Annotated in this window: 42 protein-coding genes (1 of these 42 cut by a window edge); 38 read left to right on the top strand and 4 right to left on the bottom strand. The window is 49.0% G+C overall.

The genetic code is table 11. From position 1 onward, the window contains the following. Nucleotides 1-319: 319 nt before the first annotated feature. Entirely contained in the window at nucleotides 320-679 is a 360-nt protein-coding gene (locus tag AC58UW_RS15405; protein ID WP_497421514.1) for a transposase, read from the bottom strand. Nucleotides 680-1,162: 483 nt separating this feature from the next. Here AC58UW_RS15405 and AC58UW_RS15400 point away from each other — a divergent pair, with 483 nt between their 5' ends. The 8 genes from AC58UW_RS15400 to AC58UW_RS15365 all read left to right on the top strand — a co-directional run bounded on the left by AC58UW_RS15400 (nucleotide 1,163) and on the right by AC58UW_RS15365 (nucleotide 10,123). After that, nucleotides 1,163-1,951, top strand: coding sequence for a response regulator transcription factor (locus AC58UW_RS15400; RefSeq protein WP_497421513.1), 789 nt, complete (start codon nucleotides 1,163-1,165; stop codon nucleotides 1,949-1,951). A 7-nt stretch (nucleotides 1,952-1,958) separates the two neighbouring features. Continuing rightward, nucleotides 1,959-3,752, top strand: coding sequence for a cache domain-containing sensor histidine kinase (locus tag AC58UW_RS15395; RefSeq protein ID WP_497421512.1), 1,794 nt, complete (start codon nucleotides 1,959-1,961; stop codon nucleotides 3,750-3,752). 231 nt (nucleotides 3,753-3,983) lie between these two features. Beyond that, on the top strand, nucleotides 3,984-4,844 hold the full coding sequence (locus tag AC58UW_RS15390) for an ABC transporter permease (protein WP_497421530.1): 861 nt from the start codon (nucleotides 3,984-3,986) through the stop codon (nucleotides 4,842-4,844). Continuing rightward, entirely contained in the window at nucleotides 4,838-5,698 is an 861-nt protein-coding gene (locus AC58UW_RS15385) for a carbohydrate ABC transporter permease (protein WP_497421511.1), read from the top strand. Before AC58UW_RS15390 ends, AC58UW_RS15385 begins: the two co-directional genes overlap by 7 nt. 91 nt (nucleotides 5,699-5,789) lie before the next feature. Beyond that, on the top strand, nucleotides 5,790-7,328 hold the full coding sequence (locus AC58UW_RS15380; protein WP_497421510.1) for an extracellular solute-binding protein: 1,539 nt from the start codon (nucleotides 5,790-5,792) through the stop codon (nucleotides 7,326-7,328). A gap of 167 nt (nucleotides 7,329-7,495) precedes the next feature. Next, the gene (locus AC58UW_RS15375; RefSeq protein WP_497421509.1) at nucleotides 7,496-8,323 is read left to right on the top strand and encodes a phytanoyl-CoA dioxygenase family protein; all 828 of its coding nucleotides are present in this window, start codon (nucleotides 7,496-7,498) and stop codon (nucleotides 8,321-8,323) included. Between the two features lie 24 nt (nucleotides 8,324-8,347). Next, nucleotides 8,348-9,106: an SDR family oxidoreductase gene (locus AC58UW_RS15370; protein ID WP_497421508.1), complete on the top strand. Its 759-nt coding sequence runs from the start codon at nucleotides 8,348-8,350 to the stop codon at nucleotides 9,104-9,106. Between the two features lie 24 nt (nucleotides 9,107-9,130). Further along, entirely contained in the window at nucleotides 9,131-10,123 is a 993-nt protein-coding gene (locus AC58UW_RS15365; RefSeq protein WP_497421507.1) for a LacI family DNA-binding transcriptional regulator, read from the top strand. A 31-nt stretch (nucleotides 10,124-10,154) separates the two neighbouring features. On the opposite strand, the gene AC58UW_RS15360 is transcribed toward AC58UW_RS15365, so the two are convergent. Beyond that, nucleotides 10,155-11,795, bottom strand: a complete 1,641-nt coding sequence (locus AC58UW_RS15360; protein ID WP_497421506.1) for a GMC oxidoreductase — start codon at nucleotides 11,793-11,795, stop codon at nucleotides 10,155-10,157. Nucleotides 11,796-12,620: 825 nt separating this feature from the next. On the opposite strand from AC58UW_RS15360, the gene AC58UW_RS15355 reads away from it, so the two are divergent. The 20 genes from AC58UW_RS15355 (at nucleotide 12,621) to hisD (ending at nucleotide 34,162) form a co-directional block, all read left to right on the top strand. Next, on the top strand, nucleotides 12,621-13,775 hold the full coding sequence (locus AC58UW_RS15355) for an N-acetylglucosamine-6-phosphate deacetylase (protein ID WP_497421505.1): 1,155 nt from the start codon (nucleotides 12,621-12,623) through the stop codon (nucleotides 13,773-13,775). 19 nt (nucleotides 13,776-13,794) lie between these two features. Then, the gene (locus AC58UW_RS15350) at nucleotides 13,795-14,895 is read left to right on the top strand and encodes an alanine racemase (RefSeq protein WP_497421504.1); all 1,101 of its coding nucleotides are present in this window, start codon (nucleotides 13,795-13,797) and stop codon (nucleotides 14,893-14,895) included. A gap of 54 nt (nucleotides 14,896-14,949) precedes the next feature. Then, nucleotides 14,950-15,354, top strand: coding sequence for a RidA family protein (locus AC58UW_RS15345; RefSeq protein ID WP_497421503.1), 405 nt, complete (start codon nucleotides 14,950-14,952; stop codon nucleotides 15,352-15,354). After that, the gene (locus tag AC58UW_RS15340) at nucleotides 15,347-16,870 is read left to right on the top strand and encodes a M81 family metallopeptidase (protein ID WP_497421502.1); all 1,524 of its coding nucleotides are present in this window, start codon (nucleotides 15,347-15,349) and stop codon (nucleotides 16,868-16,870) included. Before AC58UW_RS15345 ends, AC58UW_RS15340 begins: the two co-directional genes overlap by 8 nt. Further along, entirely contained in the window at nucleotides 16,867-18,183 is a 1,317-nt protein-coding gene (locus AC58UW_RS15335; RefSeq protein WP_497421501.1) for an aspartate aminotransferase family protein, read from the top strand. The genes AC58UW_RS15340 and AC58UW_RS15335 overlap by 4 nt, the downstream gene beginning before the upstream one ends. A 13-nt stretch (nucleotides 18,184-18,196) precedes the next feature. After that, nucleotides 18,197-18,955 carry an SDR family NAD(P)-dependent oxidoreductase gene (locus AC58UW_RS15330; RefSeq protein WP_497421500.1) on the top strand — a complete coding sequence of 253 codons (759 nt, stop codon included), beginning with the start codon at nucleotides 18,197-18,199 and terminating at the stop codon, nucleotides 18,953-18,955. Between the two features lie 21 nt (nucleotides 18,956-18,976). Further along, complete coding sequence (locus tag AC58UW_RS15325; protein ID WP_497421499.1) at nucleotides 18,977-19,786, top strand: IclR family transcriptional regulator; 810 nt, start codon at nucleotides 18,977-18,979, stop codon at nucleotides 19,784-19,786. A gap of 14 nt (nucleotides 19,787-19,800) precedes the next feature. Continuing rightward, the gene (locus AC58UW_RS15320; RefSeq protein WP_497421498.1) at nucleotides 19,801-20,742 is read left to right on the top strand and encodes a Gfo/Idh/MocA family oxidoreductase; all 942 of its coding nucleotides are present in this window, start codon (nucleotides 19,801-19,803) and stop codon (nucleotides 20,740-20,742) included. 37 nt (nucleotides 20,743-20,779) lie between these two features. Continuing rightward, complete coding sequence (locus tag AC58UW_RS15315; RefSeq protein ID WP_497421497.1) at nucleotides 20,780-21,610, top strand: HpcH/HpaI aldolase family protein; 831 nt, start codon at nucleotides 20,780-20,782, stop codon at nucleotides 21,608-21,610. 12 nt (nucleotides 21,611-21,622) lie between these two features. Beyond that, entirely contained in the window at nucleotides 21,623-22,414 is a 792-nt protein-coding gene (locus tag AC58UW_RS15310; RefSeq protein WP_497421496.1) for an SDR family oxidoreductase, read from the top strand. Nucleotides 22,415-22,459: 45 nt separating this feature from the next. Continuing rightward, a complete protein-coding gene (locus AC58UW_RS15305; protein WP_497421495.1) occupies nucleotides 22,460-23,248 on the top strand; it encodes an SDR family NAD(P)-dependent oxidoreductase in 789 nt (262 codons plus the stop codon). A gap of 102 nt (nucleotides 23,249-23,350) precedes the next feature. Continuing rightward, a complete protein-coding gene (locus AC58UW_RS15300) occupies nucleotides 23,351-25,594 on the top strand; it encodes a helix-turn-helix domain-containing protein (protein ID WP_497421494.1) in 2,244 nt (747 codons plus the stop codon). A 230-nt stretch (nucleotides 25,595-25,824) separates the two neighbouring features. Further along, on the top strand, nucleotides 25,825-26,667 hold the full coding sequence (locus AC58UW_RS15295) for a PIG-L deacetylase family protein (protein WP_497421493.1): 843 nt from the start codon (nucleotides 25,825-25,827) through the stop codon (nucleotides 26,665-26,667). Nucleotides 26,668-26,724: 57 nt separating this feature from the next. Further along, nucleotides 26,725-28,164, top strand: a complete 1,440-nt coding sequence (locus AC58UW_RS15290) for an extracellular solute-binding protein (protein WP_497421492.1) — start codon at nucleotides 26,725-26,727, stop codon at nucleotides 28,162-28,164. Between the two features lie 75 nt (nucleotides 28,165-28,239). Then, nucleotides 28,240-29,127, top strand: coding sequence for a carbohydrate ABC transporter permease (locus AC58UW_RS15285; RefSeq protein WP_497421491.1), 888 nt, complete (start codon nucleotides 28,240-28,242; stop codon nucleotides 29,125-29,127). A 17-nt stretch (nucleotides 29,128-29,144) separates the two neighbouring features. After that, nucleotides 29,145-29,975: a carbohydrate ABC transporter permease gene (locus AC58UW_RS15280; RefSeq protein WP_497421490.1), complete on the top strand. Its 831-nt coding sequence runs from the start codon at nucleotides 29,145-29,147 to the stop codon at nucleotides 29,973-29,975. Nucleotides 29,976-30,003: 28 nt separating this feature from the next. Further along, nucleotides 30,004-31,023, top strand: coding sequence for a Gfo/Idh/MocA family protein (locus AC58UW_RS15275; protein WP_497421489.1), 1,020 nt, complete (start codon nucleotides 30,004-30,006; stop codon nucleotides 31,021-31,023). After that, on the top strand, nucleotides 31,014-31,856 hold the full coding sequence (locus tag AC58UW_RS15270; protein ID WP_497421488.1) for a phytanoyl-CoA dioxygenase family protein: 843 nt from the start codon (nucleotides 31,014-31,016) through the stop codon (nucleotides 31,854-31,856). The genes AC58UW_RS15275 and AC58UW_RS15270 overlap by 10 nt, the downstream gene beginning before the upstream one ends. Then, entirely contained in the window at nucleotides 31,828-32,844 is a 1,017-nt protein-coding gene (locus AC58UW_RS15265) for an aldo/keto reductase (protein ID WP_497421487.1), read from the top strand. The genes AC58UW_RS15270 and AC58UW_RS15265 overlap by 29 nt, the downstream gene beginning before the upstream one ends. A gap of 43 nt (nucleotides 32,845-32,887) precedes the next feature. After that, on the top strand, nucleotides 32,888-34,162 hold the full coding sequence (gene hisD / locus AC58UW_RS15260; RefSeq protein WP_497421486.1) for a histidinol dehydrogenase: 1,275 nt from the start codon (nucleotides 32,888-32,890) through the stop codon (nucleotides 34,160-34,162). On the opposite strand, the gene AC58UW_RS15255 is transcribed toward hisD, so the two are convergent. Then, nucleotides 34,153-35,019 carry a helix-turn-helix domain-containing protein gene (locus AC58UW_RS15255; protein ID WP_497421485.1) on the bottom strand — a complete coding sequence of 289 codons (867 nt, stop codon included), beginning with the start codon at nucleotides 35,017-35,019 and terminating at the stop codon, nucleotides 34,153-34,155. The genes hisD and AC58UW_RS15255 overlap by 10 nt on opposite strands. Before the next feature lie 173 nt (nucleotides 35,020-35,192). Here AC58UW_RS15255 and AC58UW_RS15250 point away from each other — a divergent pair, with 173 nt between their 5' ends. Beyond that, on the top strand, nucleotides 35,193-36,140 hold the full coding sequence (locus tag AC58UW_RS15250) for an N-acetylneuraminate lyase (RefSeq protein WP_497421484.1): 948 nt from the start codon (nucleotides 35,193-35,195) through the stop codon (nucleotides 36,138-36,140). 649 nt (nucleotides 36,141-36,789) lie between these two features. On the opposite strand, the gene AC58UW_RS15245 is transcribed toward AC58UW_RS15250, so the two are convergent. Beyond that, nucleotides 36,790-37,053 (bottom strand): hypothetical protein, encoded by a 264-nt coding sequence (locus AC58UW_RS15245; protein WP_497421483.1) that lies wholly within the window; start codon nucleotides 37,051-37,053, stop codon nucleotides 36,790-36,792. Nucleotides 37,054-37,195: 142 nt separating this feature from the next. Here AC58UW_RS15245 and AC58UW_RS15240 point away from each other — a divergent pair, with 142 nt between their 5' ends. The 9 genes from AC58UW_RS15240 to AC58UW_RS15200 form a co-directional block, all read left to right on the top strand. Continuing rightward, the gene (locus AC58UW_RS15240) at nucleotides 37,196-38,548 is read left to right on the top strand and encodes an ABC transporter substrate-binding protein (RefSeq protein WP_497421482.1); all 1,353 of its coding nucleotides are present in this window, start codon (nucleotides 37,196-37,198) and stop codon (nucleotides 38,546-38,548) included. 79 nt (nucleotides 38,549-38,627) lie between these two features. Then, nucleotides 38,628-39,491 carry a carbohydrate ABC transporter permease gene (locus AC58UW_RS15235; RefSeq protein WP_497421481.1) on the top strand — a complete coding sequence of 288 codons (864 nt, stop codon included), beginning with the start codon at nucleotides 38,628-38,630 and terminating at the stop codon, nucleotides 39,489-39,491. A gap of 42 nt (nucleotides 39,492-39,533) precedes the next feature. Further along, nucleotides 39,534-40,352: a carbohydrate ABC transporter permease gene (locus tag AC58UW_RS15230; protein ID WP_497421480.1), complete on the top strand. Its 819-nt coding sequence runs from the start codon at nucleotides 39,534-39,536 to the stop codon at nucleotides 40,350-40,352. Nucleotides 40,353-40,444: 92 nt separating this feature from the next. After that, nucleotides 40,445-42,019 carry a response regulator gene (locus AC58UW_RS15225; protein WP_497421479.1) on the top strand — a complete coding sequence of 525 codons (1,575 nt, stop codon included), beginning with the start codon at nucleotides 40,445-40,447 and terminating at the stop codon, nucleotides 42,017-42,019. Then, nucleotides 42,016-43,656, top strand: coding sequence for a sensor histidine kinase (locus AC58UW_RS15220; RefSeq protein ID WP_497421478.1), 1,641 nt, complete (start codon nucleotides 42,016-42,018; stop codon nucleotides 43,654-43,656). The genes AC58UW_RS15225 and AC58UW_RS15220 overlap by 4 nt, the downstream gene beginning before the upstream one ends. 134 nt (nucleotides 43,657-43,790) lie before the next feature. Further along, complete coding sequence (locus tag AC58UW_RS15215) at nucleotides 43,791-46,616, top strand: exo-alpha-sialidase (RefSeq protein WP_497421477.1); 2,826 nt, start codon at nucleotides 43,791-43,793, stop codon at nucleotides 46,614-46,616. A 96-nt stretch (nucleotides 46,617-46,712) separates the two neighbouring features. Further along, on the top strand, nucleotides 46,713-46,874 hold the full coding sequence (locus AC58UW_RS15210; RefSeq protein WP_497421476.1) for a hypothetical protein: 162 nt from the start codon (nucleotides 46,713-46,715) through the stop codon (nucleotides 46,872-46,874). Between the two features lie 243 nt (nucleotides 46,875-47,117). Next, a complete protein-coding gene (locus AC58UW_RS15205) occupies nucleotides 47,118-48,209 on the top strand; it encodes a substrate-binding domain-containing protein (protein ID WP_497421475.1) in 1,092 nt (363 codons plus the stop codon). 139 nt (nucleotides 48,210-48,348) lie between these two features. Then, nucleotides 48,349-49,918: the 5' portion of a helix-turn-helix domain-containing protein gene (locus tag AC58UW_RS15200; RefSeq protein ID WP_497421474.1), read on the top strand. The gene runs 731 nt beyond the window's last position; the window shows 1,570 of its 2,301 coding nt (coding positions 1-1,570); the start codon lies at nucleotides 48,349-48,351; the stop codon falls past the right edge of the window.

The raw sequence follows: 49,918 nt of genomic DNA, 5'->3' as shown, positions 1-49,918 counted from the left end.
CGCCGCTGCGGATGAAGGATGCCAAGCTTCTCGCATAGGCGGTACGTTTTCTTCTTGTTGATGACCAGATTGTGTTGGATGCGCAAGCATTCATTCAGCATCAAGTAGCCATAGCCATGCTCTTCACCGGAAACGAGTTCCATCAGCCATTCTTCGATCTGCTCATCACTGACGGCTTCACCTGAGCGCGTAAAAGAGTGTTTTGTCGCGGGTCTACCACGAAGTAATGCACTTATTTTCTTCGTCGTGGTTCGTTGCGCGGACTTCCTTCTGTCGTAGTACGTCGAAGAAGCGACTCCAGTAAGTTCTAGTATTTTAACTACCGCGTTTCCCTGCCCAATGAACGTTTGTGCAACGTGGAGTCGATCACTGAGGCAGGGCTCGTCTTTTTTACGAGCTCACGCAGAACTTCATTCTCGAGTTCCTTTTCCCCCAATGCCTTTAAAGCTCGATTGTATTTTTCTTCAAGCTCAGCCAGTCGTTTAGAGTCGTTAATGCGTTCGTCGATCGTAGGTATCGCGTCTGCACCAAATTCATCTTGAAACTCTTTTACCCAGTTGCGAATGGTCTTCGGTGAGACATCATACTTCCTTGCTAGAACACCAACTTTAATCCCAGCTAAAGCTTCTTGCGCCACTTTGTTACGAACATCTTTGAATGCGTTGTTTCGTTGTCTCATTCCGTTCAGCCCCCTTTATTTAATAGTACCTTATTTCCCTAGGTACTCTCCAATTCAATTAGGGGGCTAAACAGATATGCCGCCTAAACAGGAACGGACTGACTAACTCTTGAATGAAACGGAACTACAGGGCGTTATTTTGAGAAAATGGGACTATTTTCAATTTAAACGGAACTACAGGGTCTTATTTCCCTGAAAATACCGATTTCCAATCAAAAATGAAAGAATAAGAGACCACAGTTCCCCTCACCTAGCTCAAGCGCCGTTTTATTGGAAAATAGGGGATCATAGTTCCCTCAGCGAGTGGAATGTCCCCTGACTGGAGTTGACAGCCGCCATGTGGCGGCGACACAACGCGCGCCTGAGTTTGGTTTTTCATACATTTTTACATTATTTCTGTATAAACAAAAGCTGATATAATTGATATCATTGTAAGTAAGAGTGATAGCGATTTCAAGGTTGAAAGGAAAGGTGGTGGGCAATGTGTCTGTCGCCCCCGTACGCGTGCTGATCATTGATGATGAATTGCCGTTAAGACAAGAGCTCCGATCCATGCCATGGTCTACCTTTGGTGCTCAACTGGTTGGAGAGGCGGAGAATGGGGAAGAGGCTTTGGAGCTCTGTGTAGCTTTGGTACCCGATCTTGTTATCTCAGATATTACGATGCCCATTATGGATGGATTAGAATTGTTCCGTAACGTCAAAAAAAGATTTCCGCACATCCAATTCGTCCTGTTAACCTGTCATAGCGATTTTCATTATGCCCAAGAAGCGCTGAAGCTAGGAGCCTTGGATTATTTCACGAAGTTGTCTTTTGATGAAGAGGACATGAAGATAGCGATTGAAAAAGCGAGAGCAGCGATCAGACGCGAAGTCGATCTCAAGCAATATGAACAAGAACGGATGCGCCGAGAGTTGGCTAACCCGCCAAAGTCAGGGACGAGCGACGAGAGGAAGATTCGAAAAGAAGTTCAGCTTGCCCAGAGAATCATCGAGATCAAGCTCGGTGAGCCGATTACGCTGACTTCGGTTTCGGAAGAAGTTGGGCTGAGCTCGTACTATTTTAGTCGGCTGTTTCGGGAAGAAACCGGGGAATCCTTCAACGATTATGTGACCCGGCTGCGCATGGAGAAGGCCGTGAGCCTCCTTCAGAATACTCATCTTAAAGTGTATGAGGTCGCCGAACAGGTAGGCATACCTAGCTACCGTTATTTCTCGCAGCTTTTCCGAAATTGGACCGGCGTAGCACCTACAGATTATAAAAAGGGATGATACCAAAATGAAAGCGCTTATCTCATGGTTTGGCAGCTGGAGCATGTTGGCCAAGCATTTTTTATTTTTGTCCCTGGGAACACTTGTGCTGTTAGGGGGGCTCGGCTACATCAACTTGCGCGAAGCGGAGGGATTGTTTCGCAGGCAGGTCGTGTCGGATGCCCAAATTATTATTGACCGAACCAATCTCTATATGAATGCCTATTTGGACAATGTGCAAAATATCCTGTTGCTTATTTCAACCCGTGAGGATTTGTTAAATGTGGGCATGGAAAAGGAAGCCTCGGATGTTCTGCGCTCGTATGCGAATATGAACAGGACGCTGTATAAGTCGCTCTATTTGGTTGGTGTAGACGGCCATGTCATTTCCGACTCGCAAACCACTTTTGATATTATTGGGAATCCGCAAATCCCTAAGCTGCTTGAGAAAGCCAAGCAAACCTACGGCATATTTATCACGGAGCCCTATCAATCCCCCATGTCGGGTAAAACAGTCGCCTTCGTACTGCCCATACAATCATCTTCGACGAAGTCATTAATGGGGATTGCTGTCGTGGAAATCGATCTCGTTCAATTAACGAATATGATCGCGCAGTTCATGAATACGAAGAATCAAACCTTTGCCATCATCACGAACAAAAAGAATGTTGTCCACTCGTTTGATGTTGGGCTCCCGCTTAGCTCCTACCGGCTGCTTCCCTATCATACGTCTGTGTATCCGCCGGAGCTGGATGAAGGGTTTGTCGATCAGGTGTCGGATCTTCCTCTCGGAGCATCGGAGATTGAAGGCCCGGAGGGCGATTTGGTTGCGGTCAAGTCCGGCATGAATAATCTTGGCTGGTATTTTATCGCCTTTTATGAGAATAGCTTCTTCTATCAAAATATTGCCAGCCTATACCGAAATTTCAGCACAGCAGGCGTTTTCTGGATATTCCTTGTTTTGGCAAGCACCTACATGATAAGCCGATATATTACGCTGCCCGTACGTACATTGGTTGCGAAGATGGATCGGGTTCGAGATATGGACGTGCTTCACACCATACACGCAACCGGAAATGATGAAATCGGCCGATTGGCGCGAAGCTATAATGCTATGATGGAGCGGATTCATCATCTGCTGCAGGAAACCAAGGAAGCGGAACGCCGCAAGAAGCATTTTGAGTTGAAAATGCTGCAGAGTCAAATTGCCCCGCACTTTCTGTATAACACCCTTGCTTGTATAAGCTCTTTGGCCAAACAGCACAAAATCTACGAGGTTCGGGAAACGATCAAGACCCTTGTAGGTCTGTTGTCATTCAGCTTTGATAAAAGCACGGAATTCGTTACTTTAGCGGACGAACTGGAAGGGCTGCGCATGTATGCGTACATCCAGAAGGTGCGCTACGGCGATAAGTTCACGATGGAGATTGACGCAACACCTGCTACACTATCCAAAACAATTTTAAAGCTGACCTTGCAGCCACTTGTGGAGAATGCCATTTTCCATGGGATTGTTCCGCTCAAACGTGAGGGAATGATTCGTATACGGGCCAAGTGTGTGAAGGATAAATTGATGATTACGATTAGGGACAATGGTCTCGGGATGAACTCGGAGGTCCTGAACAGTCTGTTCGAAGAGCGGCACAAAGCACCGAGCAAGCATAGATTCACAGGCATCGGGATTATGAATGTCCACGAGCGAATTGGGCTCCATTTTGGAACAGCTTATGGTTTGTCCATTTTCTCCTTGCCCGAAATCGGAACGTTGATCCGAATCGAGCTTCCGGCAATGGAACATGAATATACAGAAAAAAACAAATAAAGCGTTTGCAAGAATTCGAACATTTTCGCAGGATCACTGTATATTTTCCAAAGAAAGCGCTTGCTATACTTAACTCAACCCGTTAGGAAGCGAGTGATCAGATGGAAAAGAGGTGGCCTCATGGAACAGCAAGTCGTAGTAGGGCAGGATGTAAAGGCGGGTAGAAAAACAAAAGAAGCGAGGCTTAAATTATCTGCGAAGCAGATTTGGGCCTTTCGGGCTTTTTATCTCATGCTATTGCCTGGCGTTATTTATTTCGTCATTTTCCGCTATATTCCCATGTATGGAGTGATTATTGCTTTTAAGGATTTTCAAATATTGGACGGCATTCTCGGCAGCGGTTGGGCTGATCCCTGGTACAAGCATTTTCAGACGTTTTTTAATTCTCCGTACTTCGGGCAGCTGATGGTCAACACGTTCGTCATTAGCATCTACAAGCTGCTGTTTGGGATGGCACCGCCGATTATCATGGCTTTGCTGCTCAATGAGTGCAGGCTGCGATGGTTCAAAACGGTTGTGCAAACGCTAACATATATGCCGCATTTCTTATCTTGGGTCATTATTTACGGTATCCTCATCGCGCTGCTCTCCCAGAATTCCGGGATCGTCAACCGCTTTATCGAAGATGCGGGCGGCCAGTCGATTGGCTTCATGACCTCGATTGATTACTTCCGGACTATTCTGGTAAGCTCGGAAGTTTGGAAGGATCTCGGCTGGGGCGCAATCATCTACTTGGCTGCGATGACAGCGATTGATCCGACCTTATACGAAGCAGCACGCGTGGACGGCGCAAGCCGCCTGCGGATGATTTGGCACATTACGCTGCCAGGTATTCGAAATGTCATTGTGCTTCTGCTCATCTTAAAGCTGGGACATATTATGGATGCCGGATTCGATCAAATTTATATTCTGTATAACATTCAAGTGTATCAAGTTGCGGATATCTTGGATACTTGGGTATTCCGGACTGGGCTGCAGCAGCTCAACTTCTCACTGGGGGCCGCCGTAGGATTATTCAAATCCGTCATTGGGCTTGTCCTGGTACTAGGCTCCAATCATTTATCCAAGAAATGGGGTGATGGCATATGGTAAGAGGCTGGGAAGACCGGATCATCAATACGATCGTCGTCATCATCCTCGGGCTTGCTGCGTTGGCGGCGGTCGTACCGCTGATGTATGTGGTAGCCGTGTCCATCACACCTTTCTCCGAGGTGCTGAAGAATGGAGGTTTCATCCTCATTCCTAAGTCCATCACATTCAGCGCTTATCACAAGCTTTTCACCGAGACGAATATTCCAAGAGCTTTCTGGGTGACGATCTTCATCACTGTTGTAGGTACGATTGTGAACCTGATATTGACATCGCTGATGGCTTATCCGCTTAGCCGTCGCAATCTCCCAGGCAGAAGCTTCTTCCTTCTCATGGTTGTGTTTACGATGCTGTTCAGCGGAGGACTCATTCCGACTTATTTAGTTGTAAAATCCTTAGGGCTGTTGGATTCCGTCTGGTCGATGATTCTGCCGAATGCGATTTGGGCTTTTAATATTTTGATTATGAAAAGCTTTTTTGAAAGCCTTCCTGAAGAGCTGTTTGAATCGGCTCGGATGGATGGGGCGAAGGAATTCCGGATTCTCTGGCAAATCGTATTGCCGCTCTCTATACCGTCTATGCTCACAATTGGGTTGTTCTACATGGTTGGTCATTGGAATGAATTTTTCCAAGCGATTATGTATGTGACGGATCGAAATTTGTTCCCCTTGCAGGTCGTTATTCGCGAAATTCTCATGCTGACCCAGCAGCCGCTTGAAAATGCCGAAAATATGCTTCCTACCGAAACGATGCAAATGGCGTCTGTTGTTGCTGCAAGCTTACCGATCATTATCGTGTATCCGTTCATTCAAAAGCATTTCACCAAAGGAATGTTGATGGGCTCCGTCAAAGGTTGACCCCGTTGAATGCATCAGGACTGCAGCCTGATTCGTTCTGTAACGGCGACAATAGAAGTAACTTTTATTTTAAAAGAAAGAAGGGGTATCTATGAAAAAGAAATTGCTTGTACCAATTCTTCTCGCCATGACTTTCGCCGGTGGAACGCTGATTGCCGGTTGCGGTGCGGCACCTGCTGCGAATAAGCCTGCTGACAAAGCTGCGGAAAGCGGCAAACCGGCTGCTAGCGCAAAGCCCGTCAAGCTTGACATTATCGAAATAGGCAGCGGCCTTCCTTCTCCTGATCAGGACATTATTAAACAGGAGCTGGATAAAGCGCTGGGCACGGATCTCAATCTGACCGTGTATGCATCCGGCGATGATTACAAAAATCAGTTAAACGTACGTATGTCTTCGGCGAACTTTCCAGATCTATTCGCTGTAGACCGTCAGCAATTAAAGCAATTTACTGATCAGGGTCTTCTGCTCGATCTCACGCCTTATTTGGATAAACTTAAGCCGGTACAAGATTTTATTGGGGCTGACAGTTTGAAAAAAGGGATGCTGAACGGCAAAACGTATGCCATCGCGAAGTCACCGCAAGTTCCTTACAACACGTACTGGATTCGCCAGGATTGGCTCGACAAGCTGAGTCTGAAAGTGCCAACTACGCCGGAGGAAATGCTCGAAGTTGCTAAAGCGTTTACAGAGAAAGACCCGGATGGTAATGGAAAAAAAGATACGTATGGCCTTACCGGCGGCAAGCTTGGAGCTTTTGATACCATTTTTGGAGCCTATGGCGTAGGTATGGATGGCGGCCTACCTACAGTCTACGTGAAAGATAATAAAGTGGTGAACTCGCTGTATGATCCTGGGATGAAGGATGCTCTTGCTTTTATCCAGAAAATGATTGCATCTGGTTCCGTAGATCCCGAGCTTTTGGCTAACTCAGGTCTTCAGCATCAACAGAAAGCGATTAAAGGGCAAGCGGGAATCGTCTATCTGGATTGGCCGAATGTGACGAAGGACCAATTTGTTGAGCAAATTAAGGCTGTGAATCCGAATGCCAAATGGGTGCAAGTTGATGCTTTAAAAGGACCTGGCGGCAAATTTGCAAGTGCCTATGACATTGGTAAGGCAGCAGCGTTGTACGCCGTACCGAAGTCCCTTGAGAAAAATCCGGAGAAACTGCAGAAGGTCATCGACTTGCTGAATTATGTTTCTTCGAAGGATGGTTCTTTGTTAGTGCAATACGGGGTGAAAGGCAAACACTTCAACCTCGATGGCAGTAAAGTTGTCCCGACAGACCTGATGGGCAAAGAGGGCGGTTATTTCTGGCTGTACCAATTCGCAGGGCGCCCGGAAATGGAATATTTGACGGTGAAATTCGGTCCGCAGGCGAAGTTTATGGAATATGCGAGCAAACAGCCGCACATTGATGGTTTGGCAGGATTCGTGGATATGCCAAATGGTTATAACGCTGCAGATGCGAGTCGCTATATTGAAGAAGAGTTCTCTAAATTCTTGTACGGCAAGCGTCCGCTCAGTGAGTATGACAGCTTCCTTAAGACTTTGGAAAGCTCCATGAATTATAAAGCTTTCTTAGATGCTTCTGATAAAAGGATTAAAGAGCTTGGCTACGTGAAGTAGAAGTTGAGAGAACAGTAAAAGAAACAGTAAAAGAAACAGTTGAGAGATCAGTGTGCGGAAAAGGAAGGAGAAATGGGCTTCCTTTTCCTTTAAAATCATTATTTACACGTGTAAATTTATTGGTTATAATTGCCATAAATAAATTTAAAAACGAGGAGTGTATTCACATGACACAAACAAAATTAGATATTCCTGCACTTATTCAGCAGTTTAACGAGAACGGTTATTTGATACTGCCGGGCGTTTTGTCAGAAGAAAAGGTTAACCGTTTAAACGCTGCCATTGACCGTATTGTCGCAGAGGAACCGGAATCATTAGCTTATAACATTTATAACAGCATTGAGAGGGACGATGAAATAGCTTCGCTGATCGATGAACCGACGCTGCTTCCTCTCATGGTTAATCTGCTTGGCTATAACATTCAGCTGCACATTTCACACTTAACTGTACGTAAACCGAATCCCAATGATGTGAAAACCGAGTCGCACAGCTTCATTAACTGGCATCAAGATGGTCCGCATCCACAGTTTCCGAAGCAAGATGGCATCACCTCTGCCTATTACATCAAAACATGCTATATCTTAAGCGATATGTCCCAGCCGGACCGTGGTAATACCAAAATCATCCCTGGCTCGCATAATAAGCCGTTTCATCCAGAGAGTCAGGACGTGGATGGTCAAGTGGCAGGGGAAATGCAAGTATGCGGCAAGCCGGGCGATGTGTTCATATTCCCGCAAAACCTCTGGCACGCCGGTGCGCCTAATCGCTCGGAATTTACACGCCGGCAATTGTTTCTAGGTTACAGCCCGATCTGGATGAGACCCATTGACTACCGCACGGCATCCGATCGATTGCTGGAAAACGCCTCTCCTTACCGGAAGCAGCTTCTAGGTGTCATTGATGAGAATCCGTTTAAATATTATGTTCCATCTGAATCTATGGTACCATTAAAGGAGCTGTACAATCAGGATGCTGGCAAAAGCGTCTACAAATAAACTCACTTGGAAGAGGTGGATATCTTGGGTTCATCAACAAGGTTAGAGGGCAAGGTCGCGCTTGTTACAGGAGCGTCACGCGGACTGGGGCGTCATATCGCAGCTGCGCTTGCGGCAGCCGGAGCGAATGTTGCTGTTAACTATGCATATAGCGTGCAGGATGCAGAGGAAACGGTTCGGCTGATTACTACCGCAGGAGGCAGCGCTACATCTTTTCGCGCTGACATCACAAGCGAGGGAGAAGTTAGCGAGCTCATCGAGCGAGTGGAGCAGCATTTTGGCAGGAGCATTGATATTCTGGTCAACAATGCGACAGGCCCTCAGCCGATGCTATCGATTGAAGAGAGTACATGGCAGACCTACTTGGATCAACTGGATTTCTTTGTGAAAGCGCCTTTACTGCTTGCGCAAGCAGTGCTCCCGGGAATGAAGTTGAAGAGAGAGGGAAGTATTATTCATATCGGCAGTGAAGTCGTGCAAATCGGGAATGCCAACTTCTCCAGCTATGTCACGGCTAAGTCATCCATGGTAGGCATGACGCGATCTTGGGCAAGCGAGCTGGGACCTCACGGTATCCGGGTCAACTTGGTGGCACCAGGTTGGATACCTGTGGAGCGGCATGAGGGAGTCAGCACGGAAGGATACCGAACCGGCGTGCCGCTTGGGCGAGTCGGGGAGCCGGCAGATATTGCGAATGCCGTCGTGTTCTTAGCATCGTCGGAGTCAGGTTTTGTTACTGGGCAATGTCTCTCGGTTAACGGGGGCAATACGTTTGGGATTTGATCACATTTGTTAGGGTGAAAGCGAATGGTAACTAGAAAGGATGTAGCCGACCGCGCAGGAGTTTCCTCTGCGGTCGTTTCCTATGTTTTGAATAATCGGGAGATTGTGAAGGAAGAGACAAGGCAGAAAGTGCTGGAAGCCATTCGCGAGCTTGGCTATCAACCGAATTTATTAGCGCAAAGTTTGAAAACGAAGAAGTCGCGACAGATCGCCGTGCTGATCAACTATCTCGGGAACCCTTTTGAGGCCGGTCTATTGATAAATATCGAGCAGCATGCGAAAGACAGAGGGTACTTTGTGTTTTTCCAAACCTACAAGCAAGAGGAAGAAGATCAGCTCAAGAGCTTGTTCATGGGCAGAGTGGATGGTATTCTACTGCTTGGACAATCGCTGAAGCAGCAGGTGGTGGAGCATTTTCTGGCGCTTGATATGCCGATTGTGTCTGCTTTGAAGCCAGCGGGTTCAGATTCGGGCGCTTCAGTACCCTATATGGATTTGGATTGGGAAGCCGAGATGAGTAAGTTGGTCCGTCATTTGCAGCAGCAAGGCCATACTCGGATTGGCTTTATGGGCAGTGGTGATGGTGCGCAGCATTATGAAATCAGGTTGCAGGCATTCATTCATGCCTTGGGACAAGCAGGCTCCACATGGCGTTCTGAGGATTTATTGAATGGTGGAGGCAGGTTTGAGTCGGCTGAACGGGTGTTGCATGCTGAATTGATTCGTCAGTCCGCGCTCTTCACTGCACTGGTTTGCGCCAATGATCTGATGGCTGCAGGCTGCCTCGCCGCTTGCCGCAAGGCTGGTGTCGGGGTGCCGAGTCAGCTGGCTGTTGCTGGTTGCGAGGATATTCTGATGTCCTCGCAGACGGACCCTCCGCTGACGGCGATCCATTATCCTCGTCCGCAAATAGGCGAAGCAGCTATGAGATTGCTGCTGGATACGATAGAAGGAAACGTAGCTGAAACGCCTCTTTTTTCAGGGGAGCTGGTTGTTCGGCGATCTACGGAGGTTTGATGATGGGCCTTGCCGGTTATGCCGGCAGGGCTTATTTTGCTAATTGATGGATAATATGATCAGCCGTCCGAATGGCTAAGGCAATTGTTGTCAATGTAGGATTGGCGGCACCGCTGTACGGTATAACGCTATTGTCAGCCACATAGAGGTTCGACATTCCGTGTATACGGCCATATGGATTCGTTGCAGAAGTAGAAGGATCATTCCCCATGCGGCAGCTCCCCATTTCGTGGAAATCTTCTCCCGGTACGTAAAAAGCTAATTCGGGCTGGTGATTCTTGGCACCAATGGATCCTTGAAGACTGGAGATCATATGGTTTGTGGCATGCAGCATTTTGCCAATAATGATCTTATCCTTCTCGCTGTAGGAGAAATGAACTTGTATTTCTGGAACCCCATACACGTCCAATCTAGAGCGGTTAAGAGAGATATAATTTTCAAACTGCGGCTCTACAACACCCAAAGTTTCGATTCCGATATCAAATTCCTTTAGGACTTCTTTATTTTCAAAAACCGGATACCATAAATATCTTTCTAGATCCGGTCCATATAGGATCATTTGATAGGGCTCAACAGCTGTTCGAGGCTTCCAAATAAAAAGCGTTCCCAACACGTCTGGGAAATAGCTGCGGTCAATCTTAACGGTCGCCACGATTTTGGAGTGGTTCATTAAATAATGACCGATCGCTTTTCCTGGAATGCCGGAATTCAAGAGTAGGCGGGGGGTTTCCCAGGTACTCGCGGACACGACAATTGTTTTTGCTTTGATAAAATAAGATGTCATATCGGGAGACATGACTCGCAAACCTGTTGCGCTTCCATTTTCGGACAAGATTTGAACAGCGCGTGCATTAACGGCCAAATCAAACGGTCGTTGATTTAAGGCTGAACCCAGAAAGGCGATGGAACTGAATAAAGCGTTAGAATGGACCTGACCGAACTTCGTTGCCGAAAGATCAATGGCCGTCGGGAGCTCTGTGATCTCTGGAAAACCGCATCCTCTAAGTATTTCGAGCATCGTCTTTGTAATCGTAGAATCTTGCGTATATCCTTTCGAAATATTCATTATCCGTTCAGCAATGTTATAGTAGGGGGTCAATTCTTCGTAAGAGATCGGCCATTCTTTCATGTCGACGGGATGCATACGAGGCGAGGCTGTCGACCAGAACAAGGTTTTGCCGCCGAGCGCGAAAACTTGAGATGCTCCCGGGTATTCGGGTTGGGACTTGCCTAGCGGATACGAGATATTTTTGTATAAGTCACGTTTGCGCGATGCATTCAATGTAGGAATATTCATGCTGTGCGTGGGAATCAGGAGATCTCCTCTCTCGACGATACCAATCCTTTTGCCGTCTAATCCCCATTGCTGGCATAATCTCCATAGCACGGCAGGACCTCCCGCACCGGCACCTACAATAAGCACGTCGTATTCGGTTTCTGACATTTTTTCTAATGAAGTCAAAGGAATCCACTGTTTAAGATCGGTTTCAGGAGGCTGAGGCGTAGCGATGGGAATATGGATCATTCTTTTTAAATTCACCGTTTGCCCAGCTATGTAAGTATCGGGATTTTGAATATGGGGATTGAGAGATAGTAGTTTATGTATATCTAGACGCATACGATAGGCGACACTTCTTAAAGTATCGCCAGTTTGTGCCGTATAGGAATCCATAACAGGTCACATCCATTCTGCAATTATGTATATAGCTTATGAGTAGGAGTTCTATTTATGAGGATGGATTTCGCATTTGTTGAAGGGGGGTGATAGGGAACAGGAAGTAGGTATGATTGGCATGGAGGGGTGATCTTACTTGGGATTTAGCAGGAATAGATGGAAAATCCACCGTTAATCTGTGCTGTTGAGTCTGTCAGGAGTCGAATAGCGGGAGAAGTTCCAGCTAAATCGTCGGCAGCTGGGCGAAACTCCCTGCTTACGTAAAGATTAGCGGGAGAAAATCCAGTTAGTTGGACAAAAGTGGGAGAATCGCGGGGAATAGATGGAGAAATCGGCGTTATTTGCAAAAGTAGATCATCTACTCAACTTGGCGCAGCTCCACACAGATGATGAGTAAGTTGCTTCGGAGGAAATAGATGGAAAATCTACCATTAATCTGCGCTGTTGAGTGACTGGGAGTAGAATAGCGGGAGAAGTTCCAGCTAAATCGTCGGCAGCTGGGCGAAACTCCCTGGATACGTGAAGATTAGCGGGAGAAAATCCAGTTAGTTGGCCAAAAGTGGAGGATCCGCGGGAAATAGATGGAGAAATCGGCGTTATTTGCAAAGTAATCCATCTACTCAACTACTCAGAAAAGGTTAAATTCCTTGGATCATAGTAGAATTTTATTGGTTTTGTTCTATTTGTATGCGCTTTCCTACGGGCTATGGTCACTTTTCTTAGGTAGGTTCAATCTGAGTTTTTTTATCTTTTAGGCCCGTTTACTAGTTGTTATACTCATCAGTGAAACTGTGGTTTCAATTTAAGATGAGGGGTGGCTAGATGTCGGCAAAAGGCAGTATTGTGATTCAAAACGGCACGGTTGTGACGGCAGACAGGTTGATCCCGAACGGACTCGTTCACATCGAGAACGGGTGGATCGTCGGTGTAGGAGAAGCGGGCAGCGTGGAAGTGCCGACGGGGAGTGAGGTGCTGGATGCGGGAGGCGCCTATATCGCTCCAGGCTTTGTCGATATTCATTGCCATGGCGGAGGCGGGGTATGGTCGTGGGAACAGCCTTATGCATTTGCGCTTACGCACCTGAAGCATGGGACGACAGCGATTCTTCCTACGTTTACATACAACGAGAGTCGGGAACAAGTTCGGGATGGACTTGGAACCATTCTGTCAACGATGGAGTCGAGTAAGCCATTTGTGGAAGCAATCGTAGGTATTCATATGGAAGGTCCGTATATTAATAAAAAATACGGGGCCATCACATCCCCGATCCGTCCGGTTGATCCACAGGAATATGGTGACATATTGAGGGAGGCCGGTAATCGGATCAAGGTTTGGACGATGGCTCCAGAGCTCGATGGTCAGGATGGTTTTGTAAATGAAGCTGCCAAATACAATATTTCTTTGTCCGTCGGTCATTCCGAGGCGACTGCGGAGCAAATCTTCCGCTTTGTCCCTCAAGGTCTGAGAATCGGTTGTCACTGTACAAATGCTTCTGGCGTAACACCCTCCCCATCCCGCTATGGGGGAACGCGTGAAGTTGGTGTCGATGAGGCCGTTCTTGTTCATGACGATATTTATGCCGAAGTGATCCCTGATAGCGAAGGCATTCATGTCCGTCCTTTGATGCTGAAGCTGATTCATAAAACAAAAGGGACGGATCGTGTCATCATTATTACGGATGCGATGCCGGATGCCGGCGTTGATAAAGGAGACACCTCCGACGTGAATTGGAACCATCTTGGCCACTTGGCAGGAAGCCGACTGACGATGGACAAAGCCGTGCGCAATATGATGGTTCATGCGGGCGTCGGAATTGTGGATGCTTTCCGAATGGCTTCCCTCAACCCGGCAAAGGTCATTCACATGGAGGATCAAATGGGGAGTATTGCACAAGGCAAGCGGGCGAATCTTCTTCTTATAGATGAGGAGATCCGTATTCAACAGGTTATTTTACACGGCCAAATCGTAAATCTCTAGGAAGAAAGGCGGTGTAGGGATGCAATTCGAGGAGAACTTGGATACGCCGGCAATTGTGATAGATCTGGATCGGCTGGATGCCAATCTTAAACGTACGGCTACCTTAGCGTTGAGCGCAGCCGTACGTTTAAGACCCCATACAAAGACGCATAAGAGCATTTGGATCGCGCAGGAGCAGCTGCGGCACGGGGCCTCCGGCATAACCGTAGCAAAGTTAGGCGAAGCCGAGGTTATGGCGAATGGAGGCATAGACGATATCTTGATCGCCTATCCGATTGTAGGCCGCATTAAGCTTGAGCGACTCGGGCGATTGCTGCAGCAAATCAAGGTGTCTGTCAGTGTAGACAGCTATGAGGTGGCCAAAGGGCTGTCGGAGCTTGGTGAACATCTGAAGCTGCGAGTTCCGCTCTATCTGGATGTCAACAGCGGCTTGAACCGCTGTGGGAAAGAGCCCGGGGAAGAGACGGCCGAGCTAGCGCTAGAAATAGCGAAGCTGCCAGGCATCCGGTTAGCCGCCTTGATGACGCATGCGGGCCAAGCGTACGGCAAGAGTCGTGCCGACGATTGTCTGGAGGTCGCCTTGGCCGAGGCGGAAGCGCTGCTGGAATCGCAGCGCGAACTGAGGAGACTCGGCGTCGATGTGCCGGACATTAGCGTCGGTTCAACGCCGACGTCGAAGTTCATTGGCGAGCTCGCCGGAAGCGGGGTCACCGAGATCCGTCCGGGCGCGTACGTGTTCGGAGACGGCTCCCAGCTGTACACAGGGCTGATCGGCGAAGAGGAATGCGCAATGCGCATTTATGCGACTGTCGTCAGCACGCCGAGGTCGGGCACTGTGATCATCGATGCTGGGTCAAAGACACTGTCGAGTGACAGCAGCGCTCATCGCAAAGGCTTTGGGCTGATCACGGAATTCCCTGATATCCTCGTGGAGAGGCTCAGCGAGGAGCATGGTATTTTATCCGTTCCAGATGGTGTTCAATTGAAAATTGGCGACGTGGTAGCCATTATTCCGAATCATTGCTGCGCTGTTACCAATTTGCATAATCAGTTGCTGGGCGTACGGAATGGTCAGCTAGAGCGAATCATCACCGTAGATGCAAGAGGCAAAGTGAAGTAGCATGAACGAACATGAACGAACATGGAGATATCCATATAAAGGAGAATGATACGTATGTCACAGCATATTCATACGAGCCTTGCGCCTGAATTCCCGCTTCCTTTTTCCCAGGCGCTCCGAGCCGGTGATTTTGTCTATGTCTCAGGCCAAGTCGGCGTGGATCCCGCTACCCGTGAGGTCGTTGGCGAAACGATTGAGGAACAAACCGTCCAATGCTTGCGCAATATTGAGACCATTCTAGAGGCGGCTGGACTTTCGCTCGATCATATTGTGAAAATCAATGCCTTCCTTTCCAGACAGGAGGATTTCCCGGGCTATAACAAGGCGTATGAAAACGTCATGAAGAAGCCTTTTCCTGCCAGAACCTCGATTGGATGCTCCATCGGCAGCTATTTAGTAGAGATTGACGCCATTGCTTACGCCGCTTCCCGCCGCGGAGAAAGCCGTGAAGATGAGTAACCGTCAGCTTCGGATTGCTGTAGCTGGTATTTTGCACGAAACGAATACGTTCGCGCCGGGCGTAACGGATCTGCCCCATTTTTGCGATCAGTGGACAGTTGGATTCAAAGCATTTACCGCACGGTACGCGGAAACAAGAACCTCCATGGGCGGGGTGATCGCAGCGGCAGCGAGCCATGGCATCGACTTGATACCAGGCTTGTACGCAGCGGCGACGCCAAGCGGAATGGTGGAGGCGGCTGCAGGAGACGCTCTGATCGACGAACTTGTGGGCAGTATCGACAGTGAGGCGGCAGGACTGATCTTAATCATGCACGGCGCCATGGTATCCGAGCCGTACCCTGATTATGAAGGCGAATGTCTCAAGCGTCTTCGCGCTAGACTGGGGCCTGAGTTTCCGATCGCCATGACACTTGATCTGCATGGCAATATCAGTCAGGACATGGTACGGCATGCGGATCTGATCGTCGGGTATGATACCTACCCCCATGTGGATATGTACGAACGGGCTGTCGAGGCCTTTGATTTGCTAATCCGTAAAATCCGAGGGGACATTCGTCCGGTACGGGCGTTAGCGCACACGGGGATGCTGGTTGTACCGCAAGGTATGCTGACCGATAAGGGCAGCATGAAGCAGCTAATGGAGCTTGCGTTCAGCATGGAGCGCATCCCTGGCGTCCTGAACGTGACGGTGGCGGGAGGCTTCCCATACAGCGATGTGCCGGATGCAGGCATGTCGATCGTTGTGACCACGGACGGTGATCCGGACTTGGCCAATCGCTGTGCGGCGGAACTTGCGCAGATAGCTATCGACCACAAGGCGTCGTTTAATGTGTCCTATCTGACACCGCGCGAAGCAGTAGCCGAAGCTCTCGCCCAGCCGGAAGGTCCCGTCATTATCGCGGAAGGCTCCGATAATGTCGGAGGAGGGGCTCCGGCTGACGCGACTCATGTCTTAGCGGAGCTGATAGCTTCGCCGCAAAAAGCGTTGATCGTGATCCGCGACCAGGAAGCGGTGGAAGCTGCTAGGCACGCCGGCATCGGAGGCGAATTCGAAGGCTGGGTCGGCGGTAAAAGCGATGAGCTGCACGGCAAACCGGTCAAGGTTAAGGGCAAAGTCCGGCTGCTGTTCGACGGGCATTATCGGCATGTTGGGCCTTATATGACCGGGCAGCAAGCGGAGATGGGCTTAACAGCCGTCGTTGAATGCGGACAGTTGACGCTGATTTTGACGGAAAAACGGGTGGCCCCGTGGGACGTTGGTCATGTGCGCTCGGTCGGGCTATGGCCGGCTGATTATCACATCATCGTGGCCAAATCGGCGCTCGCTTGGCAGACGGCTTTCGGATCGTTCGCCAAGCATGTGATTAACGTGGATTCACCGGGGTGCTGCAACGCGAATCTGGCGCATTTTGACTATCATCATGTCCTGCGCCCTGTTTATCCTTTAGATGAGACGCCAGTGCCGAGATTCGGAATGTACGATGAAGCAACGAATAGGGAGGATTCACGATGATGCAAACCCAGAATTCGAGGCAGAAATATACGGAATCACAAGCTTTTTTGGCTGGCGGGGTGGCAAGTTCCTTAAGAAGCGCGATGAAACCTACACCTTTATTCGCCGCTGGAGGATCAGGTCCGATCATCCGAGATGTGGACGGCAACGAATTTATTGATTACTTGCTCGGCTATGGACCCTTGATTCTAGGCCATGCGCATGAAGCCACCGCCTCGCGTGTCTATGAAGCCATGCAGCGCGGGATTACCTTCGGACTTCAGCATCAGGGAGAGATCGCGTTAGCTCGTCGATTGACAGAGATTTTACCCTGTGCGGACAAGGTAGCATTAAGCGGATCGGGCACAGAAGCGGTCATGCTGGCGCTCCGATTAGCTAGGGCGCACACCGGCAAGCGAAAAGTCGTCCGCTTCCACGGCCATTATCACGGGTGGTCGGATACCATTTTCACCTCGTTTCCAAGCTCGGATATGCGTAAGTCCAGCACGCAAGTCGGCGCTGTAGAAGACAAACCAGTTGTCCCAGGCACAGGTGGGCAGAGCGATTTGGCGCTTGAGGAAATTCTTCTGCTGCCATGGAATGATACTGCTGCGCTGGAAGCGGCGCTCCGTGAGCATAAGGATGACATTGCGGCTGTCATTTCCGAGCCCGTGATGTGCAATTCGGGCTGCGTATTGCCGAAGCCGGGCTATCTGGAGTGTATGCAGGAGCTGACGAAAGAGCTGGGCATTGTCATGATTTTGGATGAGGTGATTACCGGTTTCCGGCTCGGCCTTGGCGGCGCGCACGGGAGGTTCGGGCTGAAGCCAGATTTGGTTACGATCGGCAAAGCTTTGGGCGGAGGGATCGCGATCAGTGCTGTGGCCGGCAGGCAGGAAATCATGGTACTCATTGAGAACGGCACGGTCAGCCATCTCGGTACGCTTAACGGGAATGGTGTTGCGACGGCCGCCGCTTTGGCGACCATTGCAGAACTGTCGCAGGAGGAGGGTGCGGTTTTTGCGCAGATGGAAACAAACGCAAGCAAGCTGGTCGAAGGGATTCGCAGCTTGCTCGTGAAACATGGGATTCCTGGCCTCATCAACCATATAGGGCCTGTCTTCCATATGATGTTTACGCATGAGCCGAAAGTAGACGATTTCGCTTCTTTTATGAAGCGGGATGCGGCTAAGTACACCGAGTTTTCAGGTAACATGCTGGAGGAGGGTGTGCTGGTTCGATCCAACGGACTGTGGTACATTTCCGCCGCACATGGCCAGCGGGAAATTGAAGAGACGTTAGCGGCTGTTGATCGGGCGCTGGCTCGCTTATAAGGGGGAAAACCGGATGAGAATGACAGATAAGATCGCGCTTATCACCGGCGGCTCAACCGGCATAGGGAAGGCGACGGCTGTCCGCTTTGCCGCAGAAGGAGCCAAGGTGGCTATCACCGGGAGGGAGAAGGCCGCGCTTCAAGCAGCCGCCGAGGAAATTATTGAACAAGGCGGGCAGGTCATTTGGATAGATGGCGATGTGCAGTTCAAAGCGGATGTTGACCGGATGGTAGATACGGTGCTAAGTCATTGGGGCACGATTGACGTATTGGTCAACAATGCGGGGATTTGCAGCCCGGCCTCTTTCCTAGAGATCGAGGAAGCGGAGTGGGACCGGCATATGGCCATTAACTTGAAAGGAACGTTTCTCGCGGGGCAAGCCGTTGCGAAGGTGCTCGTCAAGCAGGCCAAAGGCGGCTCGATTATTAATATGTCCAGCGTGAACGGCCTTGCAGCAGAGAAGGATCAAGCGCACTATAATGCAACCAAAGGCGGCATCAACTTGCTCACCATGTCCATGGCCATTGAGCTTGCGCCGCTTGGCATTCGCGTCAACGCGCTGTGTCCGGGCTTTATCGAGACACGGCTAACGAAGCCGCTGATCGATAATCCGGCCGCTTTTGGGCCGTATCTGCAAACGATTCCGATGGGACGCGCCGGAGTGCCGGAGGAGATTGCCGACGCTGCGCTTTTTATGGCGACGAACGATTCGCGTTATATGACGGGCCATTGCCTCGTGGTGGATGGCGGGCAGCTCATTAAGCTATCTTAACGAAGGAGAGCAAACTTACCTATGAGCATGGATGTAAGTCAGAAACAGGAACGCTACACTATCCAAACGATTGACAAAGCGTTGGATTTGCTGGAGCTGCTGGCTGAACATGGTTCCCTGAATTTGCTGGAGCTGACGGATCTGCTCGATCAACCCAAATCATCGACCTATCGAATCATCTTGACGTTGGAACAACGGGCGTTCATCAGTAGAAGTGACGACAACGGCAAGTATTGTCTCGGCTACAAGCAATTAATGCTGACGCGAGGGTTGTTGGAACGCAACACACTTAGAGCCTCTGCGATGCAAGAAATGAAAAAGCTCTCAGAGCGCTTTGGAGACACTATCAATTTAGGTGTTCTAGTGGACGGCGAGGTGCTATATGTGGACATTATTGAGAGTACACAACCGCTCCGCATGACAGATACTGTAGGCTCCAAATCTCCTTTTCATGCTACAGCGATGGGAAAAGCCATGACCGCTTACTTGCCGGAAGATAAAGTTAGGGAGCTAATTACACGTCATGGACTGCCGGCAATGACCAAACATACCCTTATTTCACCTGAATCCATATTTGCTGAATTAAATCAGGTTAGGCAGCAAGGATTTTCGATGGATGATCAAGAAATTGTAGAGGGTGCGCGTTGTTTGGCGGCTCCAATCTTTAATATGTACGGGACCATCGAGGGTGCGGTTAGCCTATCAGGGGCCATGCACCGATTTGCGCCAGACGTTTTGCCCGAAATGGCAGAAAGCATTAAGGCGGCAGCTCATCAGATCTCCCGAAAGCTGGGTTACCCCTATACACCAACCGCTATGGACGATAAATGAGAGGAGAGCACTTCATGCAACCCTTGCGCATTGCGGTTCTCGGGATGGTGGAGGGGAACGGCCACCCTTACTCCTGGAGTGCCATGTTCAACAACTATAATAAGTTAACGATGGCAGAGTGCCCCTATCCGGCTATTCCAGCCTATCTTGCAAAAGAACCAAATGAAAACCTGCAAATTCCAGGCGCTTCTGTGACGCACATCTGGACAGATGATCCCAAGGACGCGGAACACGTGGCGAAAGCGGCTCTCATTCCTCATATCGTGAGCTGGCCAGAGGATGTGATCGGGCATGTGGATGCTGTTATGATCACGACGGATAAAGGTCATGAGCACGTGGAACGCTGCCGGCCGTTCGTCGAAGCAGGAATTCCTATTTTTGTTGATAAACCGTTGGTTGATAATGAGCCTGATCTTAGGCAATTCCAGCGATGGGTACGGGATGGCGCCCGAATCATGTCCTCCAGCTGCATGCGCTATTGCAAAGAATTCATGCCTTATCGCACTTCAATTCATTCTCTAGGAGAACTTCGTTATACAAGCATCACGACTTGCAAAAGCTGGGAGCGCTACGGCATCCACGCTTTGGAGTCCATTTACCCCATTCTAGGCCCCGGTTTTCTTTCTGCACAAAACGTTGGAACCAAGGAACGAAATATCGTGTTATTTAAGCATCGCACACATGGTGATGTTGCTGTAATTGCGATTGAAGATCTATATGGTTCGCATGGCCTCTTGCAGCTGTGCGGCACGAGTGCGAGCGCTACTGTCAGTTCCCAAGATACGTTTTATTCCTTCAAAACTCAGCTTGAAGCTTTCATCGATTACTTGCATACAGGAGAGCGTCCTTTTCCGTTCAGTGAAACGGAAGAATTAATGCGTATGGTCATTGCCGGCATTCGTAGCCGGGAAGAAGGGGGAAGAATTGTCCCTCTGGAAGAAATCGCTGCGGATTAAATCCGTTTTTCGCATACACATGAAGGAGGAGCAAAGGATGACAACACAATTTCATATGCGTCCGAGTCGAGTTTTACGCAAGCTAAGATCTGGGGAAACGGCAATCGCACTGAAGTTAAATCTCGCTGACCCGCGAATTACGGAAATGGCTGCCAGGATTTCTGGCGTGGACTGCCTCTGGACGGACATGGAGCATGTCCCCAATGATTGGGCTGTGATCGAGCGGCAAATATGGGCTGCGAAAGCTTATGATGTGGATGTCCTTGTGCGCGTGGCGAGGGGCAGCTATAGCGATCTGATTCGCCCGCTGGAGATGGATGCAGCGGGGATCATGATTCCTCACGTGATGAGTCTGGCGGATGCCAAACAAATTATCCATCATACGAAGTTTCACCCCATCGGCCGTCGCCCGCTCGATGGCGGGAATGCCGATGGCGCTTTCTGCAATTTGGAGCTGGGCGAATACATCTCACAGGCGAATGAGCAGCGTTTCAATGTGCTGCAGATTGAAGATCCGGAGCCGCTCTCTGAGCTCGAGGAGATGATTGCACTGCCTGGCCTGGACATGATCTTCTTCGGTCCCGGGGATTTCAGCCAAGGCATAGGCGCACCTGGCAAGTGGGACCACCCACTGCTGTTAGAAACACGCCAGTTGGTCGCGCGTCTTGCTCAGAAGCACGGCAAATTCGCAGGAACGGTAGGCAGTCCGAGCAACCTGTCGGAGCTGACGGCAATGGGCTACCAATTTGTCAGCGTGGGAGCTGATGTCGTTGGATTTGGCCAGTATTTAAGCGGGATTGCCTCTAGTATCAACCGCGCCTCTGGAACCGGCACGGATTCTGTGTACGGCTCGACGAAGAGCAGTTAAGGAGGCAGGGATATGTATACGGAGCTGTTCTCTTTACAGCAAAAAAGTGTCGTGATTACGGGAGGGTCAGGTTATCTCGGTTCGGCGCTCACGGAAGCGCTGCTAGCCTTTGGCGCCGATGTCACGGTGGCGGATCTGACCTTCCGTTCCAATAAAACGCTGGAAACCGCCATTCAGGAAGGTCGTCTGCGCAACATAATCTGTGATGTCTCTGATACGGCTTCGATCCAGCATATGCTGCAAGTGCACTTCGCAGCCAGTGGGCGGCTGAACGTATTGGTCAACTGTGCTACCTATGGGGCAGGTTATGGCAAAGGAGCAGAGCTGGAATTCATGACAGATGAAGTTTGGCACAAAGGCGTAGACGGGACAGCAGGAACAACGTTCCGCTGTATCCGGGAAGCCATTCCATTCTTAAGAGAAAGCGGCGGAGGCTCCATCATCAATTTTGCCTCGATGTACGGTGTCGTTTCACCCGATCCTTCCATATATGGCGATAGCGGTGCGAACAACCCGCCGAATTATGGCACAGGAAAAGCCGGCGTCGTCCAACTAACCCGCTACTGCGCCGCTCATTTGGCGAAATACGGGATACGCTGCAACAGCGTATCTCCGGGACCTTTTCCGAACACCATCATTGGCCAGAATGAGGCATTTATTGAGCAGTTGCAGTCCAAAACGATGCTTGGCCGTGTAGGGAAGCCTGAAGAAATGACAGGTGCTGTCATTATGCTAGCCTCAGATGCCTCCAGTTATATGACCGGATCGAACCTGATGGTAGACGGCGGATGGACGGCTTGGTAACGATAGAAAAAGCGGTGCTTCTACAAGGGACAGGAGGAATTCGATTTGAATTCGCATGTGATGCAAAGTTTCTCGCTAGCCGGCAAGACGGTATTACTGACAGGAGGCGCTGGGCTCTACGGCACGCAGATTGCGACCGCTTGCGCGCAGGCCGGAGGCAGCGTGTATGTAACGTCTCGGGATGAATCGCGTCTTGAAGCGATTGAGGAAAAGTTCAGGCAAGAGGGCTACACGGTGCATGCCATCCAATTCGATCAAGAGAATCTGTCCTCGATTGCTGCGATCCGTGATAAGCTGGAAGAGCGAGAAGGAAAGTGCGATGTCCTCATCAATAATGCGGTTGCCCGCACGATGTCGCACTATAATGATTCACTTGAAAGCTTCGCGCGCAGCATGGCGGTTAATGCGACAGGGTTGTTCGAAATCACGCGCGTAATCGGAGATTGGATGGCCGAGAAGGGATCGGGTTCGATCATTAACATCGGTTCGATTCAAGGCATGGTTGGACCTGATCCTACGCTTTATGAGGGGCTGCCGCTAAACGGATTGGTCCCGGACTATTTCTTCCACAAAGGCGGCATGGTCAACTTCACCCGATTCATCGCCAGTTATTATGGCGCGCGTCAAGTCAGGTGCAACTGCATCTCGCCGGGAGGCTTCCAGACGGAGAAAAATCTCCCTGAATTTGTTCATCGCTATAACGACAGGACCATGTTAGGTCGCATGGCGAAGTCGGATGACATCTGGGGGCCAATCGTGTTCCTAGCCTCCGACGCTTCCCAATATGTAACTGGCACGAACCTTCCGGTAGACGGAGGTTACACAGCGAAGTAAACACCCATACACAAACGGCATCGACGTATGGTGCCGTTTTCGCGTACCCGCGGTTATGTCAATTTTGGCCTAGAAAAATAGATATTATGGGGGGTGAAGGTTATGAGAAGCTCTATGAATGGGTTCCGGGTTTTTCACGATCTAAAATTGGTAAAAAAGCTGTGGTTATCGTTCTCTCTGGTTACGCTTATTGCGCTCATAATCTTTGCGGTACTTTCTTCAACGTATATCAAACGATTTATGACGGACCGGGAAGGCAATGCCATGCTGCAGAAAATAGAGTATTTCACCGGCAGCATGGATAGTTACATTCAAAGTATTGAAAAATCCTCACAGCTCCTCGTCTACAATGAAAATATTCAAGACCCCTTAAGCGCCAATGCGGCGAATTTGAACGGCATGAATCGGATACAAGCTTACAATTACATCTATGATCAATTAAGGCAGTTATCTGCCAGGTTTTATGGTATTGAAGCCATTTATTTGGTGGATAAATACCAGAACGTTTACGACAGCGGTGTCGGGATGAATTTCACGCCCAGTTATTTGGTCAGCGATGAGTTCGTAAAGCAAGGCTGGTATGACAAAATGGCCAACAATAACAGCAGCAATTCGTTATGGTCGTTCATCAAATGGCGTGACAAGCAGACATCCATTGTCATGTTCAAGACCATTTACGATAAAAATAATCTGCAAATCCTCGGGTATCTCATCGTTTCCATTTCTCCAACGATCCTTAACAATTATTTGGCCTCATCTAATCTCGACGAAGGTACGAATAGTATCGTCGATTCTAATGGTTTTATTTTTTCCGCCGGCAGCGGAGCAGAGAATCCCCACATTGATATTGCTCGAATGACGGGTACGAAAGGGCATTATACCGAAGAACGTGACAACTATGTTGTCGCTTATTCGAAGCACCTTTTGACGAATTGGACGTTTGTTCACACAATCCCAGAGAGCTTGCTGCTTAAAGATTTGAAACGAATAAACAATTTATGGATCGCTTTTCTAGGGCTGTCCCTTGCTCTTATGGTGATTGTTTCGGTCTTCATCTCTAGGACGATTTCTATGCCGATGCGCAAAATGATTCGCATGCTCCGGCATGTCGAGCAGGGCAATTTGAATTTGAAATTCCAACCTTTATATAAAGATGAGCTTGGCGACCTTGGCCGTGCATTTAATCATATGATTGATAAAGTTCGAGAAGGCGAGCCGCTCATGCGGGAGAAGCTGGTCCGCTCTCTTATAGAAGGGAGCATGACGGAGTCAGAAGCACAGATGTTCGAGGAGCGGCTTGGTTTCCGCCTCAGCAGCACTTCGTTTCGAGTTGTACTTTTGCATGTGCATGGCGGTAATGAGAAAGAGATACTGGATCGGGCGGAATCGATCATCCATGAATTTGAAAATTGGCATGAGATGATAAGTATTTATTTATCGAGCGAACAGTACTGCTTAATTTTTAACGGCACCAATGAAGAAGTATTTAATAAAATCAATGTGTTGATCGCCGTGTTGAAAGAAAGGCTTGGCCTTCACATGTATGCGTTCGTAGGCAACCAATATGAGCATGTTAACTTGATCAAAATCTCGTTCGAGGAAGCCAAGACATTGCTGAATTATCTCGTCGGCGAACGAATGGATGAACAGACCAATGTCTTCTTCGTCGGAGATTCCTGGAAGCTGCAGTACCCTGAAGCATACGAAAACAAGCTTCTGTATTACATGGAGCAGCGCGATATCGACAACTGTGCAGCAGTGATGGAAGAGCTGATCGTCTATGCCAGAGCCAGCCATCTCGTGCCGCACGTACTGTATGCGTTAATGGCTTCGCTCTACAATCACTTGTATAAACTGCTAATTAAGTCCGGCCAATCAGCGGTCCTGAGCAAAAGTTGGTTCGGCGATGTACAGGAAAAGCTATTGTCACAGCCGCTGGAGAAGAACGGAAGACAGTTCATCGCGCTTGTCAGACAACACTTAAGTCCGAGTGTGCAAGAAGAAAAGAAACCTAGCAGAAGTATTCTCAAATCGTTGCAAATCATTAACGAGCAATACAGCGATGTTGGACTGGGCATTGATTCGGTCGTCGAGCAGGTCGGCCTAAACGCCAACTATTTCAGCCAATTATTCAAAAAAGAAGTCGGTGTCGGCTTTACGGACTACGTTGGGCAAGTGCGAATGGAACACGCCAAACGGCTATTGGAAGAACCCGCCAACAAAATCAAGGATATCGCCCTGCAGGTCGGATTTATGAATCCGCACTATTTCAGTATTTGGTTCAAGGACAATACCGGGCTGTCGCCTTCACAGTATCGTAAGCAGCTGTTAGGGCAAATTGGATGACCAAATAGATGACCATACAACTTTGTTATTTTAAGAAACAGGTCGAATTCCTTATATTCTCTTGTGGGACTAACGAAATCTAAGGTTTTCTAATGAATTTCACCTACGCAATGTTAGGGAGCCTATGCTACCTTGTTGGTAGATCACACTATTGATGTTGACAGCGCTGTGCAGATGGATTCGCAGAGGAGTCAACAGGTTCAACAATCTGATCATACAAGGAGGGCTCTATGAAAGTGATGACGATTTATGCGCACCCCGCCGATACGATCACGAATTGCGGAGGTACGCTGGCGCTTCACGCGAAGCGCGGAGATGAAGTTGTTGCTCTGATTTTGACACATGGAGGACGGCTGCATCCTAACAAATACGCCGAGGAATGGCGAAAAGACAATCCCGACGAGAGCCTTCTTCATGCGGGATTGGAAGAAATTGCGCTGAATAAGAGGCGGGAATTAGAGCGTGCCGCTCAAACGATCGGAATATCCAAGCTCATTTTACTTGATTATGATGACAATTATTCGACTGTTAATGAAGAGATCGTGAACCGAATCGCGGAAGAGGTGTCCAAGGAAAGGCCAGATATCGTGATTTGTGACTTTCCGATGAATACAGCCTTCCATAATCCGCATACGATCGCGACACAGATGGCGTTTGCCGGCCTAAGCAAGGTTTCGCTCTTCTTGAAAAACCTGGACGGTCAGGAGGACTATCAAGTGAAACAAATCTTCTTAACTTCGCTGCCGGTTAGTCCGATCGATGGTCTTAGCTTGTACGGGATGCGCAATGACGTGTTTATTGATATCAGCTCCGTTGTAGGCGAGAAGATCAAAGCGATGGATGAATTCAAAAGCCAAGGTTACAGCGGCTTATTCGCTCGCAAGCTGCTCGAATCCTACAACGGTGAATACGGCCGGGCGGCCGGCGTTAATTTCGCAGAAGGCTTTTACCGTGTCTATAACGAAACGCATTCGCATTTGCCCTTGACGGAAGCTGCACAAAGAAGTGATTTGTTAATGAGACATCTTTCTTATTCGACCATGAGTATTCGTGAGATGTTTCCCCTTACATGACTTCGTTTTCCACGTATAAATCCAATTCGCTTTACATAGGAAAAGGGGGCTGACGGAATGATCCGTAAAATGAAAAGTTATTCATTTAAATCATGGTTTGTAGCAGCAGGTGTATCGCTTCTCATGGCGACAACCGTAGGGTGCAGTACCGATGAGGGTTCTAGCAAACCGTCTCCGACAACAGCGCCCGCAGGCAGCGCGAGTCCGGCAGCTGCAGCTTCGCAAGCCCCGAAGGAAGATCCGAAGATTGAACTGACGGTCTGGGCCGCCCCGAATGGTACATACAAGCCGGGGCAAAAGGCCGGCGACTGGTTCAAAGAGGATTTGCTCCCTGAGTGGAACAAAATTCATCCGAACGTTAAGGTAAACATCGAGCTTATCCCTTTCGACGGCATTAATGAGAAGGTCACGACAGCGATTGCCTCCAAGTCGGCACCTAACGTCTTTCTGGATTATCCGGGACGTACTTTGGCGTATGGACAGATGGGCGCGCTGGCTTCCCTGGAGAATATTATTCCAGCAGAAGATCTGGCTCAAGTGAAGAAGAGTGCGGATATGATGAAAATGGTTTCGGTAGGCGGCAACGTTGTGACGATGCCCTACTACTCGACGCAGCTCGGATTGATTCTTGATAAATCCTTGTGGAAAGAGGCCGGAGCTGAAAATCTGCTTCCGCAAGATGAGTACAGGACGTGGACGCCGGATCAATTCAAAGCGGCATTGAAAGCAGTGGCGAACAAAGAGAAGGGCGTATACGGACTGACGCTGTTCGCTCTGAACGAACAAGGCGATCAGATTTATAACAACATCATCTCCGGTTACGGGGCCAAATTGTTTAATGCGGATTACACGAAATATACGGCTGGGGAAAGCCCGGAAACGGAAAAAGCACTAACTTTCTTCAAATCGCTGGTCGATGAAGGTCTTGTCACGCCGCATCCTGAAACGTTGACTTCTACGAACGCACTAGACTATTGGAAGCAGCGGAAGAACGGAATGGTCGTTGCCTCGGCTGCCCACTCCGATATCATTAAGAACGGCTTGAAAGACGGAAGCGTCAGCGGACCGCATGAATACATGTACGTCAATTTCCCTTCGACAACACCAGGGCAAGCAGCGTTAAAGTCTGAAGTCGGTTTCGGAGTCGTATTCAAAAATGCGGATGCCGTCAAAGAAGAATGGGCGAAGAAATTCCTTTATTGGACGATGAAAGACAATACGATTTTCCAAACGGCTATGAAGTCCTTCAACCCGCTTGGCAAAGCGCCTGCTTGGACCGAAAGCGATCCTGAGCTTCAGTTCCTTGCTAAGTTGGCGACGAAAACGAAGGAATGGCCGGTGATTGATCCAGGCTGGGGAATCAAAGGTTATCCGGAGATGAGAGCCGCGATGTTCCCTGAAATCCAAAAGCTGTTTATCGGCATGTCAACGCCTAAGCAAACCATTGATACTATCTCCAAGAAGTTTAACGACACCATTGCCAAATACAATAAGTAAACGATGCGGCAGGTTGGCTGTTGTCACCTGCCGTCATTGCCTTATCCTCTCAGCGGTAGAAGGAAGGAGCAGCCAATGAAACAGCGTACATTCAGCAGCATCCGTTTGCGCAGAGAAATCAGCGGTTGGCTATTCGTCCTGCCCATGTTGTTGTTTTTTCTGCTGTTTGTTGTTTATCCCATTCTCAAAGCCATCAAAAGCAGCTTCTATGGCTTTGACTATACCAAGTACTACTGGACGGGGCTTGATAATTACCGCACTATTTTCACGGATCCTCTCTTCTGGAAGTCGATTCGCAATACGCTGGAATTTGTCCTGTATCTGGTTCCATCGATTACCGTAATTGCCCTAATGATAGCGGTTACACTATATGTCTATCCGAAAAAAATGCAATCGTTTTTCAAGGCTGCCTTCTATATTCCGGGCGTAACCTCGATTGTTTCCCTGACATTAGTGTGGCAGTACATCTATAATGGACAATTTGGCCTTGGTAATTACATCATGGGCCTCGTCGGTCTACAGTCAGTCAATTGGCTGGGAGTCCATTCTGCGACGCTGGCGTTATCTTTAATTGTGCTTACGATCTCTGTGGGTTCAGCGGTTGTTGTATTCTCTGCTGCGCTTGGCGGAATTCCCAAGGATTATTATGAATCTGCTGCACTGGATGGTGCTAAGCCGGGGAGGATGTTCCTCCAGATCACACTTCCAATGCTAAAGCCGACCTTGCTATATGTCGTGGTAACGGGAACGATCGGTGCTTTCCAAGTATTTGCGATTATTTTGATCATGACAGGCGGAGGACCGGCTTATCGGACAACGACGATTATGATGCTGATTTATCAGCAGGCGTTCGTAAACATGAACTTCGGTATTGCGAATGCGATGGGGATCGTCCTGTGCGTTCTTATCAGCTTGATTGCCTTTGTGCAGTTCAAATTTCTTAAATCGGATATTGAATACTAAGGGAGGGGGAGACGAAGATGCCGAATAAAAAATCACCGCTATGGGGAGGCCATATTTTCCTCTGGGTACTCACTTTGTTCTTCCTCTGGCCCTTTTATTGGATGGTCAGCGGCTCCTTCAAGAATTTGAAGGTCGCCTTGCAGATCCCGCCAGAATGGATACCAGCTCATCCTACTTTTCAAAATTATGCGGCGTTATTCAAGAACAGTCCGGTATTCACCTGGTTCTATAACAGCATGTTCATCTCGCTAATCGCCACTTTGCTTGTTATTGCGGTTAGCTCTTTGTCAGCCTTTGCCTTAGCCAAAATTCCATTCAGCGGCTCCAAGTGGCTGTTCACCGTGATGATCGCTGCCATGACGATTCCGCATACGGTGTTATTTATCCCCCTATTTCAGCTGCTGAATGATTTGAGCCTCATTAATACAAGATGGGGAGTCTTGCTGCCAGTCGTTGGCTGGCCGTACGGCGTGTTCTTGTTGAAGCAGTTCATGGCTTCGCTGCCAACGGAATTGACTGAAGCAGCGAAAATCGACGGTTCTGGCGAATGGCAGACGTTCTGGCATATCATCCTGCCGCTTGCCAAGCCTGGGATTGGCGTGCTCGCCATCTTTACATTCGTGAACACGTGGAATGATTATGTGTGGCAAGTTATCGTGCTGAACGGGGAGAAAATGTTTACCTTGCCGGTAGGCATTAAGGTTGCCCAGAAAATATCGGAGCTCGAGACGAATTATGGCATTGCGATGGCTGGGGCGATGTTCGCTACGCTTCCCGTGCTGATCATATTTCTCTATTTCCAGAAGTACTTTACGGAAGGTATTACTTTAGGCGCTTTAAAGGGTTGATGGTTGGATGAGAGAGAGGGGATTCCCGATGTTTCAGGCAGCAGTGATCGGACTTGGCAAGATCGGATTGACCTTTGACATCCCTTTTCAAGGAAGGGCATACAGCCATTCCATGGCTTATCTTTTGCATCCGGAGGTTGAGCTGACAGCGGCTGTAGGGCGAAGGCAGGCACAGGCGGAACAACTGGCGCAGGTCGCGCCGGAGACCAAATTCTATTTGGATTCGGATTTGTCTGAGATGCTGAGTCAGCATCGTTTGGATATCATCAGCATTTGCACACCGCCAACCGTTCGGTATGAGCTGTTGCAAACCGTGCTGGAGCAATCTAGTAGCAGGCTCATTTTCCTTGAAAAGCCCGTTGCGAACAGTATCGAGGAAGCGGAGCGGATCATCTCCTTATGCAAGCAGCATAGCGATCGGACGGTCGTTGTCAACTTATCCAGAAGATGGAGCGAAGGTGCGATGGAGGTCCGAGAAGCCGTCAGCAAAGGGACGTACGGGAGGGTGAAAAAGATCCATTTGCGATACAGCCGTGGCATTTACAATACGGGCTCACATTTGTTTGATATGGTTCGATATTTGGCCGGGTCGATCGAGCACGTTCAAGTGGTTGAGAGGGTAGCTACCAACTTGGATGTTATGGAGGATTGGACTTATTCTTTCTTATTTACCGCAGGCGGAGGCTCAATTACAGGCTATGTGGAGGCATTCGATGACAGACTCTATAACCTTTTTGACATTGTCATGTACTTGGAGCAAGGGGTTATCGAGATGGTAAAAGGCGGTGACGAAATCCGCTATTATGCGACTGAACCGCATCCGCTACAACCGGGAATCAAGCAGTTGGTGCATGAACGAATGGAGACAGGCATGCTCAGTAAGTCCAGCAACATGCAAAATGCGGTTGAACACCTTGTCCATATTTTACAAGCCGGCGTGGAGCCGATATGTTCACTGGCGGATGGCATTGATCCGCTTTACGTAGCAGAGGCGCTAAACCAATCGTATGCGAATGGTGGTGTCTTGGAGAGAGTGCGTTGTCGCTGACAGAAGGTCATTCATTTTTTTGGCAGAAGGGAGAGCTTCGGATGGGGCTGAATCAATTAACCGCCGAGCAGCAGCAGTTCTATGAGGATTATGGGTATCTATTAGGGCTTCCTGTTGTTTTTTCAGGCGAAGAAGTGAAGGAGTTACAACAGGGATATGAACAGCTAACGGCTTTATTGCAGGGGGATGAAAATCCTTCGGACATCATGGGTTGGCATAAGACGAGCCGGTGGCTGTATGACATCTGTGCTCATCCGCAAATTATTAACTATGTTGAAGGTGTGCTGGGCAGCGACTTTTACTTGGCAGCCAGTGAGTTTATTATGAAATCGCCTCATTCGGACAAAGTGGTGCCATGGCATCAGGATTCTTATTATTGGTCTACTGCGCTAAACAACACCGTCACGGTGTGGCTGGCCTTCTCAGATGTGGATGAAGCCAACGGCGCCATGAAAGTGATCCCAGGGACGCATAAAGCAGGCGTGATCCAGCACAAAGTTGCAGGTGATGACGCGATTTTATCTTTTGAACTTGATCAGGGGACGTTCAGCGAGAAGGATGCGGTCTCGATGATCATTCCAGCCGGCGGTATCTCCATGCATGTCGATTCACTCATTCATGGTTCCGGTCCCAATACCTCCGATCGCTGGCGGATCGGCTTTGTTATCCGCTACTCGAAGACGATGGTGCAATGGGATGCGCAAACGTATCCTAATTTTCAGCTGTATATGATGAGAGGAAAAGATGAATACGGTTACCATCCTCAGGGGGAACTGCCTGTGGAAGCTTTTGGGCGCCCGCCTTATGCAAAACGGATTCGTAAACGAGAATAAAAGAAACCATCGCCTAGTAGAAAGCGAGATGAGTCTTATTCGTACCGACAATGAGCAATGGACATCTGTGATCTCTCCGTTGACGCTGGGAACCGTCCAACTGGGAATGCCCTACGGCATTGCGAACCAGCTGGGACAGCCGGATGAGGAAATCGCCGGGCACATTTTGAATGCTGCCATGAGCGGAGGCATCACCTGCTTTGATACAGCAAGCGCCTATGGGAATGCGGAGCAGGTGCTGGGCCGTTATTTTCAGCAACAATCACGTGCAGCCACGATCATTACGAAGTTCAATTTACAGGTGAATCAGGAGACGACGTTGTCCGACTTGGAAGCGCAAATTGAAGAGAATGTGAAGCGTTCCATGGAACGGCTTCAGATGGATTGTCTACCCGCAGTGCTGCTGCATCGGCCGAATGTGCTGGGTCAATTCGGCAAGCAAGTGACCGAATTGCTGTGCAAGCAGGTGAAGCGAGGGAATATCGGCACCATCGGTGCTTCGCTGCTTTCCTTTGATGCGCAAGAATTCACGGAGAATTGGCGGGAGCTCCAGAATGATTGTTACGAAATTGTTCAGGTGCCAATCAATGTTATGGATCGCCGAATGTTTGCGAACGGGACCTTCGATCAGCTCAGACGCTCGAATAAAAAGCTGTTTGCAAGAAGCATTTATTTGCAAGGTTTGTTCTTCATGAAGCCAGAGGCATTGCAAGAACGGCTTAAGCCGGCAGAGCCATGGCTTGTTCGTTTGCATGCCTTCGCTGAGCAGGAAGGAATGTCTGTGGCTGAATTGGCTTTTTCTTATATTCACCATATGCCGGGCATTGCGAGCATTGTCTTCGGAGCTGAAACGCCGGATCAGGTTGACGCCAACATTGCGCTTCTGAATACGCCAGCCATTCGTGAAAAGACCCTGCACGAGCTGGCGCAAGAATTTGCGCAAGTGCCTGATTATGTAATCACGCCTAACCTATGGGAAGGCAAATGACAGCATGGAAGTCATCTGAATTTGAATCGTGGAGGAGAGCGCCGTGGGTACTTATTTGAAAAAAGGGGATGTCGTGCAGACATCGTATGCTTCCAGTGAAGAGGCTGTCTATCATACCGTGAAAGAAGTTATTCAAGAGATCGCAGTCGGTAAAGACGAAGCTGTGCGAAAAATATCGGACAAATTCGATCATTGGTCGCCTGAGAATTTCCGATTGAGCGAAGAGCAAATTGGGGAAATTATCGCTCGCGTACCGGAGCAAGTGAAAGCGGACATTCGATTCGCGCAGCAGCAAATTCGAAATTTTGCCGAAAAACAATTAGCAACTGTTCAAGACCTGGAAGTCGAAACCTTGCCCGGTGTTATTCTTGGTCATAAACATATTCCTGTTGCCAGCGTGGGTTGTTATATCCCTGGTGGACGTTATCCCATGGTCGCTTCCGCGCATATGAGCATCCTCACGGCTAAAGTTGCCGGAGTCAAGCGGGTCATTGCTTGCACGCCGCCGATTAAAGGGGAAATACCGGCAGCAACAATTTGCGCGATGGCGTTCGCCGGGGCTGACGAAATCTACGTGCTTGGCGGGATTCAGGCCATGGCAGCCATGGCCCTTGGGACAGAAACGATTCGTCCCGTTGATATGCTGGTAGGCCCAGGTAATGCTTACGTGGCTGAGGCCAAACGTCAGCTGTTTGGGAAAGTCGGCATCGATCTGATTGCGGGACCGACGGAAGTTCTGGTGATCGCAGACCATACGGCCGATGCGGAAATGGTCGCTGTCGATTTGCTTGGACAGGCGGAGCATGGTCCAACGTCGCCTGCAGCCTTGATCACGACCTCCGAGTCGCTAGCCAGGGAGACACTGCTTGAGATCGAGAGGCAGCTCCAAGTACTCCCAACGGCTGACATCGCTAGTGTCGCATGGCGGGATTACGGCACCGTGCTGGTGGTGAATAGCATAGAGGAAGCGCTTATCGAAGCCGATAAGCTTGCTTACGAACATGTGGAAGTCTTGACGGAACAGCCGGACTACTTCCTGGCGAATATGACAAACTACGGAGCTTTATTTCTCGGTCCCGAAACCAATGTGGCATACGGGGATAAAGCAATTGGCACCAATCACACATTACCGACCAAAGGGGCTGCAAGATATACGGGCGGGCTTTGGGTAGGGAAATTTTTGAAAACATGCACGTATCAACGCTGTTCAAAGGACGCCAGCAAACGGGTCGGCGAATATGTCTCTAGGCTGTGTGAAATTGAGAACTTCATGGGCCATAAAGAACAAGCCGATCTACGTGTGCGCCGTTACCGATGAAGCCCCTTGCTCTCCCTATACTGGCTTGGCGTCATCCCTTTGATTCGCTGAAAGGCACGCGAGAACGTAGGATAGGACGAAAAGCCGGATTCGAAAGCCACTTGCGAAATCGGTAGCTCGGAAGAAAGAAGCAGGGAACAAGCATGGCGAACCCTAAGCTCATGCAGGAAATCCACAAAATAAATGCCAAGCGCATCGCCGAGCTGAGTGCTGAGTTGTGCTGGGTGCAGGTGAAACTCTTGGGATAACGTGTTTAGAGACAAAGGCTCTAAGTAATGATCGTACACGTATTGCACCACAGACCAAATCCCTTGCGTTGAGCGGGAGTGAGGTCTCTTGGGCTGCGGTGAGTCCCGCTTGTCCCTGCTGCGCATGAACTGTGACAGTACCTCAAGCAGCAGTGCTCGGAGCATGATCGGTTTCCAAACCTGAGTGGATTCGTGTTCCTGATACAGCCGGTCCCACAGCTGCTTGCCCTCTTCATAGGCTTTGCCTTGCAGCTGAATAAAAGGCGGCATAGCCTCATCAGGGTCATGCAATAGCTCATTCAAGCCCCAAGCGGATTCAGGTCCTGTTGTGAGAAGTTTCATATCGAAATTGCAAATGTACATAAGGAGCGGTTCATTCTCAGCAGCATGGTAATGGTGAATTTGATAAGGAAGCAGAAGCACAATCGTTCCGGGAAGGAGATCGTGTTCAGTCCCGTTAATCCATTCCTTGCCTTTTCCTTCAAGCACAAAGGATAACTCAATGAAATCGTGACGGTGCGCAGGAACGGAGGTGTACCGTTTCTTTTTCATGTGGAAAGGAAAGCTCGAGTCAATATTCGGGTATTCAAACAGATATTGCGGATACATGACGACGGTCTCCTTCGTTTGCTAACAATTCTATTATCATTATACTGACTTTTTTTCGTAAAGAAATGAGAGGTATGCTAAAAAAATGAACAATGGTTGTTCTTTCCGCAAGCTACAATACAATCATAACGAACAAAATTATGCGCTTGCGGCGCCAAGGAGACATGAATCCTATGAACAAGACGATTGAAAACCGCAAGGCGTTTGGCGGCATCTTTACAGCGCTGCTGACTCCGATGCACGAGAACGGCGATATTGATTTCCCTTCTTTGGAACGTTTGGTTGAACACCAAATTGAGCAGGGCATCCACGGGTTTTATGTAGGCGGCAGTACGGGCGAAGGGTTTATTTTGACCGGTGACGAACGTCAGCAGGTGCTGGAAACGGTGGTCAAAGCATCGGATGGCCGAGTGACCATCATCGCGCATGTCGGCAACATCAGTACAAGGGAATCGATCAAGCTGGCTAAGCATGCAGAGAAACTAGGCGTCGATGCCATTTCGGCCGTTGTGCCGTTTTATTATAAAGTCACGATGAAAGAGATTCGTGAGCACTATGAAGCCATTATGGCGGCCGTTACACTCCCGTTAATCGTCTATCATTACCCTGGAGCGACAGGGGTGAACTTATCGATGGAGTTTTATGAGGGTATGAGCCGCAATCCGCAGTGTATTGGCGTCAAATTCACATCGCTCAATCTCTTCGAAATGCAGCAAATTCGCGCAAGATGCGGGGACGATTTCCTCATCTACAACGGTCATGACGAAGTCTATATGGCTGGAGCTTTCGTTGGGGCTGACGGTGCTATTGGCAGCACATTCAACATGATGCCTGGCTTGTTCGCCGACATGTACGGCATTCTCGCTTCGGAAGAGCAGCTTCCCAAAGCTTCTATCCAACATTTGCAGGCAGAAGCCAACGAAGTGATCACTCATATGATTCAATACGATGTCATCGCCTACGAGAAATATATGCTATATCTGCAAGGTGTTTTGGCAACACCTACCGTAAGGCAGCCTTTGAAGCAGTTCACGGCTGAAGAGCGCGCAAGCATCGAGTCTTATTATGAGCATAGTGAAGTGCTGCGCCGGTTTAGCTTTTCGGCAAAAAGCGAGGTATAGGGTTACGTCGATTTTCGCGAGGAGCTCTCCCTCAAGTAGAATGTTTCTACTTGGGGGAGGGCCTATTTGCTTTATTAACTAGGAGGGAACTACAGGCCGCTATTTCCATGAATATGCACATTTTCCACGTGAAGCGGAACTACGGTACGCTATTTTGCCGATTTCACTGAGAAACGCGCTATTGCGAGCAAATAAAGGCCTGTAGTTCCGCTTGGAGAGGAAACAGCGCGTTTTTCACTAATTAGGGAACCCCAGTTCCCTTTAGGAAAGCCTTTGCGGAATATCCGCAATAGCTTCTATGGCGGGTGAGGCGGGAGTTGTCTGTATGGTGAATATAGTGGAAGGTGCAGGATTGGTAAGTAGCTAACACCAGAGCCTGACGGAGTTCGATCCGTCAGGCTTTAACAAGTGAAGCGCCATGACCCTTGCGGCGGTTTTTACTGGGGGAACTACAGGCCGCTATTTCCATGAATATGCACATTTTCCACGTGAAGCGGAACTACGGTACGCTATTTTGCCGATTTCACTTGAGAAACGCGCTATTGCGAGCAAATAAAGGCCTGTAGTTCCGCTTGGAGAGGAAACAGCGCGTTTTTCTTTGAATAGAGGACGGTAGTTCCCCTGGAGTGAGCCCTATCACGCATTTTCGTTAAGAAGAAGATCTCGCAGTTCCCGCAGTTCCCGCAGTTCCTGCAGTTCCCGCAGTTCCCGCAGTTCCCGCAGTTCCCGCAGTTCCCGCAGTTCCCGCAGTTCCCGCAGTTCCTGCAGTTCCCGCAGTTCCCGCAGTTCCCGCAGTTCCTGCAGTTCCCGCAGTTCCTGCAGTTCCCGCAGTTCCTGCAGTTCCCGCAGTTCCCGCAGTTCCCGCAGTTCCTGCAGTTCCTGCAGGAGGGTCCCTGATGGTTTTACTTAACACCAACCAAACAGGTTAATTTTGTAGTGTAAAATACTAATATCTGCATGTTAAAATGATCTGCTGGTTTCATTATAATCAGGATAACAAATCCACTTCGTGTGATTGTTGAGCAAATAAACAGCAAATAGACAGGGGTGACACGATGAAAAATGTATTAAAAACAGGAGTTGCCGCTTTATTGATTACGAGTGTTGCAGCAGGTTGTGCTTCGAATTCTGAGCAAAAACCGGCAAGCGCGAGTCCGACAGCAGGAGCAGAGAGCAGCAGTAAGCCAGTTACCTTAACCATGTGGGCGGGCACGGGATTCAAAGATATTGAAGGATATGACAGCAAGAATTACGGGGATTGGGAGAAGCAGAAAGCGGTGGAGTTCCAGAAGCTTCATCCGAACGTGACCGTCAAAGTCGAATCCGTGCCCTTCTCGGATATCGAGCAGAAAGTGAACGTAGCGGTCGCCGGCAACAATCCTCCGGACATTTTGTACGATAACATTCCGATTCGCATCAGTAAACATGCCCGTAATGATGTCTTGGAGGAACTTGATGCTGTTGTGAATGACGACAAGGCGGATTGGAAGGAAGCCTTTTTAACGATGGGCACAATTAACGGCAAGTTGTATGCGCTACCGCTTGGCAGTGTTCCTCAGGTTGTTTTCTTAAACAAAACCCTTTTCGAGAAAAAAGGGGTCGAGATGCCGAAGGACCGCTCGTGGACTTGGAATGAAATGAAGGATGCGCTCAAGAAGGTAACGGATAAAAATACATACGGCATCGCATATTTCGCGAAAAATGAGCAAGCTGACCAACTGATGGTCAACAATCTGCTTGCAGCCGGCGCCAAGTGGGCGAACCCCGATTTCACGCAATATACCGTAAACAGCCCAGAAGGAGTTGAGGCTCTCAGCTTTATGCTGAGCTTGCAGGATGAAGGCCTCGTTGCTCCTGGTACAGCGACGATGGATGTTACGGCGAACTTCGAGTTGTTTAAGCAGGGCAAGCTCGCCATTCTGAATCATACTTCTCCTGTATACGGCGATCTGGAAGTCGGGAAGAAAAATGGGTCCGTTGATCCGTCCGTTGAGGCTTATGGCATTATTCCCGTCATGAAGGAAGGTGTGAAGCCGCAAATCACTGTGACTGGCGAGAACGGCTATGCGATTTTCAAGCAAAGTGATGCAGAAAAGAAGAAAATGGCCATAGCATTTGTGAAGTTCCTGACGCAGTCGGATAACATTAAGGCGATTAATAAAGCGACATATGGCATCTCGGCGCGTAAGTCAGCGACATATGAGATCAAGAATAAAGACGCTGCTGAGGTCTTCGAATTATTGAACAAGATGGACATCGCCGACTTGGGTAAAAACAAAGCGTATTTCTCCAGTTTAAGAAAAGCACTTTATCCTGAAATGCAGGCTGCCTTCTTGAAAGCAAAGAGTCCTAAGCAGGCGCTTGATGATTTTGTCAAAAATGCCGATGCATTGGCAGCCAAGAAGTAAGAGCGTCATGACTTCGTCCCAGGCACTACGCATGTACTGGGACGAAGCTGTTTGAGAAGAGCGATGAGGTGTTGTGCGGATGAAGCTAAGACAATGGATGTGGAGTTACTTTTTTATCGGACCTAACTTGTTATTTCTAGCAGTATTTCTAGTGCTTCCGTTATTATATACGTTCTATTTAAGTCTGTTTGATGCAGATATTTATAAGTCTTCTTTCGTTGGTTTTGAGAATTACCGTGTTCTGTTCGGAGAAGAGCTGTTTCGCAAATCGTTCGTCAATACTTTTTATTTTGTACTGCTTATTGTTCCTTGCGTTGTGATCATGTCGCTTGTGATCGCAGCATTCATGCAGGGATTTCATAAACTGTCCAAGAGCTTTTTCAGGCTTGTGTTTTATTTGCCGGTGGTCAGTACGCCTGTCGTACTTTCATTAGTTTGGGGCTGGATGTATAATCCGAGCTTCGGCATTATCAAATATTTCTCTGAGCTGCTTGGCTTTGGCACTGTGGATGTATTCTCCGGGCAGCTAAGCGCGATTCTTGCATTGTCCGGGGTCGTTCTCACTTGGATGGTAGGCCAACCGATCATTTTGTATCTATCCGGGATGGAAGGTGTTTCGAAAGAGCTGTACGAAGCTGCCGAAATCGACGGTGCCGGACCGCTTCGCACGTTTTTCAGCATTACACTGCCAATGATTTCGCATACTACGATATTAATCGTGATGACCTCGACCATTTCAGTTTTTCAAATCTTTGTTGTTATCCATTTGCTCACAAGCGGAGGTCCGTATCATGGAACGGAATCACTCGTGTACACCATTTACCAGACCGCTTTCGTTTCGCTGGCATTTGGTAAAGCCTCAGCACAAAGTGTTATCTTGTTTTTGATAATTTTAATGATCTCGCTGCTGCAATTCAGGTTCATGAAATCTTCTGCCGATTAAGCGGACCGCGCAGATTCGATGCATAGAGGAGATTGGAAACGGATGAAATTACAAGTTGCCTCCAGATATACGTTTCTTTTGTTAGCTTCTGTTGTATTTATTTTTCCATTGTACTGGATGTTTACGGGCTCTTTTAAAACGCAAGTATCCATATGGGCCATTCCGCCTGAATGGTTCCCCTCTCATTTAAAGTTGTTTAATTATGAGCATATTTTCGATACCACTCCAGCGCTACTCTGGATGTTCAATAGCATATCGACGAGTTTAACTACTGTCTTGTTCATCGTATTGTTCTCAGCAATGGCGGGCTACGCGTACGCAAAGAAAAAGTTCCCTGGCGATACTCTCCTGTTCTTCATTGTGATCGCCACAATGATGATGCCGACGCAGGTCACGCTAGTTCCTTTATACATCCTGTGCAGAGAGCTTGGTTTGATTGACAGCTACTGGGGAATTATCCTGCCAGCGGTTGCTTACCCGTTCGGTGTGTTCATCGTTCGGCAATTCGCCAAGTCCATTCCCGACGAAATCGTAGAATCTGCCAGGATAGACGGGGCTGGGGAAATCCGCTTGTTTGCGACGATTGTGCTACCGCTCTTGCTGCCTGCGCTTGGAGCGTTGTCCATCTTTGCGTTTATGCACACGTGGAACGACTATTTATGGCAGCTCATTATTTTGCAATCGAAGGAGAAGCTTACGCTTCCTCTGGGTATTTCGACAATTACCTACTCCGAGAACAGCGTCAACTATGGCTATGCAATGGCAGGCGCCTCTCTGGCTGCAATACCGATGATCCTTTTTTTCCTGCTGCTGCAACGAAGCTTTATTAAAGGAATTACACTTGGCTCTGTAAAAGGATAAGCATGGAGAACCCCGTATATGACGGGTTTTCTTGCATTTTCCCCTATGGGTGCCGGGGGGCTGATAGGTTATAATGGTCAAGAGGTGATTACGTGAAAATCATTGTCATCGAAGACGAAATCGATATTTTGGCGGGAATTCAAGAGGCAATCGAGCAGTGTGGACTCTCCTTTGAACAAGTGTTTACATCGCACACAGGGGAGGAAGCGCTTTCAATTATTCAGGAGAATTATCCTGAAATGATATTAACAGACATTTTGCTGCCAGAGATGAGTGGTTTGGATATGTTGGAGTCGGTGAAAGCGATGGGTTACCGGCCTAAAGTTATCGTAATCAGCTCATACAGTAATTTTACCTATGCTCAGCGAAGCATTCAATTAGGAGCGGTCGACTATATGTTGAAACCAGCTCACAAAGAGGATTTAATGGAAAAAATACGCTCTGTGTATGACATCATCCAACACGAGCGGATCAGTCAGAACGAAATCAAACATCAAATGGCGTATGCGAAATTAGGGACAGAGGCATTGAAGGAAAAGTTCGTGCTGGGCTTATGTATGCACAAAACTGCGCTGCAGGAACATATTCATCACCGGCTGCAGGTGTGGAACTTACAATGGTTGGAGACACAATCGTATGCCATCCTATCCCTTAGTCTGAACAAGGACGAGTTTCGTGACAAAGCGGATATGGATTTGAACTTGAACCTGTTTGCCATTGGGAACATTACGGAGGACACTCTGAAGAATTATCAGCCCGCAATCCTGATTCGCAGCATCCACCAGGACTGGGTTATTCTTACGGCTTGGGGCGAGGAGCAGGACCTGGCGAAAGACATTCAGGAGAGTGTGCTGGCTTATCAAAAAATCAAGCTGGCTGTTGGCATCAGCGCAAGACAGCACGCTTTCCAGGCTATATCGGAAGCATACGAACAAGCTCGCAAATCCCTCAAAGTAGCGCTGCTAAACAGCTCCAAACGCATAGTTAGCTATGGAGAAATTGCCGATCGGATCGAAGAAGAGGACGATGGCCGAATCGTTCCACGGATCGTGGAGGCTGTCTTGGAGGGAGATGAGCTCGCAGTCCGGATGTGGCTGGAGCAAGTGGTCGAGCGCTTTAAGCTGGATAGGCATGTAAGTAAAGCCGGCGATTTGTCGATCAAATGTTTCGAATGGATGCTGGACGTTCACGCCGCACTTGTGGAGAAGGTAGAGATGGAGATCAGCCATTTCCCGATGGAGCTTTGGGAAAAGGCTGAACGCTGCCCGACTGTGGACGATTTGCTGGAACTTCTGCATGGACATCTTTGCGAACTGATGAAGCTTGCGGCCGTTCAGCTCTCTCCTGCTACCCACTTCATGATCGACAGAGCGAAGCAGATTATCGAAATGAAATATGGGGAAGAGATCACATTGCAAAGTGTGGCAGATGAACTGAGCATGCATCCAGTTTGGCTTAGCCGACTCTTTAAGAAAGAGACCGGGCAGAATTTCCTGGATTATTTGACCGAAGTCCGTATAGACCAGGCGAAGCAGCTTCTGCGCAGCACGAACTTAAAAATTTATGAAATCGCTGAGAAAATCGGTTATCAGGAGATACAACATTTCGGTAAGCTGTTTAAGAAGAGAACGAATATGACTCCAAAGGAGTTCAGATACGGGAAATGAAAGCATTCAGATTCAACAAAATCACATTGTTCGTTAAAATGTTTATCCTTTTGTTTATCTCTGTCTCCGTGACGGTGACGATTCTCGGTGTATGGTATTTCAACAAATCCAGCGGGCAAATCGAGCATGTCACGTCTGCCTTGCTGATGGAAAATCTGCAGCAGAACCGGCTGCGTATTGAGCAGTTATTCAACCAAGCGGAGCTGCATTCGGATGCCATAATTGCATCTGGGAAGCTGGAGGTGCTCGATAGTTCGCTGGAGGACCGGTCATTTCTTAGCAGATCCATCACGCTTATGAATGAACTGAGAGGAAACTATGAAATGGCGATTTACCCTGCGGATGAGAGCAGATTTCCGGCGTATTCCAAATTGGTTCCCTCGGGCAAGAACACAGGAAACATACAATGGCTGCAAAGGTCTATTGAGCTGCAGGGCAAAGGATTTTGGTATTTCGAAGACAACCGCTTCATATTCACAAGGTTGATCCGATCGATGTCTAATTTGCGCCCGCTTGGAGTAATTCAGCTGAGTTTTCCGGCGGAGCTCGTTAGTCAAATGATTTTTACACCGGCTGAATATCCGAATTTCCGGCATTACATTGTCGAAGACGAGAGCGGGAGCGTATTGTTTACGAGCCACGATAACTCCCAATTTCAAACCAAAGATGTTTATATGTCGGATATACCGCTGGGCACCATGCCATGGAAGCTGGTCGTCAGCATTCCCGCCAAAGATTTGCTCGGACCGGTTGAAAGTATTAAGCGATTTTCGGTGGTGGTCGTTATTGCGAGCATTGCCATTATTTCAGTCCTGTTGGTACTTATTACGAACAGCTTTGTTTCTCCCATTACATACATTGTTGGCCATATGAAGAAGGTGCAGATGGGGCAGTTGATCCCAAGCGAAAGGTACGGGGGGCGAAGCGACGAAATCGGCCAGCTAGCCAGGGGCTATAATTCACTCATTTTCGGCATGCAGGAGCTGCTTGCGACAACGAGACAGATGGAATCAGAGAAATCGCAAACGGAGATGCAAATGCTCATTCATCAGATTAACCCGCACTTTCTGTACAACACGCTCGATGCGATCAAATGGCGGGCCGAACATGTTCAGGAAGCCACCATTACCGAAATGGTCACTTCGCTTAGCAATTTAATTCGTTACAGCATCAATAACGGGGAGGAGTTTACGACGGTCGAACGGGAGATCGAGCATGTCAAAAGCTACCTAAACATCGAATCGCTGCGTAATCATGATACGTTTCAGGTGATTACGTATGTTCAGCCGCGTGTTTTGAACGTGCCGATCCTGAAGTTGATCATCCAGCCGCTGGTGGAAAATTCCGTTAGGCACGGATTGAGCAAGCTGCCTTCAGGGCAGGGGAAGATTCTCATTCGCGTCTATATGGAAGGAGAGGAGCTGGTCTGCACGGTCGAGGATAACGGACCAGGGTTCAGCGAAGAAAACTATGCGCGAATGAACGGGCATAGTCAGTCAAGCGGCCAAACAGGCGGCGTCGGGTTGTTCAATGTGAACCGCAGGCTGCAAATCCGGTTCGGCGCGAGTTGTAAGGTGATTCTCACGAGTAGTCCGGGTGGCGGCTGTAAAGCGACGATTCGTCATCCAATGATGTAGGAAGAGAGGCCAATTCCATTATTACTATAATGACTAGTCAAATTTGTGATACTCCAAGTTAAAACATTATTATATTAAGCGCTTTCAATACGTGGTAGTTTGATTCTGAAGAATGAGAGGAGGAACGATGACGCATGTTTAAAAAGTATGTGTGTCTGCTGCTAGTTGTCCTAATGGTTGTGAGTCACGCTGTAACCGGTTTTGCCGAAGGCATTCAACCATCAGTAGCTGGCAGTGAGCAGGAACCTGTTTTTGAAAATCATGATCTGTATGTGGCAGGAACAGAAGGATATAATACGTTTCGAATTCCTTCCCTGTTGACGACGAAGGCAGGGACGCTGCTGGCATTTGCCGAAGGGCGCAAAAATAGCGCGTCGGATACAGGCGATATCGATTTGGTGCTCAAGCGAAGTTTGGACCAAGGAGCATCGTGGCAGCCGCTGCAAATTGTGTGCGATGCAGGTGCCGATACGTGCGGGAATCCGACGCCGGTTCAGGATGAGAGCACAGGGCGCATTTGGCTATTCGTCACGCAAAACTACGGCACTGATACGTTCGCTTCAATTGTCAATGGCACAAGTCGTGGAGTTCGCACGATCTGGAGCACGTACAGCGACGATGAAGGGGCGACTTGGTCACAGCCGGTGGGCCGCTTTAGCGAAGTGCAGAATCCGGCCACGAGGTGGGATGGAACAGGCCCGGGGATCGGTATCCAGCTTCGGAATGGACCGGCCAAAGGCAGGCTTGTAATTCCGGCTATCGGGCGGAATATCCAGAGCGACGACCATGGTGAGACCTGGTACGAAAGCGGCATGCTGCCGCCGGGGCTAGGCGAGCCGACCGTGGTGGAGCTGACGGACGGGACGTTGATGCGCAACGATCGGCTGTCGAGCAATCAGGAGCTGAAAAGACGGGCTATCTCAACAAGCAGCGATCAAGGGGCTACATGGTCCCCGATTACCTACGACTCAACGCTGATTGACCCGATTTGTGAAGCGAGCCTTTTTCGATATATGCCGGCAGATAACGCCTCGGGTAACCGTATGCTGTTGTTTGCGAACCCGGCGAGTGAGACGACTCGAGCGAAGATGACCGTCCGACTCAGCAATGACGATGGACAAACGTGGATGACAGCCAAAACGGCGTATATAGGGCCTTCCGCCTATTCTTCCCTTGCTGTTCTTCCGGATGGGCGGGTATCTCTTCTTTTCGAAGGCGGGGAATATACGCCCTATGATAAAATCATGTTTGCCACTTTCCACCTAGCATGGTTTCAATCCGCAGAGCCGGATTTGGACAGTTTACAGGTGTCTGATGGCAGTTTGACCCCTGTATTCCGTGGAGATATTACAGATTACAAACTCGCACTCTACACCGGAACTGAGCAGCTGGCCATCACACCTGTTACGGCAAACAGGAACATCGCTGTCACGGTAAATGGAGAACCAGCCGCAGCCGGGGTGCCCACAAGTGTGCAATTGAACGGCTTGCAGAACATAACGGTCGAGGCCAAGCTTGGCACGAGAGTAAGGCTCTATACGATTCATCTCGATCTTACGAGAGCGAAGCCGGAGCCCCTTGTGAACTGGGATTTCGATCATATGGATGGCAGCGGGATTACAGATATGACAGGCAAAGGACATACAGGTATTCTGCAAAATGGTGCTGAGCTTCGCCCTGGCCTGGACGGAAACGCACTGTACTTGAATGGCTCACGTGCCGATGTGGAAATTACGAACGAGGAAGATCTTCATCCCGGCACGGATGACTTTACATTCTCGGTGTGGGTGAACCCCGATGCGCTGGTGCAGTCGATGCATGTGTTATATTGGTACGGCAAAGCTGGCAAAGGGGTGCCTCAGTGGTGGTTTGCTGTGGAAAAAAGCGGCGCTGTCCGCATGAACATGACTGGGCAGCCGTCCGGCAAGGAAGTCGGCATTGCTACAAGCCCTGGGCTTGTCAAAGCCGGAGAATGGACTTACATCACCGTTGTGCGTGATGGATCGGTTAACAAGATTTATGTAAATGGCGAATGGGCGGCTTCTTCAGCTAAATACGATGGCGCTGGGATGAATCTGACTAATGCGAGCGCGCCACCATTGGTAGGCTTCGATAAAGGTACGGCAGCAAACCGCGACTGGAAAGGCTACTTGGATAATTTGCAGATCTATAAGTATGCGATGAACGATGCAGATGTCCGCAAGCACTATGTAAATAGAGATACCGTGATGCCTGTCACGCAGGCAGTGGTGCAGCCGGCAGAACCGAACGGCGCTAAGGGCTGGTATACCTCAGATGTGGCCATAACGTTGTACGCAGCGGATGACTTCTCAGGTATCGCCCGCACGGAATATAGGGTCAATGGCGGAACATGGCTTGTCTACAACGGGATGATTGCGGTTTCTACGGATGGCATGCATACGATTGAATACCGCAGCACTGACAAGGCCGGTAACACGGAGAAGCCTCACGCGTTGCAGGTGCAGATCGACAAGCAGGCTCCGACCGTTACTTTCTCCGTTTATGACGGCAAGGTATATGAGATCGACCAAAAGGTGACGATTACTTGTCAGGCATCGGATACAGCTTCAGGTATCGCTGCCTCGACTTGCGCTAACCTATCGGCACCAGCTTATAAGTTCAAGCTTGGCGCTAATACAGTGACTGCGACAGCAACAGACGTGGCGGGGAATATGGGGAGTTCCACTATTCAATTTCATGTCAAGGTGACCCTGGAGAGCTTGATTCGGCTGATCAAACAGTTTCTGACCCATGATCATAGTGGCTACGCAAACTCTCTAATCTTGAAGATTGGCGGCGTTTTGATGTCGGAAGGCAAAGCGCGTGCAGGGAAGCTGGAAGCTTTTCAGAAAGAAGTATCCGCCCAAAGCGGGAAAATGTTGGAACCGGAACAAGTGGACATCCTGATACGTTTAGCAGACATGTTGAAAATTGATTAGCGTGTCCTCTTTAGAGGCCTTCCCAAGGTCAGCAATTGACTAAGGGAGAGCCTCTTCAAATTAACGGGAAAAAATACCCTTATTCTACGCTGCTTTGTGGCAGGGAATGAAATAGCGGTAGAAACTCCATCTAAATCGTCGGTAGCTGGGCGAAACCTGCTAGTTATGGCGAAATTAGCAGTAGAAATTCCAGTTATTTGTCAAAAAACGGATCAATTGCTGGAAATAGTAGGAGAAATCGGCGTTACTTACAAGTAATTCATCCACTCGGCATTCCCGTTCCAAGGGGACGGTCCATTTAGCCGCCACAATGGATATAGATGGAAACACTCAATCCGCAGAAAAAGAGGCCTTCCCAAAGTCAGCAAGTGACTAAGGGAGAGCCTCTTTTTTGAACGTCCGGGGTACTCTTTTTTAAGTCGCGTAACCCATTATTTACAAAAACCGTATCTTTCGATAAGATGAAATTGATCGGATCGATTTCGGAGAGGGAGGATCAATTTGGGGGAACAAATATCTAGGCCACACCGCTATTTGGAGGTTCAGGCGCGGATTCAGGAGGATATTCGATTGTTGGAACCGCATTCACGGCTTTTGTCACGGGTCGATATGATGAAAAAATATGGCGTCACCCGCACGACAATTGAGAAAGCCATCTCTGAATTAGTCGGCAAAGGCTTAATTTATAATATTATTGGCAGCGGTACATTTGTGGCGGACAGAACCGTAGCGGCGCATGCATGGCGAACTTGGGGAGTTGTCTTACCCAACATTACGGATGATTTTTATCCGGAAATCGTTCGTGGCATTCAGGATGTGGCGCAAGAAAACCGCTGTCATGTCGTCCTTCTTAATAGCGACCACAAGCTTCCCAAGCAGCATCAGGCGCTCGAGCAATGCATAGAGTCCGGCGTTCAAGGGGTCATTGTGGTGCCAGCCATTACGAAGGAGCCGGCAGCGCACTCGTTTAAGCAGCTGCAGGAGCAGGGGATTCCGTTGATTTTCTGCAACCGCACCGTAGATGGCGTTGATGCGCCGAAAGTCGTTTCGAATAACTTTTTCGGGGCATATCTCGCAACTAGGTACGTCATCCGGCAAGGATGCCGCCGAATTGCGTACATCGGCGGGCCGATGTACTCCGTGTTGGAGCAGCGATATCAAGGCTTTCTGGGGGCTGTCCACGAAGCGGGGATTCCGGCTGACCCGGAGCTGATCGGGTTGACGGATGAATGGGAACATGAGCAAATCGGCTTCGACTTTGCAGCGAAGATGTTCAAGCGGTCCACCCGACCGGATGCGGTCGTCTGTTTTAATGACACCGTCGCAAGCGGTGTGTACAGGGCAGCGGCTGATGCAGGACTGCTTGTCGGCCGGGATGTAGCTGTTGTTGGCTACGGCGATACGAAGCTTTGCGAAAGGCTGCCGGTTAAGCTGACGAGTGTCCGCTATCCCGCCTACCAAACCGGATACGAGGCGGCGAATATGCTCGTGCGAACGATGAGTGGTGAAGCGTTATCGCCGCAGTCGTCAGTGGTTTTGCAATCGGAGCTGGTCATTCGCGCCAGTTGCGGAGAGAGCCTGCCATTTAAATAAGGGCGGGTGATCTTCCATATCATTTTGACACCGCTTACATATTGAGAACGGAAAGGAATGATGACGATTGAGGAAGCTCGATCTTCCCTTGTTCGGGATATGGATGAGATTCAGACACCGTAAGTTTTTGCTGAGGTTAATGACGTCTATCGTATTGCTGGCTGTAGTTCCTAACTTGCTGCTAGGCACGATCTCTTATTTTAATGTCATGAAAACGTTCGAAGCGGAGACTGGAACGACGAATACTCGCTACTTGAACCAGAGCATGAATGCGCTCGAGCTTGTCATCCAACAAATCACGGGAAATTGCCAGCAGCTCGTGCTGAACCCGTCCTTCCGCAATTTCGAATCTTACCCCAACGGCTCTTATTATGAAGGCTTAAATGGCACATATGCCAAAGAAGACTTGACTTCGTTGTACTGGTATATCAAAAACAAAACGAGTGCCATCGAAAGCATTCAATATTTTAAATTGTCCAATGAATTCGTAGACTCTGTCTATTATTACGATAGCAACAAAAATTTGGTGCTTGCGATTAAGGATGAGAATACGATCAAGCAGTACTCATTCAGTGATTTCTTCGACAAAGAATGGTTTCAGTCATGGAGCAGCAATCGGGAATCACCGATTCTGATGGACCCTCGCATGGCCATTCAATATAACGGCCAATCGAAAGAAGTTTTGACACTGTTGTTCCGGGCGAATCAGAACGACAATGTATTCATTATTAATTTGGATGCTGCTTCGATCTATAACAAAATTATTAATGAATTGAACAACAGAGGCAGCCTGTTCGTGCTGTCGGGTTCCGGTGAAGTCTTCTTCCGTCAGGAACTGGCGCCAGAACAGCTGAGCATTGCGGATAATCTTCCGCTGATTCATACCTCTGAGCGCTCCGGATATATGCGTTATGAATGGAAGGGAGTTCAGGCGCTTGTTACTTTTGCCAAATCCGATCAATTGGATTGGACGTTCGTCAATGTGAACTCGATGGATAAACTACTCGCCAGCACGAAGTATTTGAAGCGAGTTATTGTGTATTCCAGTCTCCTGTTGCTTATCTTGACAGTTGCCTCCGCTTTAATGGCATCCAAAGGGCTTTATCGCCCCATTGCCCGCATCGTAGTGATGCTTACCGGAAAAATAGGGAAACCGAGTGGGACCTGGAACGATGAAATCCACCGGATTGATGACGCGCTTCGAACAACATTTGATGAGCGCGATTTGTATCACCGCAAGCTGGAGGAAAGCCTTCCTTACTACCGTGAGCAGTTAAAGCACGAGCTTTTGCGGGTACCGGCAGCCCCGACAGAAGCAATGAGAGAAAAGCTCGCAGAGCTTTCGATTCCCATCGGCATGCATCAGTTAGCGCTGCTGCTGATTACATTTGAAGAGCAATCCCTCGTACAGGGAGCTGCAAGTATGGAAGTACCGTGGACCAAGGTCTGTTTGTTGGAGGAGTTAAAACAAGGCGAACTGCTGCACCGTCCCTACATGACCGTCGATTCGGGACAGCGGCAGCTTGCTCTCGTTCTTCACGCGGAAGCCGCCGATATGAACGAAGTGTTCTTGGTCGGTGCCCAAATCATCGAGCGGCTGGAGAAAACAGCGGAAGTGTCGGTTTCGATCGGGATCGGGCGTCACTGCGCAACGATTGAGGAACTGCCTCGCGCTTATGAGGAAGCTAGCGAAGCGCTCCGCTTTAGGC

The sequence above is a fragment of the Paenibacillus sp. J22R160 genome (assembly GCF_059692135.1).
This window is presented reverse-complemented; position numbering and strand designations above follow the sequence as displayed.

Coding starts and splice junctions, on each gene's coding strand:
- AC58UW_RS15215 (WP_497421477.1), top strand. CDS start 43,791: ATGTTTAAAAAGTATGTGTGTCTGCTGCTAGTTGTCCTAATGGTTGTG.
- AC58UW_RS15330 (WP_497421500.1), top strand. CDS start 18,197: ATGAGAATGACAGATAAGATCGCGCTTATCACCGGCGGCTCAACCGGC.
- AC58UW_RS15240 (WP_497421482.1), top strand. CDS start 37,196: ATGAAAAATGTATTAAAAACAGGAGTTGCCGCTTTATTGATTACGAGT.
- AC58UW_RS15235 (WP_497421481.1), top strand. CDS start 38,628: ATGAAGCTAAGACAATGGATGTGGAGTTACTTTTTTATCGGACCTAAC.
- AC58UW_RS15325 (WP_497421499.1), top strand. CDS start 18,977: ATGAGCATGGATGTAAGTCAGAAACAGGAACGCTACACTATCCAAACG.
- AC58UW_RS15320 (WP_497421498.1), top strand. CDS start 19,801: ATGCAACCCTTGCGCATTGCGGTTCTCGGGATGGTGGAGGGGAACGGC.
- AC58UW_RS15365 (WP_497421507.1), top strand. CDS start 9,131: ATGGTAACTAGAAAGGATGTAGCCGACCGCGCAGGAGTTTCCTCTGCG.
- AC58UW_RS15250 (WP_497421484.1), top strand. CDS start 35,193: ATGAACAAGACGATTGAAAACCGCAAGGCGTTTGGCGGCATCTTTACA.
- AC58UW_RS15290 (WP_497421492.1), top strand. CDS start 26,725: ATGATCCGTAAAATGAAAAGTTATTCATTTAAATCATGGTTTGTAGCA.
- AC58UW_RS15280 (WP_497421490.1), top strand. CDS start 29,145: ATGCCGAATAAAAAATCACCGCTATGGGGAGGCCATATTTTCCTCTGG.
- AC58UW_RS15275 (WP_497421489.1), top strand. CDS start 30,004: ATGTTTCAGGCAGCAGTGATCGGACTTGGCAAGATCGGATTGACCTTT.
- AC58UW_RS15375 (WP_497421509.1), top strand. CDS start 7,496: ATGACACAAACAAAATTAGATATTCCTGCACTTATTCAGCAGTTTAAC.
- AC58UW_RS15405 (WP_497421514.1), bottom strand. CDS start 679: ATGAGACAACGAAACAACGCATTCAAAGATGTTCGTAACAAAGTGGCG.
- AC58UW_RS15220 (WP_497421478.1), top strand. CDS start 42,016: ATGAAAGCATTCAGATTCAACAAAATCACATTGTTCGTTAAAATGTTT.
- AC58UW_RS15385 (WP_497421511.1), top strand. CDS start 4,838: ATGGTAAGAGGCTGGGAAGACCGGATCATCAATACGATCGTCGTCATC.
- AC58UW_RS15230 (WP_497421480.1), top strand. CDS start 39,534: ATGAAATTACAAGTTGCCTCCAGATATACGTTTCTTTTGTTAGCTTCT.
- AC58UW_RS15310 (WP_497421496.1), top strand. CDS start 21,623: ATGTATACGGAGCTGTTCTCTTTACAGCAAAAAAGTGTCGTGATTACG.
- AC58UW_RS15255 (WP_497421485.1), bottom strand. CDS start 35,019: ATGTATCCGCAATATCTGTTTGAATACCCGAATATTGACTCGAGCTTT.
- AC58UW_RS15285 (WP_497421491.1), top strand. CDS start 28,240: ATGAAACAGCGTACATTCAGCAGCATCCGTTTGCGCAGAGAAATCAGC.
- AC58UW_RS15355 (WP_497421505.1), top strand. CDS start 12,621: ATGTCGGCAAAAGGCAGTATTGTGATTCAAAACGGCACGGTTGTGACG.
- AC58UW_RS15395 (WP_497421512.1), top strand. CDS start 1,959: ATGAAAGCGCTTATCTCATGGTTTGGCAGCTGGAGCATGTTGGCCAAG.
- AC58UW_RS15335 (WP_497421501.1), top strand. CDS start 16,867: ATGATGCAAACCCAGAATTCGAGGCAGAAATATACGGAATCACAAGCT.
- AC58UW_RS15340 (WP_497421502.1), top strand. CDS start 15,347: ATGAGTAACCGTCAGCTTCGGATTGCTGTAGCTGGTATTTTGCACGAA.
- AC58UW_RS15360 (WP_497421506.1), bottom strand. CDS start 11,795: ATGGATTCCTATACGGCACAAACTGGCGATACTTTAAGAAGTGTCGCC.
- AC58UW_RS15295 (WP_497421493.1), top strand. CDS start 25,825: ATGAAAGTGATGACGATTTATGCGCACCCCGCCGATACGATCACGAAT.
- AC58UW_RS15315 (WP_497421497.1), top strand. CDS start 20,780: ATGACAACACAATTTCATATGCGTCCGAGTCGAGTTTTACGCAAGCTA.
- AC58UW_RS15345 (WP_497421503.1), top strand. CDS start 14,950: ATGTCACAGCATATTCATACGAGCCTTGCGCCTGAATTCCCGCTTCCT.
- AC58UW_RS15300 (WP_497421494.1), top strand. CDS start 23,351: ATGAGAAGCTCTATGAATGGGTTCCGGGTTTTTCACGATCTAAAATTG.
- AC58UW_RS15380 (WP_497421510.1), top strand. CDS start 5,790: ATGAAAAAGAAATTGCTTGTACCAATTCTTCTCGCCATGACTTTCGCC.
- AC58UW_RS15390 (WP_497421530.1), top strand. CDS start 3,984: ATGCTATTGCCTGGCGTTATTTATTTCGTCATTTTCCGCTATATTCCC.
- AC58UW_RS15350 (WP_497421504.1), top strand. CDS start 13,795: ATGCAATTCGAGGAGAACTTGGATACGCCGGCAATTGTGATAGATCTG.
- AC58UW_RS15265 (WP_497421487.1), top strand. CDS start 31,828: ATGCAAAACGGATTCGTAAACGAGAATAAAAGAAACCATCGCCTAGTA.